Origin of the sequence: Kitasatospora sp. NPDC090091, from assembly GCF_044747365.1 — a bacterium.
Classification (GTDB): Bacteria; Actinomycetota; Actinomycetes; order Streptomycetales; family Streptomycetaceae; genus Kitasatospora.
The window spans coordinates 1-57,431 of the sequence record NZ_JBIVDY010000029.1 but is presented as its reverse complement, the minus strand read 5'-3'; the positions used below and the strand labels follow the sequence as shown (position 1 = coordinate 57,431).

The 57,431-nt window shown below is 72.4% G+C and carries 50 protein-coding genes and 1 pseudogene; 43 read left to right on the top strand and 8 right to left on the bottom strand.

Features of this window, described 5'->3' with window-relative positions; all coding sequences use genetic code 11:
- Positions 1-74 precede the first annotated feature (74 nt).
- The 6 genes from ACIPSC_RS34520 to ACIPSC_RS34495 all read left to right on the top strand — a co-directional run bounded on the left by ACIPSC_RS34520 (position 75) and on the right by ACIPSC_RS34495 (position 8,807).
- The gene (locus tag ACIPSC_RS34520) at positions 75-1,529 is read left to right on the top strand and encodes a hypothetical protein (protein WP_400832353.1); all 1,455 of its coding nucleotides are present in this window, start codon (positions 75-77) and stop codon (positions 1,527-1,529) included.
- 385 nt (positions 1,530-1,914) lie between these two features.
- Positions 1,915-3,342 (top strand): ammonium transporter, encoded by a 1,428-nt coding sequence (locus ACIPSC_RS34515; protein WP_400832350.1) that lies wholly within the window; start codon positions 1,915-1,917, stop codon positions 3,340-3,342.
- Entirely contained in the window at positions 3,342-3,680 is a 339-nt protein-coding gene (locus ACIPSC_RS34510) for a P-II family nitrogen regulator (RefSeq protein WP_360193156.1), read from the top strand. The genes ACIPSC_RS34515 and ACIPSC_RS34510 overlap by 1 nt, the downstream gene beginning before the upstream one ends.
- A 134-nt stretch (positions 3,681-3,814) precedes the next feature.
- Positions 3,815-6,373, top strand: coding sequence for a [protein-PII] uridylyltransferase (locus ACIPSC_RS34505; protein WP_400832343.1), 2,559 nt, complete (start codon positions 3,815-3,817; stop codon positions 6,371-6,373).
- Between the two features lie 223 nt (positions 6,374-6,596).
- Complete coding sequence (gene ffh, locus ACIPSC_RS34500; RefSeq protein WP_400832340.1) at positions 6,597-8,159, top strand: signal recognition particle protein; 1,563 nt, start codon at positions 6,597-6,599, stop codon at positions 8,157-8,159.
- A 105-nt stretch (positions 8,160-8,264) separates the two neighbouring features.
- Positions 8,265-8,807, top strand: a complete 543-nt coding sequence (locus ACIPSC_RS34495) for a GNAT family N-acetyltransferase (RefSeq protein ID WP_400832337.1) — start codon at positions 8,265-8,267, stop codon at positions 8,805-8,807.
- A 174-nt stretch (positions 8,808-8,981) separates the two neighbouring features.
- Here the strand turns inward: ACIPSC_RS34495 and ACIPSC_RS34490 are convergent, their stop codons facing one another.
- Positions 8,982-9,806, bottom strand: coding sequence for a class I SAM-dependent methyltransferase (locus ACIPSC_RS34490; RefSeq protein ID WP_400832332.1), 825 nt, complete (start codon positions 9,804-9,806; stop codon positions 8,982-8,984).
- Positions 9,807-10,018: 212 nt separating this feature from the next.
- Here ACIPSC_RS34490 and proS point away from each other — a divergent pair, with 212 nt between their 5' ends.
- The 18 genes from proS (at position 10,019) to ACIPSC_RS34400 (ending at position 27,289) form a co-directional block, all read left to right on the top strand.
- Entirely contained in the window at positions 10,019-11,431 is a 1,413-nt protein-coding gene (proS, locus tag ACIPSC_RS34485) for a proline--tRNA ligase (protein WP_400832329.1), read from the top strand.
- A gap of 807 nt (positions 11,432-12,238) precedes the next feature.
- Positions 12,239-12,817 carry a hypothetical protein gene (locus ACIPSC_RS34480; RefSeq protein ID WP_148642772.1) on the top strand — a complete coding sequence of 193 codons (579 nt, stop codon included), beginning with the start codon at positions 12,239-12,241 and terminating at the stop codon, positions 12,815-12,817.
- A gap of 401 nt (positions 12,818-13,218) precedes the next feature.
- On the top strand, positions 13,219-13,647 hold the full coding sequence (gene rpsP, locus ACIPSC_RS34475) for a 30S ribosomal protein S16 (protein WP_045700219.1): 429 nt from the start codon (positions 13,219-13,221) through the stop codon (positions 13,645-13,647).
- Between the two features lie 2 nt (positions 13,648-13,649).
- Complete coding sequence (locus ACIPSC_RS34470) at positions 13,650-13,889, top strand: RNA-binding protein (RefSeq protein ID WP_030306741.1); 240 nt, start codon at positions 13,650-13,652, stop codon at positions 13,887-13,889.
- A gap of 266 nt (positions 13,890-14,155) precedes the next feature.
- Positions 14,156-14,767, top strand: coding sequence for a ribosome maturation factor RimM (gene rimM / locus ACIPSC_RS34465; RefSeq protein ID WP_400832322.1), 612 nt, complete (start codon positions 14,156-14,158; stop codon positions 14,765-14,767).
- 80 nt (positions 14,768-14,847) lie between these two features.
- Positions 14,848-15,666: a tRNA (guanosine(37)-N1)-methyltransferase TrmD gene (trmD, locus tag ACIPSC_RS34460; RefSeq protein WP_400832488.1), complete on the top strand. Its 819-nt coding sequence runs from the start codon at positions 14,848-14,850 to the stop codon at positions 15,664-15,666.
- Between the two features lie 154 nt (positions 15,667-15,820).
- On the top strand, positions 15,821-16,171 hold the full coding sequence (rplS, locus tag ACIPSC_RS34455; protein WP_063347674.1) for a 50S ribosomal protein L19: 351 nt from the start codon (positions 15,821-15,823) through the stop codon (positions 16,169-16,171).
- A gap of 215 nt (positions 16,172-16,386) precedes the next feature.
- A complete protein-coding gene (lepB, locus tag ACIPSC_RS34450) occupies positions 16,387-17,247 on the top strand; it encodes a signal peptidase I (protein ID WP_400832319.1) in 861 nt (286 codons plus the stop codon).
- A complete protein-coding gene (gene lepB / locus ACIPSC_RS34445) occupies positions 17,231-18,226 on the top strand; it encodes a signal peptidase I (protein WP_400832486.1) in 996 nt (331 codons plus the stop codon). The genes lepB (ACIPSC_RS34450) and lepB (ACIPSC_RS34445) overlap by 17 nt, the downstream gene beginning before the upstream one ends.
- A 246-nt stretch (positions 18,227-18,472) precedes the next feature.
- Entirely contained in the window at positions 18,473-19,471 is a 999-nt protein-coding gene (gene lepB, locus ACIPSC_RS34440) for a signal peptidase I (RefSeq protein WP_400832316.1), read from the top strand.
- A 145-nt stretch (positions 19,472-19,616) separates the two neighbouring features.
- A complete protein-coding gene (lepB, locus tag ACIPSC_RS34435; RefSeq protein WP_400832314.1) occupies positions 19,617-20,372 on the top strand; it encodes a signal peptidase I in 756 nt (251 codons plus the stop codon).
- A gap of 166 nt (positions 20,373-20,538) precedes the next feature.
- Positions 20,539-21,012 carry an NUDIX hydrolase gene (locus ACIPSC_RS34430; RefSeq protein WP_400832312.1) on the top strand — a complete coding sequence of 158 codons (474 nt, stop codon included), beginning with the start codon at positions 20,539-20,541 and terminating at the stop codon, positions 21,010-21,012.
- Positions 21,013-21,067: 55 nt separating this feature from the next.
- Positions 21,068-21,394 carry a DUF2469 domain-containing protein gene (locus ACIPSC_RS34425; RefSeq protein ID WP_148642766.1) on the top strand — a complete coding sequence of 109 codons (327 nt, stop codon included), beginning with the start codon at positions 21,068-21,070 and terminating at the stop codon, positions 21,392-21,394.
- A 528-nt stretch (positions 21,395-21,922) separates the two neighbouring features.
- Entirely contained in the window at positions 21,923-22,294 is a 372-nt protein-coding gene (locus ACIPSC_RS34420) for a YraN family protein (protein ID WP_400832481.1), read from the top strand.
- Position 22,295: 1 nt separating this feature from the next.
- Entirely contained in the window at positions 22,296-24,080 is a 1,785-nt protein-coding gene (locus tag ACIPSC_RS34415) for a YifB family Mg chelatase-like AAA ATPase (protein WP_400832307.1), read from the top strand.
- Positions 24,077-25,288: a DNA-processing protein DprA gene (gene dprA / locus ACIPSC_RS34410; protein WP_400832302.1), complete on the top strand. Its 1,212-nt coding sequence runs from the start codon at positions 24,077-24,079 to the stop codon at positions 25,286-25,288. The genes ACIPSC_RS34415 and dprA overlap by 4 nt, the downstream gene beginning before the upstream one ends.
- Before the next feature lie 292 nt (positions 25,289-25,580).
- The gene (gene whiG / locus ACIPSC_RS34405) at positions 25,581-26,582 is read left to right on the top strand and encodes an RNA polymerase sigma factor WhiG (RefSeq protein ID WP_400832299.1); all 1,002 of its coding nucleotides are present in this window, start codon (positions 25,581-25,583) and stop codon (positions 26,580-26,582) included.
- A gap of 134 nt (positions 26,583-26,716) precedes the next feature.
- Positions 26,717-27,289 carry a TetR/AcrR family transcriptional regulator gene (locus tag ACIPSC_RS34400; protein ID WP_400832479.1) on the top strand — a complete coding sequence of 191 codons (573 nt, stop codon included), beginning with the start codon at positions 26,717-26,719 and terminating at the stop codon, positions 27,287-27,289.
- Between the two features lie 70 nt (positions 27,290-27,359).
- On the opposite strand, the gene ACIPSC_RS34395 is transcribed toward ACIPSC_RS34400, so the two are convergent.
- A complete protein-coding gene (locus ACIPSC_RS34395) occupies positions 27,360-27,779 on the bottom strand; it encodes a peptidoglycan DD-metalloendopeptidase family protein (protein WP_400832297.1) in 420 nt (139 codons plus the stop codon).
- A 958-nt stretch (positions 27,780-28,737) separates the two neighbouring features.
- On the opposite strand from ACIPSC_RS34395, the gene rpsB reads away from it, so the two are divergent.
- From rpsB to ACIPSC_RS34370, 5 genes are all read left to right on the top strand, one after another.
- Positions 28,738-29,595, top strand: coding sequence for a 30S ribosomal protein S2 (gene rpsB / locus ACIPSC_RS34390; protein WP_400832293.1), 858 nt, complete (start codon positions 28,738-28,740; stop codon positions 29,593-29,595).
- Between the two features lie 129 nt (positions 29,596-29,724).
- Positions 29,725-30,564 carry a translation elongation factor Ts gene (gene tsf, locus ACIPSC_RS34385; RefSeq protein ID WP_400832290.1) on the top strand — a complete coding sequence of 280 codons (840 nt, stop codon included), beginning with the start codon at positions 29,725-29,727 and terminating at the stop codon, positions 30,562-30,564.
- A gap of 261 nt (positions 30,565-30,825) precedes the next feature.
- On the top strand, positions 30,826-31,590 hold the full coding sequence (gene pyrH, locus ACIPSC_RS34380) for a UMP kinase (RefSeq protein WP_238864016.1): 765 nt from the start codon (positions 30,826-30,828) through the stop codon (positions 31,588-31,590).
- Between the two features lie 119 nt (positions 31,591-31,709).
- On the top strand, positions 31,710-32,267 hold the full coding sequence (frr, locus tag ACIPSC_RS34375) for a ribosome recycling factor (RefSeq protein WP_238864015.1): 558 nt from the start codon (positions 31,710-31,712) through the stop codon (positions 32,265-32,267).
- Positions 32,267-33,595: a phosphatidate cytidylyltransferase gene (locus ACIPSC_RS34370; protein ID WP_400832284.1), complete on the top strand. Its 1,329-nt coding sequence runs from the start codon at positions 32,267-32,269 to the stop codon at positions 33,593-33,595. Before frr ends, ACIPSC_RS34370 begins: the two co-directional genes overlap by 1 nt.
- A gap of 227 nt (positions 33,596-33,822) precedes the next feature.
- On the opposite strand, the pseudogene ACIPSC_RS34365 reads toward ACIPSC_RS34370, so the two are convergent.
- Positions 33,823-33,885, bottom strand: a pseudogene (locus tag ACIPSC_RS34365) (excalibur calcium-binding domain-containing protein); the annotation flags it as partial.
- Between the two features lie 46 nt (positions 33,886-33,931).
- On the opposite strand from ACIPSC_RS34365, the gene ACIPSC_RS34360 reads away from it, so the two are divergent.
- Both ACIPSC_RS34360 and rlmN read left to right on the top strand, forming a co-directional pair.
- Positions 33,932-34,459, top strand: coding sequence for a hypothetical protein (locus ACIPSC_RS34360; protein ID WP_400832497.1), 528 nt, complete (start codon positions 33,932-33,934; stop codon positions 34,457-34,459).
- Between the two features lie 259 nt (positions 34,460-34,718).
- Positions 34,719-35,819, top strand: a complete 1,101-nt coding sequence (gene rlmN / locus ACIPSC_RS34355; RefSeq protein ID WP_400832280.1) for a 23S rRNA (adenine(2503)-C(2))-methyltransferase RlmN — start codon at positions 34,719-34,721, stop codon at positions 35,817-35,819.
- Between the two features lie 75 nt (positions 35,820-35,894).
- Here the strand turns inward: rlmN and ACIPSC_RS34350 are convergent, their stop codons facing one another.
- The 4 genes from ACIPSC_RS34350 to ACIPSC_RS34335 form a co-directional block, all read right to left on the bottom strand.
- Positions 35,895-37,046: a hypothetical protein gene (locus tag ACIPSC_RS34350; RefSeq protein WP_400832277.1), complete on the bottom strand. Its 1,152-nt coding sequence runs from the start codon at positions 37,044-37,046 to the stop codon at positions 35,895-35,897.
- A gap of 27 nt (positions 37,047-37,073) precedes the next feature.
- Positions 37,074-37,931 carry an ABC transporter ATP-binding protein gene (locus ACIPSC_RS34345; protein ID WP_400832273.1) on the bottom strand — a complete coding sequence of 286 codons (858 nt, stop codon included), beginning with the start codon at positions 37,929-37,931 and terminating at the stop codon, positions 37,074-37,076.
- 212 nt (positions 37,932-38,143) lie between these two features.
- Entirely contained in the window at positions 38,144-39,538 is a 1,395-nt protein-coding gene (locus ACIPSC_RS34340; protein WP_313765699.1) for an aspartate aminotransferase family protein, read from the bottom strand.
- Positions 39,535-40,008 carry an Lrp/AsnC family transcriptional regulator gene (locus tag ACIPSC_RS34335; RefSeq protein WP_030243538.1) on the bottom strand — a complete coding sequence of 158 codons (474 nt, stop codon included), beginning with the start codon at positions 40,006-40,008 and terminating at the stop codon, positions 39,535-39,537. Before ACIPSC_RS34335 ends, ACIPSC_RS34340 begins: the two co-directional genes overlap by 4 nt.
- Positions 40,009-40,309: 301 nt before the next feature.
- On the opposite strand from ACIPSC_RS34335, the gene ACIPSC_RS34330 reads away from it, so the two are divergent.
- From ACIPSC_RS34330 to ACIPSC_RS34320, 3 genes are all read left to right on the top strand, one after another.
- Entirely contained in the window at positions 40,310-41,755 is a 1,446-nt protein-coding gene (locus ACIPSC_RS34330) for a gamma-aminobutyraldehyde dehydrogenase (RefSeq protein WP_400832269.1), read from the top strand.
- A 166-nt stretch (positions 41,756-41,921) separates the two neighbouring features.
- Entirely contained in the window at positions 41,922-43,280 is a 1,359-nt protein-coding gene (locus tag ACIPSC_RS34325) for an aspartate aminotransferase family protein (RefSeq protein ID WP_400832267.1), read from the top strand.
- A 67-nt stretch (positions 43,281-43,347) separates the two neighbouring features.
- Positions 43,348-44,550, top strand: coding sequence for a spermidine/putrescine ABC transporter substrate-binding protein (locus tag ACIPSC_RS34320; RefSeq protein WP_400832265.1), 1,203 nt, complete (start codon positions 43,348-43,350; stop codon positions 44,548-44,550).
- A gap of 86 nt (positions 44,551-44,636) precedes the next feature.
- Here ACIPSC_RS34320 and ACIPSC_RS34315 read toward each other — a convergent pair whose 3' ends face one another.
- Entirely contained in the window at positions 44,637-46,289 is a 1,653-nt protein-coding gene (locus ACIPSC_RS34315) for a PucR family transcriptional regulator (protein WP_400832262.1), read from the bottom strand.
- A gap of 424 nt (positions 46,290-46,713) precedes the next feature.
- Between ACIPSC_RS34315 and ACIPSC_RS34310 the strand changes: the two genes are divergently transcribed.
- The 9 genes from ACIPSC_RS34310 to ACIPSC_RS34270 all read left to right on the top strand — a co-directional run bounded on the left by ACIPSC_RS34310 (position 46,714) and on the right by ACIPSC_RS34270 (position 57,246).
- Positions 46,714-48,225, top strand: coding sequence for a gamma-aminobutyraldehyde dehydrogenase (locus ACIPSC_RS34310; RefSeq protein WP_400832260.1), 1,512 nt, complete (start codon positions 46,714-46,716; stop codon positions 48,223-48,225).
- A 53-nt stretch (positions 48,226-48,278) separates the two neighbouring features.
- Entirely contained in the window at positions 48,279-49,535 is a 1,257-nt protein-coding gene (locus ACIPSC_RS34305) for a PotD/PotF family extracellular solute-binding protein (protein ID WP_400832258.1), read from the top strand.
- 38 nt (positions 49,536-49,573) lie between these two features.
- Positions 49,574-50,716 carry an ABC transporter ATP-binding protein gene (locus tag ACIPSC_RS34300; RefSeq protein WP_400832256.1) on the top strand — a complete coding sequence of 381 codons (1,143 nt, stop codon included), beginning with the start codon at positions 49,574-49,576 and terminating at the stop codon, positions 50,714-50,716.
- Entirely contained in the window at positions 50,713-51,657 is a 945-nt protein-coding gene (locus ACIPSC_RS34295; RefSeq protein ID WP_400832252.1) for an ABC transporter permease, read from the top strand. Before ACIPSC_RS34300 ends, ACIPSC_RS34295 begins: the two co-directional genes overlap by 4 nt.
- Positions 51,657-52,460, top strand: a complete 804-nt coding sequence (locus ACIPSC_RS34290) for an ABC transporter permease (RefSeq protein WP_400832248.1) — start codon at positions 51,657-51,659, stop codon at positions 52,458-52,460. Before ACIPSC_RS34295 ends, ACIPSC_RS34290 begins: the two co-directional genes overlap by 1 nt.
- Positions 52,461-52,541: 81 nt before the next feature.
- Positions 52,542-53,936: an NAD(P)/FAD-dependent oxidoreductase gene (locus tag ACIPSC_RS34285; protein ID WP_400832244.1), complete on the top strand. Its 1,395-nt coding sequence runs from the start codon at positions 52,542-52,544 to the stop codon at positions 53,934-53,936.
- Positions 53,937-54,152: 216 nt separating this feature from the next.
- The gene (locus ACIPSC_RS34280; protein ID WP_400832241.1) at positions 54,153-54,608 is read left to right on the top strand and encodes a bifunctional DNA primase/polymerase; all 456 of its coding nucleotides are present in this window, start codon (positions 54,153-54,155) and stop codon (positions 54,606-54,608) included.
- Positions 54,609-54,687: 79 nt separating this feature from the next.
- The gene (locus ACIPSC_RS34275) at positions 54,688-55,491 is read left to right on the top strand and encodes a nucleotidyl transferase AbiEii/AbiGii toxin family protein (protein WP_400832238.1); all 804 of its coding nucleotides are present in this window, start codon (positions 54,688-54,690) and stop codon (positions 55,489-55,491) included.
- Positions 55,492-55,722: 231 nt separating this feature from the next.
- The gene (locus ACIPSC_RS34270) at positions 55,723-57,246 is read left to right on the top strand and encodes a CoA-acylating methylmalonate-semialdehyde dehydrogenase (RefSeq protein WP_400832235.1); all 1,524 of its coding nucleotides are present in this window, start codon (positions 55,723-55,725) and stop codon (positions 57,244-57,246) included.
- Positions 57,247-57,431 lie beyond the last annotated feature (185 nt).

The window sequence follows — 57,431 nt, the reverse complement described above, 5'->3', positions numbered from 1 at the left end:
CAAGAGCCCGCAACCGTCGGGCGGTCACGATCGGGGCCCCGGAGCAGGGGCCGGGCGGGATGGGGACGTTACCCATGGCAGAGAAGCAACCCAATGAGAAGCTGACCACGTGGTTCACCCGCAGCGGCTGGTCCAAGGGGGAGTTGGCCCGCCAGGTCAACCGCCGGGCCCGTCAGATCGGCGCCCATCACGTCTCGACCGACACTTCGCGGGTGCGCCGCTGGCTGGACGGCGAGCAGCCCCGCGAGCCGATCCCGAAGATCATGTCGGAGCTGTTCTCGGAGCGCTTCGGTTCGGTGGTCTCCATCGAGGACCTCGGGTTGCGGGCCGCCGTCCCGGTCTCCACCGTCGGCGGCGGCGTCGACCTGCCGTGGAGCGCGCCGCAGACCGTCCAGTTGATCAGCGACTACTCACGCAGCGACCTGATGCTCAACCGGCGCGGCTTCCTGGGCACCTCGCTCGCCCTGACGGCCGGCGCCGCGCTGATCGAGCCGATGCAGCGCTGGCTCGCCCCCGGCCCGACCGGCGCGCCCACCCCGATCCTGGCCGCGGCCAACGGCGGCGAGGCGTTCACCGGCCGGCTCTCCGAGCCCGAGCTGGAACTGCTGGAGCAGACCACGGTCATGTTCCGGCAGTGGGACGCCCAGAACGGCGGCGGCCTGCGCCGCAAGGCCGTCGTCGGCCAGCTCCACGAGGTCACCGACCTGCTCCAGGAGACCTACCCCGAGGCGACCACCAAGCGGCTGTTCCGGCTCACCGCCGAGCTCGCCCACCTGGCCGGCTGGATGTCCTACGACGTGGGCATGCACCCGAGCGCGCAGAAGTACTACGTGCTGGCGCTGCACGCGGCCAAGGAGGCCGGCGACCGCCCGTTCGGCGCACTGATCCTCACCGACATGAGCCGCCAGATGATCCACCTGAACCGGGGCGAGGACGCCCTGGAGCTGATCCACCTGGCCCAGTACGGCAGCCGCGACACCGCCACCCCGCGCCAGCAGTCGCTGCTCTACGCGATGGAGGCGCGCGCCTACGCCACCATCGGCGAGGTCAACCGCTGCGCCCGGGCGGTCCGGCTGGCCGAGGACACCTTCACCGACATCCGCGAGGGCGACGGCGACCCGGACTGGCTGAAGTTCTTCTCGCCGGCCGAGCTGAACGCCGAGAACGCGCACTCCTTCCGCGACCTCGCCTACCACTCCGACAACGCCGCGCTGTACGCCTCGATGTCGGCCCCGGTGATGGAGCGCGCGGTCGACCTCTTCCGCCAGGACGGCGACCACGTCCGCTCCTACGCCTTCAACCTGATCGGCATGGCCAGCGTCCACCTGCTGCAGAACGAGGCGGAGCAGGCCGCGGTGATGGCCGAGCAGGCGGTGGACATCGCCGGCAAGGTCCGTTCGGAGCGGCTGAACTCCCGGGTGCGCAAGACCACCGAGGCCGCCGCGGCCCGGTTCAAGGGCGTGGACGCGGTGAACCGGCTCCAGGAGCGGGTGGTCCAGGACATCCCGGAGTACGTCTCGGTGGTCTGATCCCGGCGTTCCCGGCGTTTCCCTTCGGCCCGGCCCGGCCCGGCCCGGCCCTTCCTCTCCGACCCCGCCGACCGTGCCGGCCGCCGCCGCCACGGTCGGCGGCCGTTCCCGGCGGGCTCCCCGTGATGGCCCGCGGCCGCCACGTTCGGTGGCCGGCGCTGCACTCCGCGTGCCGGGCGGCGGAACGGTAACCCATCCGGCGCCCCGGCGTGGCCGTGGTTCACGCAGGTGTAACCCTGCCGTCGCCGCCGTCACGGCCGTGAAACAACGGGCCGCATCGGCGGAAACCAGCCTTCGGCACTCTCCTTCTCATCGCCGACACCCCGGGGTGGCACGGGACAGGTAACCCGGGTGTGGAGCGGCTTCCATTCATGAGGAGACGCCGATGCCGGACGGCTTCAGCGCGGGCGATACCGCCTTCGTGCTCATTTGTGCGGCCCTGGTCATGGTGATGACCCCGGGCCTGGCCTTCTTCTACGGAGGCATGGTCAGGGCGAAGAGCACGCTCAACATGCTGGCGATGAGCTTCCTCTCGCTGGGCATCGTCAGCGTGCTCTGGGTCCTCTACGGGTACTCGCTCAGCTTCGGGCCCGACTCGGGCGCCGGCCTGATCGGCAACCTGGACTACCTGGGGATGCGCGGCATCGGCCTGAACGACCTCTCCGGGACGATCCCGGTGACCGCGTTCTCCGCCTTCCAGCTGATGTTCGCGATCATCACCCCGGCGCTGATCAGCGGCGCCGTCGCGGACCGGGCCAAGTTCACCGCCTGGGGCCTGTTCATCGCCCTCTGGGTGACCGTCGTGTACTTCCCGGTGGCGCACTGGGTCTTCTTCTTCGACGGCGGGAACGGCGGCTGGCTCGGCGACCGCAACGGCGTGATCGACTTCGCCGGCGGCACCGCCGTGCACATCAACGCGGGTGTGGCCGGCCTGGCGCTCTGCCTGGTCCTCGGCAAGCGGGTCGGCTTCAAGAAGGACCCGATGCGCCCGCACAGCCTGCCGCTGGTGATGCTCGGCTCCGGGCTGCTCTGGTTCGGCTGGTTCGGCTTCAACGCCGGCTCGGCGCTGGCCGCCAACGGCGTCGCCGCGATGGCACTGATCAACACCCAGGTCGCCACGGGGGCCGCGCTGGTCGGCTGGCTGATCTACGAGAAGCTCCGGCACGGCGCGTTCACGACGCTGGGCGCCGCCTCCGGCGCGGTGGCCGGCCTGGTCGCGATCACCCCGGCCTGCGGCTCGGTCAGCCCGCTCGGCGCGGTGGCGATCGGCCTGATCGCGGGCGCCGTCTGCGCCGCGGCGATCAGCCTCAAGTACCGCTTCGGCTTCGACGACTCGCTCGACGTGGTCGGCGTGCACGCGGTCGGCGGCGCGATCGGCTCGCTGCTGGTCGGCCTCTTCGCCACCGGCACCGTCGGCCAGACCGCCAAGGGCCTGTTCTACGGCGGCGGCCTGGAGCAGCTCGGCAAGCAGGCGATGGGCGTGGCCGTGGTCGCCGCCTACTCCTTCGTGCTCTCCTGGCTGCTCGCCAAGGCGATCGACAAGACGGTCGGCTTCCGGGTCGCCGAGGAGGTCGAGGTGGCCGGTATCGACCAGGCCGAGCACGCCGAGTCCGCGTACGACTTCAGCGCCGTGGGTGCCGGTCTGGCCCGCGCCGTCGTGGCCCCGGCCGCGGCCGTGGTCGCCGCCCCGACCGCGTCCGTGACCGCCGCCGCCGAGCCCGCCGCCGCTGCCGCCGGCACGGCGAAGGCCGCCGCGAAGAGCACCGCGACCAGCACCGCGAAGAACACCGAGAAGACCGAGGTCGACGCCTGATGAAGCTCATCACCGCAGTCATCAAGCCGCACCGCCTGGACGACGTGAAGGCCGCCCTGCAGGCCTTCGGAGTGCACGGCCTGACCGTCACCGAGGCCAGCGGCTACGGCCGCCAGCGCGGCCACACGGAGGTCTACCGGGGCGCGGAGTACACCGTGGACCTGGTACCCAAGGTCAGAATCGAGGTCCTGGTCGAGGACGACGACGCCGATCAGCTGATCGACGTACTGGTGAAGGCGGCCAGGACCGGCAAGATCGGCGACGGCAAGGTCTGGAGCATCCCGGTCGACACGGCCGTCCGGGTGCGGACCGGTGAGCGCGGCCCCGACGCCCTCTAGCAGCCCCGGGCGCTCCCTCTAGCATCAGCTCGATCGACCCGCAGGCGGGCCTGCGACCACCCCGTGGTCGCAGGTCCGCTGACGGCGTATCAGCGCCGCTCGCTCAACCGTACGACGACGGACGGGGACTCCGCATGGCCACCGAAACCGACCCGCCCCTCCCGCCCGCCGACGGACCGGGTGCGCCGCCCGGTCGCCGGCCGGAGCGCGAGGAGCTCCCCGACTACGGCGCTGCCCGGGCCCGGCTGCTGGAGCGGTCCGACCTCACCGGGAGCGCCCGCCGCACCGCCCTGGCCGCGCTCACCGACGACTGGCTGGCCGGCCTGCTCGCCGCGGCCGGAGCCCCGGCCGGCGTGGCCCTGGTCGCCGTCGGCGGCTACGGGCGCGGCGAGCTCTCCCCGCGCAGCGACCTCGACGTCCTGCTGCTGCACGACGGCCCGCTCGACCCGGAGCTGCCGGAGCGGATCTGGTACCCGGTCTGGGACTCCGGCGCCGCCCTCGACCACGCGGTGCGCACTCCAGCCGAGGCCCGCGCGGTCGCCGCCGCCGACCTCAAGGCACAGCTGGGCCTGCTGGATGCCCGGCACGTCGCCGGCGACCCGGCGCTCACCGCCGGGCTGCGCTCCGCCGTCCTGGCCGACTGGCGGGCCGGGGCCGCCGACCGCCTGCCCGGGCTGCGCGAGCTGGGCCGGGAGCGGGCCGAGCGCCACGGCGAGCTGTCCTTCCTGCTGGAGCCGGACCTCAAGGAGGCCCGCGGCGGCCTGCGGGACGTCGTCGCGCTCAACGCGATCGCCGCCACCTGGCTGGCCGACGCCCCGCGTGACGGCCTGGACACCGCCGCGCTGCGGCTCGCCGACGTCCGGGACGCGCTGCACCTGGCCACCGGCCGGGCCACCGAGCGGCTCAGCCTCCAGGACCAGGACCAGGTCGCCGAGCGGCTCGGCGTGCTCGACGCCGACACCCTGCTGCGCCAGGTCTACGAGGCCGCCCGCACCATCGCCTACGCGAGCGACGTCACCTGGCGGGCGGTGGACCGGGTGCTGGCGGCCCGCGCCGGCCGGGGCCGCCGGATGTCCCGGCTCGCCTTCCCGTTCACCGGCGCCGGCCGCGGCGCGGGGGCGGTCGCCCGGGGAGCGGTCGAGCGCCGCCCGCTCGCCGAGGGCGTCGTCGAGCAGGACGGCGAGGCGGTGCTGGCCCAGGGCGCCCGGCCGGCCGCCGACCCGGTGCTGCCGCTGCGCGCCGCGGCCGCCGCGGCCCAGAACGGGCTGACCATCTCCTATGCGACCGTGCGCCGGCTGGCCGCCGAGTGCCGCCCGCTGCCGGTGCCCTGGCCGGACGAGGCACGCGAGCAGCTGGTCACCCTGCTCGGCGCGGGCGAGGCCTGCCTGCCGGTCTGGGAGGCGCTGGAGGCGGAGGGGCTGATCACCCGGCTGCTGCCGGACTGGGAGCGGGTCCGCTGCCGGCCGCAGCGCAACGCGGTGCACCGCTGGACGGTGGACCGGCACCTGGTGGAGACGGCGGTGCGGGCCGCCGCGATGACCCGCCGGGTGGCCCGGCCGGACCTGCTGCTGGTCGCCGCGCTTCTGCACGACATCGGCAAGGGCTGGCCCGGCGACCACAGCGAGGCCGGCGAGGTGATCGTCCGCGACGTGGCGGCCCGGATGGGCTTCGACCGGGAGTCGGTGGAGACGCTGGCGATGCTGGTCCGCCACCACCTCACCCTGGTGGACACCGCGACCCGGCGGGACCCGGACGACCCGGCCACCGTGGAGGCGATCACCAAGGTGGTGGCCACCCTGCCGCAGCTGGAGCTGCTGCACGCGCTGACCGAGGCCGACGCCACCGCCACCGGTCCGGCCGCGTGGAGCCGCTGGCGGGCCTCGCTGGTGGACGGGCTGACCGCCCGCGCCGCCGCCCAGCTGGCCGGCGGCCACCCCTCGCCGGCCTCCGGCACCGGCCATCAGGAGGAGCCCACCGCCGAGCAGGAGCGGTTGGCGGTGGAGGCCGCCCGGACCGGCGCGCCGGCGCTCGCGCTGCTGGCCCAGGCCGAGGTGTCGGCCCGGGCGGAGGCTCCGGGCTGGGCCGGGAAGGGCGCGGCGGCGCCGGGCGCGGGGGAGGAGGGGCCGGAGCCGATGGGCGTCCGGCTGACCCTCGCCGTCCCCGACCGGCCGGGTCTGCTCGGGACCGTCGCCGGGGTGCTGGCACTGCACCGGCTGACCGTCCGCTCGGCCGGCCTGCGCGAGCTGGACCCGATCGGCGCCGGTCCGGTCCTGCTGCTGTCCTGGACGGTGGCCGCCGAGTTCGGCGAGCTGCCGGAGGCGGCCCGGCTCCGGGCCGACCTGCGGCGGGCGCTGGAGGGCTCGCTGGACGTGGCGCGCCGGCTCGCCGAGCGCGACGCGGCCGCCCCGCGCCGCCGTGGCATCCCCACCCCGCCGCCGCTGGTCGCGGTGGCCCCGGCGGTGGCCTCGGCCACGGCGACCGTGCTGGAGGTGCGCGCCCACGACGCGCCGGGGCTGCTGCACCGGATCGGACGGGCGCTGGACGGGGCCGGCGTCCGGGTCCGGACCGCGCACGTCAGCACCCTCGGGGCGGACGCCGTCGACTCCTTCTACCTGACCGACGACGCGGGCCGCCCGCTCAGCCCGCAGCGGGCCGGGGAGGTGGCGGCCGCGGTGCGGGCGGCGCTGGGCTGAGCCCGGGGCCCGGAGGTTCCGGGCGTTCCCGGGCGGTCCCGGGTCTTCCCGGGCGCTCCCGGGTGTTCCCGGCCGTTGCCGGGCCCTGCCGGGGGTCGGGCAGGGGTCGGGCAGGGCCGTCAGGGGGCGTCCGCCCAGGGGTGGAGACCGTTCCCGGGGCGGCCGGATACCCTTGGGGGCGACGACCGTACCGATACCGATGCCGCAGAGGACCCGCGACGACGTGTTCGACACCCTTTCCGATCGCCTCGCAGCGACGTTCAAGAACCTCCGGGGCAAGGGCCGCCTCAGCGAGGCGGACATCGACGCCACCACCCGCGAGATCCGCATCGCGCTGCTGGAGGCGGACGTCGCGCTGCCGGTCGTGCGGGCCTTCATCAAGCAGGTCAAGGAGCGCGCCCTCGGTTCCGAGGTCTCCGGCGCGCTGAACCCGGCCCAGCAGATCGTCAAGATCGTCAACGAGGAGCTCATCGCCATCCTCGGTGGCGAGACCCGCCGGGTGAAGTTCGCCAAGAACGGCCCGACGGTGATCATGCTCGCCGGTCTCCAGGGTGCCGGTAAGACCACCCTCGCGGGCAAGCTCGGCCACTGGCTGAAGCAGCAGAAGCACACCCCGCTGCTGGTCGCCTGCGACCTCCAGCGCCCCAACGCCGTCAACCAGCTGCAGGTCGTCGCCGAGCGCGCCGGCGTGGCCTTCTACGGCCCGCAGCCGGGCAACGGCGTCGGCGACCCGGTGCAGGTCGCCCGCGACTCGATCGAGTACGCGAAGCAGAAGCAGTACGACGTCGTCGTCGTCGACACCGCCGGCCGCCTCGGCATCGACGCCGAGCTGATGCAGCAGGCCGCCGACATCCGGGCCGCGGTCAACCCGGACGAGGTGCTGTTCGTCGTCGACGCGATGATCGGCCAGGACGCGGTCACCACCGCGCAGGCCTTCCTCGACGGCGTCGACTTCACCGGTGTGGTGCTCTCCAAGCTCGACGGCGACGCCCGCGGTGGTGCCGCGCTGTCGGTCGCGCACGTCACCGGCCGGCAGATCATGTTCGCCTCCAACGGCGAGAAGGTCGACGACTTCGACGCCTTCCACCCGGACCGGATGGCCTCGCGCATCCTCGGCATGGGCGACGTGCTCTCGCTGATCGAGAAGGCCGAGCAGACCTTCTCGCAGGCCGAGGCCGAGAAGATCGCCTCCAAGCTGCAGGGCGGCGGCAAGGACTTCACGCTCGACGACTTCCTGGCCCAGCTGGAGCAGGTCCGGAAGATGGGCTCGATCTCCAAGCTGCTGGGCATGCTGCCCGGCATGGGCCAGATCCGCGAGCAGATCAACAACATCGACGACAAGGACGTCGACCGGGTCGGCGCCATCATCAAGTCGATGACCCCGGCCGAGCGGACCGACCCGAAGATCATCAACGGCTCGCGCCGGCTGCGCATCGCCAAGGGTTCCGGCGTCCAGGTCGGCGAGGTCAACAACCTGGTCGAGCGGTTCTTCGAGGCCCGCAAGATGATGTCCGCGATGGCCTCCGGCAAGGGCATCCCCGGCATGCCGGGGATCCCGGGCATGGGCGGCGGCTCGAAGAAGTCCGCCAAGAAGGCCCCCGCGGCCAAGGGCAAGCGCAAGAGCGGCAACCCGCTGAAGCGGGCGCAGGAGGAGGCCGCGGCCGCCGAGCGCCGCGCCCTCGGCGCCGGCCAGGGCCCGGCCCAGGACGGCGGCGCCTTCGGCCTCGGCGCGGGCAAGGGCCCGGCCGACTTCGAGCTCCCCAAGGAGTTCAAGGACCTGCTGTAGGTCCGAGGCCCGTGGGTCCCGGGGCCTGTGGGCCCGGCCCTGCTGCGGGCCCCTGCTCCACACGCGCGGCCCGCCGCCCGGTCCCCCGGGCGGCGGGCCGTTCGCATGTCCGATGATGGTGGGGTGAGAGTGACGATCAGGGCCCCGCGGGCCGGGGACGAGGCGGCGTACTCCGAGGCGGTCAGGCGGTCCGCCGAACACATCGGACAGTGGAACCCGGTCGAGCCGGACGGACTCCCGGACCTCCTGGAACGGCAAGGGGCGGGCCTGCGAACCTTCCTGATCATCGATCAGGAGACCGACGGGATCGTCGGCAAGGTGAACGTCGCCAACATCGTGATGGGCCGGTTCTGCAACGCGTCGCTCGGTTACGACTCCTACCTGCCGTTCGCCGGCACCGGTCGGATGACCGAGGGCGTCCGCCTGGTGGTCGACCGCTGCTTCGCCCCGCAGACCGCCGGGGGTCTGGGGCTGCACCGACTGGAGATCAACGTGCAGCCGGAGAACCAGCGTTCGATCGGGCTGGTGAAGCGGCTGGGCTTCCGGCACGAGGGGTTCACGCCCCGCATGCTGTTCCTGGGAGGCGCCTGGCGGGACCACGAGCGGTTCGCGCTGACCGCGGAGGAGTGGCCGGGCGCCGGGGCGTAGGGCCTGTCGGGTGGATCAGGTCGGACCGGGTCCGATCCACCCGACAGGCCCGGGCCGGGCGCGGCGTGGCCGGGCCGGCGCGGGCGTCGGCGCGAGCTTGGCCGCCGGGCCTGCCGGGGTGTGGTCGCCGGGCCGGGTGCGGGCGTCGCCCCGGGGCGGGCCACTCCGCCACGGTCAGCGCGGCTGCTCGGCGACCAGGTACCGGAAGACGTTCTCCATCCGCACCGAGCCGTCCGGGCGCAGGTACGGGTGGAGTGCCTCCTCCAGCTCCTTCGCCACCAGCGGCAGTCCGGAGAACTCCGCGGCGGCGTCGTACAGGCCGGTGGAGAGCAGCCCGCGCACCGCGCTGTCGAGGTCCGGGTAGGCGAACGGGCAGCCCACCCGGCCGCTGCCGGCCGGGCGCAGGCCCGCCGGGGCGAGCAGGTCCTCCAGGGCACCGGGCGTGCTCAGCCCGAACGGGTCGCGCGCGGTGGTGCGCCCGGCCATCCGGCGCGCCACGTCCAGCACGGCCGCGCTCTCGCACCGCTCCGGCGGCCCCCAGGCGGCCAGCACCACGTGCCCGCCGCGGAGCGTCAGCCGGGCCGCCTCGGCGACCACCCGCCCCGGTTCGGCGGCCCCCGGCAGCTGCTCGAAAACGGTGACCAGCGAATGGGCCGAGCGGGGGACGTCCGGCGCCGGCCGGACGCCCGCGCCGACCTTCAGCCGCCGGCCCCGGGCCAGCTCGCGCAGCTCGTCCTGCGGCTCCAGGCCGGCGACCTGGGCACCCCGCTCGGCGGCCAGCAGCAGGGCGAGGCCCGACCGGCAGCCCAGGCCCAGGACGCTGGTCGCCGGGCCGACCTCCAGCCGGTCGTAGACCGCCTCGTAGAGCGGTACCAGCATGCGTTCCTGGATCTCCGCCCAGTCGCGCGCCCGCTCGGGCCACGCGGTCGCGGGCAGCGGGTCGTGCGGTCGTGCGCCCACGGGTCGTACGGTCGTGCCGGTCGTCCGAGCTGAAGCCATCGCGGCCTCCCATCCGGTCCTTCGGTGTGCTGCTACGGCTCCCCCAAAGTCCCGCCCCACTCCAGCGAACAGCGGCTCGGGCGCGGCGTCCAGAGGGGTGCAGGGTGGTGCGCGCGTGTCGCGGTCGTGCGCCCCCTGGCGGAAGGCCGGCCGGCGCCCCCCGCGGGGATCCGATTCGAAGTCAGGGCCCCGCTCCCCGTACCATTCGCCCCATGGCAAAGGCACCCGTTCTCACCCCCCAGGCGGACGACTTCCCGCGCTGGTACCAGGACCTCATCAACAAGGCCGAGCTGGCCGACAACGGTCCGGTGCGCGGCACCATGGTCATCCGACCGTACGGCTACGGCCTGTGGGAGCGGATGCAGCAGGAGATGGACGCGCGGATCAAGAAGGCCGGCGCGCAGAACGCCTACTTCCCGATGTTCATCCCGCAGTCCTACCTGACCAAGGAGGCCGAGCACGTCGAGGGCTTCGCCCCCGAGCTCGCGGTGGTCACCCACGGCGGCGGCAAGCAGCTGGAGGAGCCGGTCGTCGTCCGGCCCACCTCCGAGACGATCATCAACGAGTACTTCTCCAAGTGGGTGCAGAGCCACCGCGACCTGCCCCTGCTGATCAACCAGTGGGCCAACGTGGTCCGCTGGGAGCTGCGCCCGCGCGTCTTCCTGCGCACCACCGAGTTCCTCTGGCAGGAGGGCCACACCGCCCACGCCACCTACGAGGACGCCCGTGACTACGCGTCGATGATCCACACCCAGGTCTACGGCGACTTCATGACCAACGTGCTCGGCATCGACGTCGTGCTCGGCCGCAAGACCGCCAAGGAGCGCTTCGCCGGCGCCATCAACACCCTCACCCTCGAAGGCATGATGGGCGACGGCAAGGCGCTGCAGATGGGCACCAGCCACGAGCTGGGCCAGAACTTCGCCAAGGCGTTCAACACCACCTACCAGCTCCAGGGCGCCGAGCGCGAGTACGTCTGGCAGACCTCCTGGGGCGTCTCGACCCGCATGGTCGGCGGCCTGATCATGTCCCACGGCGACGACAACGGCCTGCGCGTCCCGCCGCGCCTGGCCGCCGTCCAGGCCGTCGTCCTCGCCATCAAGGGCGACGACGCGGTGATCGCCAAGGTCCGCGAGATCGGCGCCCAGCTGGAGGCCGCCGGCATCCGCGTGGTCGTCGACGACCGCACCGACACCCCGTTCGGCCGCCGCGCGGTCGACTGGGAGCTCAAGGGTGTGCCGCTGCGCATCGAGGTCGGCCCGCGCGACCTGGAGAACGGCACCGCGATGCTCGCCCGCCGGATCCCCGGCGGCAAGGAGCCGGTCTCGATCGACTCCCTGGCCGCGCTGCTCCCGGGCGTCCTGGAGGAGGACCAGGCGCTGCTGCTGCGCCAGTCCCGCGAGCGCCGCGAGGCCCGCACCGTCGACGTGAAGACCATCGACGAGGCCATCGAGGCCGCGGCCACCGGCTGGGGCCGGATCTCCTGGGCCGAGCTGGGCCCGGAGGGTGAGGCCAAGCTGGCCGAGCAGGGCGTCTCGGTGCGGTGCATCGTGGCCGCCGACGGCTCGGTGCCGCAGACGGACGACCAGGAGGGCAACATCGCCATCGTGGCGCGCGCGTACTGACGCGCGGGAGCTCCACCGTCCCGGACGCCCCTGCTGCCGCCCTGTGCGGCCGGGGGCGTCCGGTCTCGTTTGCGGGCCCTTGCGCGCGGCGTGGGGCCTTGCCGCGCGGCGTGGGGCCGCCCGGGCGGCTTCCGGGGTCGTCGGGGGCCGTCGGGGGCGCTCCTGGGCGGTCCCGGCCGCTCTCCGGCGCGCCGGCGTCGCCGGAGGCCGTTTCGGGGCGCGCCGGGGCCGTCCGGGGGCGGTTCCGGGTCCCGAGTCCGGGGCCGCGCCGGGGGTTGTTCCGCGGCTTCCGCGGGCGCTCGGCAGGGGGCCTTCGGGCGCGTTCGGGGGGCTTCCGGGGCGCTTTTGAGCGCTTTCGGCCGTGTCACAGTGCTGTCCCGGCAACGTCTCCGAGGTGTCGTAGCGGTGTCGCAAACGGACCGGTACTGGTGAGTATGGACAAGGCAACGACATCGGCCGTCCGGAATTCGGCTCGTAACCGTCCAGGCGTCGTCTCGCATGGCGGCATACCTACTGGCCGGTCAACTGCCGGTATTAACGGAATAGCGGTACGGTGTACGGCCCGTGGCCCTGTCAACTCGACAGGATCATGGGTCGTACGTACGTCCTGGGGGCGACAGCCCGTTCCCGGACGGAAATGGCGAGGCTCGCCGAGTTGCGACGGGCCCAAACCGGCAGGGGGTTGGTCTTGCGTCAGATCCGGAACGCGCGAATTGCGCGCGCTCGTACATTCCTGAGAGTTTCCTGGGAATTCCCGGAGATCGGGAACACGCGGAACATCGGCTCTCACTCCATCGTTGGTCTAGCGTGAGCACGACACAGCCCCTCGTCCTCGCGGCCGAACTGGCCGCCGCCTGGAGCGACATCCAGGCCTTCCACCAGGACCTTCCCGACCTCGCCTCGCCCGAGGCGCTGATCGGTGAGTCCTCCTCGGCCTGTGGCACGCGGCTCGGTTTCGAGCGGCTCCTCCACGAGGCTGCCCATGGTCTGGCCGCGGCCCGGGACATCCGGGACACCTCGCGGGCCGGCCGCTACCACAACCGGCGCTTCCTGCTCCTCGCCTCCGAGCTGGGCCTGGCCCACCCGGTCGAACCGCACGCCAGCAGCGGCTTCTCCCAGGTGACCATGCTCAAGGAGACGCGGGAGCGGTACGCGGAGACCATCGAACGCCTGGACCGGGCCCTCGGTGCCCACCAGGAGGCGGTGGCCGGTGACGGTGCCACCCGGGCCTTCCGTGGCCCGGCAGCCCGGCACGGCTCCTCCGGGGGCGGCGTCCGGGTCAAGGCGGTGTGCGGCTGCGGGCGCAACGTCCGCGTCGTTCCGTCGGTGCTCGCGCAGGCGTCCATCGTCTGCGGTGCGTGCCAGCAGCCCTTCAAGATCGCCTGACGGCGGAAGCAGCAGTACCGGCCGACGGCTGTGCGGGCAGCGGTCCGGTCGGAACGGCCGCCGGTGGTGACCGGCGGCGTCGACCGCCGGCTCCGGCCGGCGCGGATCGACTTCGGATGGTGTGGACGGACGGCGCGGGCGGCGGTTCCGTCGCGCGTGCCGGTACGCGGAGGACACGCCGGGCGTGTTCGGGCTGACCGGGAGCGGGGGCTCCCGGTCGGACCTGCGAAGGCCCGGTGAAGGCTGTCGCCGCCGATATGGCAGAATGGACAGCTGAGTACTCGGCAGCCGAGCAGGACCCCTCTCTCCTACGGCTGGCGTGTCCCTTGAACGGCCCGCCCCGCAACCCCACGCGACGGCGAGGCTGCTCACCCACGTCAACACCAGGAGATTCCACTCCCGTGGCAGTCAAGATCAAGCTCAAGCGTCTCGGCAAGATTCGCTCCCCGCACTACCGCATCGTCGTCGCCGACGCCCGCACCAAGCGTGACGGTCGTGCGATCGAGGAGATCGGCATCTACCAGCCGACCTACAACCCCTCGAAGATCGAGGTCGACAGCGACCGCGCCCAGTACTGGCTGTCCGTCGGCGCCCAGCCGACCGAGCCGGTGCTCGCCATCCTCAAGCTGACCGGCGACTGGCAGAAGTTCAAGGGCCTGCCGGCTCCGGCGCCGCTGAAGGTCGCCGAGCCGAAGGTCGAGGACTTCTCGCACCTGTTCGCGAAGGCCGTCGCCGGCTTCGAGGACGCCACCACCGGTGTCGCCATCACCCCGAAGGCCAAGAAGTCGGACAAGGCCGAGGCTGAGGCCGACGCCGCCGCCGAGGCCTGATCGTGATCGAGGACGCCCTCGACCACCTGGTGAAGGGCATCGTCGAGCACCCCGACGAGGTGCAGGTGCGTTCGCGCAACCTGCGCCGGGGTAACACCATCGAGGTGCGGGTGCACCCCGATGATCTCGGCAAGGTGATCGGCCGGGGCGGCCGCACGGCGCGCGCACTGCGCACCGTGGTCGGCGCCCTCGGCGGTCGCAACGTCCGGGTCGACCTGGTCGACGTGGACAGCATTCGCTGACGCCGCTGCTCGTTCAGCCGTCAGGGCTTGAGGCCGACCGGGACGCATGCGTCCCGGTCGGCCTTCTCTGTTTTGCACCGTTCTTTGCACCGTTCCGAAGAGCACCGCAGGCGCCGCCTGGCGCCAGGCGCCACAGGCGCCATGCACCGCAGGCGCTGCAGCACCGGAGCAACACCGCAGCACCGCATTACCGCAACACTGCATTTCCGCACCACCGCAGCCACGCACCACCGCACCCACAGCACCGATCCAGGAGAACGATCACCGTGCAGCTCGTCGTCGGCAAGATCGGCCGCGCCCACGGCATCAGGGGGGACGTCAGCGTCGAGGTCCGCACCGACGAGCCGGAGCTCCGGCTCGGCCCGGGCGCCGTCCTGCTCACCGACCCCGCGTCGGCCGGGCCGTTGACCGTCGAGTCCGGAAAGGTGCACAGCGGTCGGCTGCTGCTGCGTTTCGCCGGCGTCAAGGACCGCAACGCCGCCGAGGCGCTGCGCGGCACCATTCTGATCGCCGAGGTCGATCCGGAGGAGCGCCCGGAGGACCCGGAGGAGTACTACGACCACCAGCTGATCGGCCTGGACGTGGTGCTGCTCGACGGCACCCCGGTCGGTGAGCTGACCGAGGTCGTCCACCTGCCCTACCAGGACCTCCTCACGGTGAAGAAGCCGGACGGGACGGAGGTGCTGGTGCCGTTCGTCAGCCGCATCGTGCCGACCATCGACCTGGAGAACCAGCGCGCGGTGCTCGACCCGCCGCCCGGTCTGATCGACCTGGAGCAGGCCGAGGTCGCGCGCGGCACGTCCGAGGACTCCGAGGGCTCGGAGGACTCTGAGGGCGCCGAGGGCTCGGCGGAGTCCGCGGCGGAGGAGTCGGAGTGAGCGCCACCGAAGCCTCGCCGGGCGCCGAGGGTATGCCGAGTGCGCCGGGCACGTCCGGCACGTCGGCTGTCCAGGACGGTATGCGGATAGACGTCGTCACGATCTTCCCCGAATACCTGGAGCCGCTGAACATCTCGCTGGTCGGCAAGGCCCGCGCCCGCGGCCAGCTCGACGTGCACGTCCACGACCTGCGCGACTGGACGTACGACGTCCACCGGACCGTGGACGACAGCCCGTACGGCGGTGGCCCCGGCATGGTGATGAAGCCCGAGCCGTGGGGCGAGGCCCTGGACGCGGTGATCGGCAAGGGGCCGGAGGGTGAGGTGCCCACGCTGGTGGTGCCCACCCCCAGCGGCCGTCCGTTCACCCAGGAGTTGGCGCAGGAGCTCGCCGGCCGCCCGTGGCTGACCTTCACCCCCGCCCGTTACGAGGGCATCGACCGCCGGGTGATCGAGGAGGCCGCCACCCGGATGCCGGTGGTCGAGGTGTCGATCGGCGACTACGTGCTGGCCGGTGGCGAGGTCGCCGTCCTGGTGATGGTCGAGGCGATCGCCCGGCTGCTGCCCGGGGTGCTCGGCAACGCCGAGTCGCACCGCGACGACTCCTTCGCGCCGGGTGCGATGGCCGACCTGCTGGAGGGCCCGGTCTACACGAAGCCCGCCGAGTGGCGCGGCCGGACGGTGCCGGACGTCCTGCTCAGCGGCAACCACGGCCGGATCGCCCGCTGGCGGCGGGAGCAGGCGTTCGCCCGCACCCTGGCGAACCGCCCCGACCTGGTCGCACGATGGCAGTACGGCGCCTTCGACAAGAAGGAGCGCGAGGCGCTCAGCATCCTCGGGCTCGCCTGGGACGAGGGCCTCGGCCGATTTCGGTCCGTGGCCGATGATGTGGAAGAATAGGCCGCTGTTGTCTGTCGCTGGGCCCCTCCCGTAGGGGTCACGTGGACCGGTGCCCCCGCCACGGGGGGATCACCGCCATCCGATGCGGCCCGCAGCAGACCCCATTGTGACGAACTTCCGTGGGCGGCCCGTGGCGCCTGCGATGGAGAGCAACATGAGCAACAAGCTCGCTGCTGTCGACGCGGCCTCGCTGCGTAGCGACATCCCGGCCTTCCGCGCCGGTGACACCCTGAAGGTCCACGTCCGGGTCATCGAGGGCAACCGCTCCCGTGTCCAGGTCTTCCAGGGCGTCGTCATCCGCCGCCACGGCGCCGGTGTCGGCGAGACCTTCACCGTTCGCAAGGTCAGCTTCAACGTCGGCGTGGAGCGCACCTTCCCGGTGCACACCCCGGTCGTCGAGAAGATCGAGGTCGTGACCCGCGGTGCGGTTCGCCGCGCCAAGCTGTACTACCTGCGTGACCTCCGCGGCAAGGCCGCGAAGATCAAGGAGAAGCGCGACCGCTGATCCACCGTCTCCCGGCCTTGTCGGGGGATCGGATCGCTCTGGGGAGCGGGGCTGCCGCAAGGTAAGCTCAGCCTCCGATGAGCACGCACGAACCATCCGCGGACCGCGACGGCCGTCCCGCACCCACCGGTGCGGACTTGCCGCCGCGGTCCGCGGCCGTTTCCGCGGAGCTCGATGAGCCCGGAACGGCCCGGCGGCCGGGTGCTGTCGGGGAGATGGAGGCGGCCGGTCAGGCGGAGGGCGCCGGCGAGGCGGAAGAGGCCGGCGAGTCCGGGCGGACCGGGGCCTCGGAACCGGCCGGGGTGCCGGAGGCGGCCGGTGACTTCGGGGAGCCCGAAGAGCCGGAGGATCCGGAGGAGCCCGAAGAGCCGGAGGCAGCCGAGGAGGAGCTCCGGTCGCGGTCGCGCTTGCGTGACCTGCTGCTGCTCGTGGGCATCTGCCTGCTCACCCTGCTGCTGGTGAACGCCTTTGTGGCGAGGCCGTTCTCGGTGCCGTCCGCCTCGATGGAGAACAACCTGCGCTCGGGCGACCGCCTGGTCGCCAACAAGCTCGCCTACGCCTTCGGGGGTCACCCCGAGCGCGGCGATGTCGTGGTCTTCGACGGGACGGGCTCCTTCCGGCGCGGACCGGCCAAGCCGACCGGCTTCGGGGACGGGCTGCGTGCGTTCGCCCAGGACCTGGGCCTGGCCCCGGCCGGTGACTCCGTGTACGTCAAGCGGGTGATCGGCGTCGGCGGCGACCGGGTGACCAGCACCGGCCCGGGCGGGCGGATCACCGTGAACGGCGTGCCGATCGACGAGTCCTCCTACCTGGCGCCGGGGGACGAGCCGTCGAACGTGGCCTTCGACGTGGTCGTCCCGGCCGGAAAGCTCTTCGTGATGGGGGACCACCGAAGCGCCTCCCGTGACTCGCGTGACCACCTGGGCGAGCCCGGCGGCGGCTTCGTCCCGGAAGGCAGGGTGATCGGCCGGGCGGACTGGGTGGTCTACCCGATCGGCCACTGGGCCGGCGGCCTGGACCGGTCGTCGGCGTTCGCAGCGGCAGGGGGGACCGGTGGCCATGGGGACCAGAGGTAGAGGACGCGTTGCCGACCGCCCCGCCGATCGCTCCGCGGCCGGGGTCACCGCCGGCCCGGCCGCCGGCCCGGCCGCCCGCCCGGCCGGGCGACCGGATGCCGGGGGACCGGCCGATGCGGAGGTGGCGATACCCGTCCGCGGCAGGGCCGATCGGCGCCGCACCGCGCGCCGGGCGGCGCGTCGCCGCAGACGCTCGCTGCTGCGCGAGCTGCCGCTGATCGTCCTCGTCGCGCTGTTGGTGGCGCTGGTGATGAAGACGTTCCTGGTACAGGTCTTCGTGATCCCCTCCGGGTCGATGGAGCAGACCATCCAGATCGGGGACCGGGTGCTGGTGGACAAGTTCACCCCCTGGTTCGGTGCCGAGCCGGAGCGCGGCGACGTCGTGGTGTTCAAGGACCCGGGCGGCTGGCTGGAGTCCGATCACCAGCCGTCCACGGACGGGCCGGTGCTGCGCGGGGCCAAACAGGTCCTCACCTTCGTCGGGCTGCTGCCGTCCGACAGCGAGCAGGATCTGATCAAGCGTGTGATCGGTGTGGGTGGGGACACCGTCGAGTGCTGCGACGACCAGGGCCGCGTCAGCGTGAACGGCACCCCGATCGACGAGTCGTACCTTGCGGTCGGCAACCCGCCCTCCCGGCAGCCCTTCAAGGTGAAGGTCCCGCAGGGGCGGCTCTGGGTCATGGGCGACCACCGGGACGTGTCCGCCGACTCCCGCTTCCACATGGGGAATCCGGGACAGGGCACGATCCCGCTGAGCGGCGTGGTCGGCCGCGCGTTCACGATCGTCTGGCCGGTGAGCCGGATCAATCAACTTGATGTGCCGAGTTCACTCTCCAAGCTGGGCAAGGCCCCGCAGGCCCGCGGCCCTGCTGCGGATTCGCCGGGCGCGGGGCCGGTTCCGATGGAACCTCCGCTCGTTATGGGTGTGTTGGGCATCCTTCCGCTCGTCGGCCGCCGGCCGGGGCGGCGTCCGGCCTAGCCCGGCCCGGCCCGGCGACCCGGCGGGCCGCGCGTGTGGGAGCGCGAGCCGGATGCCTGGGAGTGATAGAGAAGTCCTGATGCGGCCGGTACCCGACAACGGCCGCGTCCGACGGCTGTGCTGGTGTCAGGTGTTGCCCGGAAGGCGGCCCTGGGGCGTTCACGGTCGGTGGTGGAAGTGTGGTGCCCGCTGTGCGGCACTGTGAGCGCGGGCGCGCGGGCGTCCGCACAGCAGGGAGGAGACGTTGTGGGGGATTTGGTGATCGGCGCCCGCTCAGGCGCCGGAGAGCCCGAGGGCTCCGGCGGCCGGGCGACCCGGTCGACGGGGTCCGCGGTGCCCTCGTCCGCCGAGGACGCGGCGGCCCAGTCCGCCGACGAACAGGGCAACGGCACGGGTGACGCCCCCGACGGTCTCCGCGACGAGAGCTCCCTGGAGGAGAGTCCGGAGAAGCCGGCGGACAAGGAGCGCAAGCCGCGCTCCTTCTGGAAGGAGCTGCCGATCCTGATCGGCATCGCCCTCGTCCTGGCGCTCGTGATCAAGACCTTCTTCGTCCAGGCGTTCTCCATTCCGTCGGAGTCGATGCAGAACACGCTTCAGGTCGGCGACCGCGTGCTGGTGGACAAGCTGACACCGTGGTTCGGTGCCGAGCCGGAGCGCGGCGAGGTCGTGGTCTTCAAGGACCCGGGCGGCTGGCTGGCCGACGAGCCCACCAAGCAGAGTGGCAACTCCTTCGTCCGCGGCATCCAGGACGTGCTCAGCTTCGTCGGCCTGATGCCCTCCGACAACGAGAAGGACCTGATCAAGCGGGTCATCGCGGTCGGCGGGGACACCGTCGAGTGCGAGGGCGACGGTCCGGTCAAGGTCAACGGGATCGCGCTCAACGAGCCGTACGTCTACCCCGGCAACACGCCCTGTCAGATGAAGGACTTCGGCCCGGTGAAGGTGCCGGAGGGCCGGATCTGGGTGATGGGCGACCACCGCGGCGACTCGCTGGACTCCCGCTTCCACATGGACCAGCCGGGCGGCGGCACCGTCTCGGTGGACGACGTGATCGGCCGCGCGTTCGTGGTGGCCTGGCCGCTGAACCGCTGGGCGACGCTCCCGGTGCCGGAGACCTTCGACCAGAAGGGTCTGGCGGCGGCCGTGCCGCTGGTGCCGCCCACGGCCGGTGCGGTCGGCGCCGTCGCCCTGCTGCCGGTGGCGCGCCGGCTGCGGGACCGCGCGGAGCGCCGGAAGCAGTCCTGACCTCAGCCGGGGCGCCCCGAGGTCTTGCGCGGGCCGTGGTACCGACGAGTAATCTGCTCGGACGTGCCACGGCCCGCCGGGTTCTCCACCTGTGGCCCGGGCACGCCGTGAGCGTTTCCGGTTCGGTCGGGGTTGGACGGTGTCGATGAGCAGTGTCGTGGAAGAGACGGCGGAGCGCCCGGCCGCCGTCACGCGGCCCCGGCGCAGACCGGCAGCGGTCCTCCAGGGCGTACTGATCGGGCTCGGCCTCCTGCTCCTGGTCGGCGGCTTCGCCGTCATGGCCGTGGACTACCGGCCGTACGGCATTCCGACCGGCTCGATGTCCCCCACGCTGAAGTCCGGGGACACCGTGCTGGCACGGGAGGTCGAGGGCTCGGCCGTCGGCCGCGGGGACGTCGTCGTCTTCCGCGACCAGGCCTGGGGCGGCCAGCTCATGGTGAAGCGGGTCGTCGCCGTCGGCGGCGACACGGTGGCCACCACGGGCGACGGCGGGCGGCTGACCGTCAACGGCAAGCCGGTGGAGGAGCCGTACCTGGCGTCGCAGGGCCCGCAGGGCAGCACCTTCAGCGTGGACGTGCCGGCCGGGCGGCTCTTCCTGCTCGGCGACAACCGGCAGGGCTCGCTGGACTCCCGCGTCCACCTGGAGATCGACGGCGGAACCATCGCCGCGAGCGAGGTCGAGGCCCGGGTGGAGGCCACCATCCTGCCGTTCGGGCGGACCGGCCTGTTCGCCCGCACCTCCGCCTTCGACGCGATCGGCGGGGCTAAGGCCGGGGAGCCGGGACCGCTGGAGCCGGCCTTCTACGCCTGCGTCGCGGGTGGAGCGCTGATCGTGCTGATCTCCGCGGCGGGCGGCGTGGCCGGCCTGACCCGCCGGATCCGGCGCCGCCGGGCGGCCTGACCACCTGCGCCACCACGGCGTGCGCGGTCCGCTCGTCCACGTACGAGGCCAGCGGCGCCGCCGCGCCCGCCCGCGCGGCTCTGGCGAACATCGCCCGCGACGGTCGTGGCGGGTGGCAGGATCGGGGGAGCCGTCGCGAGGACCGAGGGGAGGGGGAAGTGCCGCCATGGAGCCGAAACGACGCAGGGCCGCACGGATCCTGCTGCTGGACGCGCAGGACCGCATCCTGCTCTTCCGGGCCTCGGACCCGGCGGTGCCGGAGGTGACCTGGTGGTTCACCCCCGGCGGCGGCCTGGAACCCGGCGAGAGCGTCCGCGATGCGGCGGTGCGCGAGCTCGCGGAGGAGACAGGACTGAGGGGCGTGGAGCTGGGGCCGGTGGTGGCGCACGGCACGGCTTCGTTCTCCTTTCGGGGACAGCGCTACGACCAGGAGCAGTGGTTCCACCTGGCGCGGACCGCGGAGACGGCGCTCGACCACTCCGGCATGGGGACGGACGAGCACGCGGAGCTGCTCGCGGCGCGTTGGTGGACGATCGAGGAGCTCAGGACCACTGCCGAGACGGTCTACCCGGTCGGATTGGCGGACTTCCTGGAGCTCCTGGTGACCGAGGGGCCGCCGGTCACTCCGGTAAGGCTCTGAGGGCAGGTGCGGTGGTCCACAATGGGTGGACGTGACAAGTTGAGGGGACGCCTGGATGAGTGCCGAAGATCTCGAGAAGTACGAGACCGAGATGGAGCTCAAGCTCTACCGGGAGTACCGGGACGTCGTCGGCCTGTTCAAGTACGTGATCGAGACCGAGCGACGTTTCTACCTCACCAACGACTACGAGCTGCAGGTGCACTCGGTCCAGGGCGAGGTCTTCTTCGAGGTGTCGATGGCGGATGCGTGGGTCTGGGACATGTACCGGCCGGCCCGGTTCGTCCGCAAGGTCCGGGTGCTGACCTTCAAGGACGTGAACATCGAGGAGCTCGCGAAGAGCGATCTTGAGCTGCCCTCGGACGACTCCGGGTTCGGGAACTGACGTTGGACCGTCCGGCGCCGGGATGTCCAGGGGAATTTCGGGTATTCCGGGATTCTCACCCCTGCGGGTGACAGAAGTTATCCACAGGCCCGAGTTGTCCACAGGAAAGAACAACCCCCTGGCCCGGCCCCGGGCCGCACGGCAACCTCCCCGGCGGAGGTGGTCACCGTGCAGGACACCAAGCGCAGCACCACACGCACCGCACGCAGCACGCGCACCGCGCGAAAGAAGGCCGAGTCGCCGAAGGCCCGGGCGGACGGGCTCAAGAGCCCGGTCGCACCGGACCCTGACCTGCCCGACCTCGTCCTGCCGGGCCTGGTCGTGCCGGACCCGGGCGGGGCCGGTCCGGACCTGCCGGCCCCGGACCTGCCCGGTGCCCACGAGCACACCGGCGCCCGGGAGCGGCCGGGTGCCCGGGCCCGGCCCGGCGTCCAAGCCCGACCTGGCGCCCAGGCACGGCCGGGCTCCGCAGGGCGCAGCTCGAACAACGGCCTCGGCCGCTACGGGGAGCGTGTCGCCGCCCGCCGGCTGGCCGAGAGCGGGCTCCGGATCCTGGACCGGAACTGGCGCTGCGTCGAGGGCGAGCTCGACATCGTGGCCCTCGACGGGGACACCCTCGCCGTCTGTGAGATGAAGACCCGCTCCGAGCGGGGCTTCCAGCAGCCCAGCGAGGCGATCGACCATGCCAAGGCCGCCCGGCTGCAGCGGCTGGCGGAGCGCTGGATGGCCGAGCGCTGGCCCGGCCACTTCGCCGAGCTCGTCGGGACCGGCCACCGCCCGCCGCCCGCCGATCCACAGTGGCCGCCCGTTCCGCCCGGCGGCGTCCGGATCGACCTCGTGGCCGTCGTCAACCGGACGCGGGGCGCCGCCTCGGTCGACCACCTGCGGGGGGTGGTCTGAGATGGCCTTCGCCCGTACCTGCTCGGTCGCGCTGGTCGGTGTCGACGGCGTGATCGTCGAGGTCCAGGCCGACCTCGAACCGGGAGTCGCCGCATTCGCCCTGGTCGGCCTGCCCGACAAGGCGCTGTCCGAGGCCCGCGACCGGGTGCGCGCGGCCGTCGTCAACAGCGGCGAGGCGTGGCCGCAGCGGAAGCTGACGGTCGGGCTCAGCCCGGCCTCGGTGCCCAAGAGCGGCAGCGGCTTCGACCTCGCCGTCGCCTGTGCGGTGCTCGCGGCCGCCGAACGGCTGGACCCGTCGTCCATCGCCGACCTGCTGATCATCGGTGAACTGGGGCTGGACGGACGGGTGCGTCCGGTGCGCGGGGTGCTCCCCTCGGTGCTGGCCGCGGCGGACGCCGGCTACCAGCGGGTCGTGGTGGCCGAGCAGACCGCAGCCGAGGCGTCCCTCGTCCCCGGGGTCACCGTGATCGGCGTGCGCAGCCTGCGCCAGCTGGTCGCCGTCCTCACCGGAATGCCGGAGCCGGAGGAGCCCCCGGACCCGATCGGCGGCCGCCCCGATCCGTTGATGGCCGGCCTGATGCTGCCCACCGCCGGGGTGCGCGGCCTGCCCGACGACAAGGCGGCCCGACTCGACATGGCCGACGTGGCCGGCCAGTACGAGGCCCGCCAGGCACTGGAGATCGCCGCCGCCGGCGGCCACCACCTCTATCTCAAGGGCCCACCGGGAGCCGGGAAGACCATGCTGGCCGAGCGGCTCCCGGCCCTGCTGCCGCCGCTCACCCAGAAGGAGGCGCTGGAGGTGACCGCCGTGCACTCCGTGGCGGGGCTGCTCCCGGCCGGGCGACCGCTGATCGGCATCCCGCCCTACTGCGCCCCGCACCACTCCACCACCATGCCGGCGATCGTCGGCGGCGGCAGCGGCCTGCCCAGGCCGGGCGCGGTCTCGTTGGCGCACCGCGGGGTGCTCTTCCTCGACGAAGCACCCGAGTTTCCCGTCCGGGTGCTCGACGCGCTGCGCCAGCCGCTGGAGTCGGGCGAGGTGGTGATCGCCCGATCGGCCGGATCGCTCCGGCTCCCGGCCAGGTTCCTGCTCTGCCTGGCGGCCAACCCGTGCCCGTGCGGGCGCCACTCGCGGCGGGGCGAGGGCTGCGAGTGCACCCCGGCGATGGTCAGCCGGTACCAGGGGAGGCTGTCCGGACCGCTGCTCGACCGGGTCGACCTCCAGGTCCAGGTGGCCCCGGTCACCCGGGTCGAACTGATGGAGCGGGACAGCGCGGCGGAGAGCACCGAGACCGTCGCGGCGCGGGTGCTGGCCGCACGGGAGCGCGCGGCGGCCCGGCTGGCGAGCACACCGTGGCGGACCAATGCGGAGGTGCCCGGCCATGAGCTGCGCACCCGCTGGCAGCTCACGCCCGGGGCGCTCAACGACGCCGCACGCCAACTGGAGCGCGGCCTGCTGACCGCCCGCGGCCTGGACCGGGTGCTCCGGGTCGCGTGGACGGTCGCCGACCTCGCCGGACACGACCGGCCGGACCAGTGGGACGTCCGGACGGCCCTGGTGCTGCGCACCGGCGTGGAGCAGGGGATGCCGCTGTCTGAGGGCTCCTTCTCCAGGCTCGGCAAGCTCGGCCGACTGGGCGGAGGTGCACCGCGGGCGGACCAGCCCAGGGCCGAGAAGCGGACGCGGTCCCGTACCCAGCGTTCCGCGTCCGCGTCCGCGGTTTCCGCAGTGGCGTCCGCGGCGATGGCTGACCAGCCGTCCGAAGGCGAAGGGATCGAGGCATGAGCCGGACGTTGAACCTCCCTCAGCACCCCGCCGAGGGCGCGGCGGGTGGCGGGAACGGGGCCGGGGCCGCTGCCGGCCGGGAGACCGAGCGGCGGGCCAGGGCGGTGCTGACCAGGCTCACCGAACCGGGCGACGCCGTGGTGGGCCGCTGGCTCTCCGAGCTGCCCGCCGCGGACGTGGTCCGGACGATCCGGGACGGCACCGTGCCCGACCACCCGGGCCTCGACGCGAGCCGGCTGGCCGCCTACCGGGCCAGACTGGTCGACGTCGATCCGGCCGCCGATCTGGAGCGGGTGCGAACTGCCGGCGGGCGGTTCATCATTCCGGGCGACACCGAGTGGCCGAGTCAGCTGGACGATCTGGGGGACGGGCGTCCCATCGGGCTCTGGGTGGTCGGAACGGGCTCGCTGCGGCTGCTCGCCCTTCGCTCGGTGGCGGTCGTCGGGGCGCGGGCCTGCACCGCGTACGGCGCGCACGTCGCGGGCGAGCTCTCCGCGCAGCTCGCCGAACGCGGGTGGGTGGTGGCGTCCGGCGCGGCGTACGGGATCGACGCCTGCGCGCACCGGGGTGCGTTGGCCGTGGGCGGTATGACCATCGGCGTCCTGGCCTGCGGGGTGGACGTGGCCTACCCCCGCGGCAACACCGAGCTGATCCGGCGGATCGCCGGCCAGGGCCTGCTGGTGAGCGAACTCCCGCCGGGCGAGCACCCGACCAGGTTCCGGTTCGTGCTCCGCAACCGGGTCATCGCCGCCCTCACCCGGGGCACCGTGGTGGTGGAGGCGGCGCTGCGCAGCGGCGCGCTCAGTACGGCCCGACGCGCCCGCGACCTCAACCGGCACACCATGGGCGTCGCGGGCCCGGTGACCTCGGACCTCTCCGCCGGCGTGCACGCCCTGATCCGCAGTGGCGGCGCCGGCCTGGTCACCGACGCGGCCGAGGTGGTCGAGCTGATCGGCGCGATCGGCGACGACCTGGCGCCGCAGCGGAGCGGGCCGGTGTTGCCCAGGGACCTGCTGGAGCCGGCGGTCGCCCGGGTGCTGGAGGCGGTGCCGGCCACGGCGGAGGGCGCACCGGTGGAGCGGTTGGCCCGTCAGTCCGGCCTGCCGCCGGACGAAGTGCTCCACCGGCTCTACGAGTTGGCATCGCTCGGCTTCGTCGAACGGTACGGCGCGCACTGGCGGCTGGTGCGGCGGAGAGGGGGCGGCTGAGCTGCGACGGAAGGCGGCGGGCGGCCCGGCCCGTGCCCCCGTGCCCGGATCCGGTGACACGAACGCCACCGGATCGGGGGACGACCGAGTGGCGGTAGCACAATGCAGTGACTCGGTCACGCTACGCTCGCCATGCCTTCCCTATCAGCACATGACTCGGCAGAACGGCGCAGACCAACGTATGCCCACACACATTCCCGGACACAGAGTGACCGGTGGCGCCCGGTCCTCGGGAGGGCCGCGGACCGAGCGGCGCCCCGTGACCGAGTTCCCGCCCAAGGCGACGGGTGCGATGGGGGCCCTGACGCGGCAGGGCGGTGGCCGGCCGGCCCCGGACGGGGAGCGCGCCGAGCGGCCGGAGGAGCAGGGTGCGCGGGAGGCCACCGGCCAGTCGGCGGCTCCGGGTCAGCCGGTCGCCGCCACCGGGTCACCCGCCGTCCCGGGCCCGGCGGTGGCGACCGGCCCGGTGGCGACCGGCCCGGCGGCGGCGACCGCCGAGACGCCCGCTCCCCGGCGGGGACCGGCCGGTCACGAACGCACGGCGCTGGAAGCGCTCTGGCGCTCCTACAAGGAGACGGGTGATCAGCGGCTGCGGGAGCAGCTGATCCTGCACTACTCCCCGCTCGTCAAGTACGTGGCGGGCCGCGTCGGGGTCGGCCTGCCCTCCAACGTCGAGCAGGCCGACTTCGTCTCCTCCGGCGTCTTCGGGCTGATCGACGCGATCGAGAAGTTCGACATCGACCGGGCCATCAAGTTCGAGACGTACGCCATCAGCCGGATCCGCGGCGCGATCATCGACGAGCTGCGGGCGCTGGACTGGATCCCGCGCTCGGTGCGGCAGAAGGCCAAGGCGGTCGAGCGCACCTACGCGACGCTGGAGGCCCGGCTGCGCCGGACGCCGCACGAGCCCGAGGTCGCGGCGGAGATGGGCATCGCGATCGAGGACCTGCACGCCATCTTCAGCCAGCTCTCGCTCGCCAATGTGGTGGCACTGGACGAACTGCTCCATCCGGTCGGCGGCGACGGGGACCGGCTGAGCCTGATGGACACCCTGGAGGACCACGGCGCGGACAACCCCGTCGAGGTGGCCGAGGACCGGGAGCTGCGCCGGCTGCTCGCCCAGGCCGTCAACACGCTCCCGGAGCGGGAGAAGACGGTGGTGACGCTCTACTACTACGAGGGGCTGACCCTCGCCGAGATCGGCCAGGTCCTCGGGGTGACGGAGAGCCGGGTCAGCCAGATCCACACCAAGTCGGTCCTCCAGCTGCGCGCCAAGCTGTCGGAGGTCCGATAGGCCGGGCGGCGGCACCGGCAACGGCACCGGCACCGCAGGCGGGCCGACGAGTGGTGCGCGTTTCGTGCGGTGCCGTGTCGAGCGGGTGTAGGGCTCCGTAGAGTGGGAGGGTGCCGAAGATCCGTGCGGCCACCTTGGCCGAGCACCGCCAGCTGCAGCGGGCTGCCCTACTCGATGCTGCCCGCAGCCTCCTCGCCGAGGGAGGCATGGAGGCTCTGACCTTTCCCGCGCTCGCGGCGCGCACCGGGCTGGCGCGCTCCTCGGTCTACGAGTACTTCCGCTCCCGTGCCGCCGTGGTCGAGGCGCTGTGCGAGGTCGACTTCCCGCTCTGGGCGGCCGAGATCGAGGCCGGGATGGAGAGCTGCGACTCCGCAGCGGGCCGGATCGAGGCGTACGTCCGGGGTCAGCTCGCACTGGCCGGGGATCCGCGGCACCGGGCGGTGGTGGCGATCTCGGCGCTGGAGCTGGACGAGGCGGCGCGCGAACGCATCCGGGCTGCGCACGGCAAGCTGGTCGGGCTCGTCGTCCAGGCCCTGGAAGACCTCGGGCACGAGGGGCCGCGGCTGGCGGCGGCCCTGCTCCAGGGGATCGTGGAGGCCGCGGTGCGACAGGCCGAGCAGAGCGCCGCGGGCGGCTGCGCCGAGAGCCCCGACGCCATTGCGGACGCGGCCGTCGCCCTCGCCCTGCGCGGTCTCGACCGGCGCTGAGGCGTCGGCGCATCGACGCGGTCGGCGTGCCTCCGGGCCTGCCCGACCGGCCCGCTCCGGGGGGGCCGGTTCAACCGGCGTGGCCGAGCGGGAGCAGCCGCGAGGCGCCGGCGCCGAGCAGGGCCGGCGGGTCGAGGTAGCGGTCGCCGCGCAGCAGGCCCCAATGCAGGCAGTCGTTGCCGCCGCAGTGGCCGGCGCCGGTACCGCCCGCGAGTTGTCCGATCACCTGACCGGCCGCGACCGTCGTGCCCACCGGAAGGGTGCCGGTGACCGGCAGGTAGGTGGTCCGCAGGGGTGGAGTGCCGGAGGCCGGGTGGATGACGGTGACCACTGGTCGACCGGCCACCGGACCGGAGTAGGAGACCACGCCGGGAGCCGCAGCGCGGACGTCCGAGCCGGGTGCGGCGGCCAGGTCGACGCCCCGGTGGCCGGCCGCCCACGGTTTCGGCGGGGCCTTGAACCGGGTGAGCAGGCCCTCCGGCCCGCCCACCGGCCAGGCCCGCCCGGAACCGGCTCCGGCCGTGGACCCGGCAGCGCCGCCGGGCCCCAGCCCCACCGCGCCCGCGCCACCCGCCGAGCTGTCCGGTGCGCCCGAGCCACCCCCGCAGCCCGCCGCGTGACTCGCCGGCCCCGGCGCACCGGCCGGCAGCAACGTCAGAAGCAGTGCCGCGAGCACCACCAGAACCGGCCTTCGAAGCCGACGACGAACCCCAACCCCAACCCCAACCCGGAGCCGGAGCCGAAGCCGGAGCCGGAGCCGGAGCCCAACCCCACCCCCAACCCGACGTCGGAACGGAAGCCGCAGCACAGGAGGCGAACCGGCGCCCCCGACCGCGGCAGTCATGTGGACAGCACTCATACGGTCGAGGCTCCTGCGTGGCCGGCCGCCCCCACCACCCCACCCCCGGTTCCTGTGGACAAACCGGGCCCTGTGGACAAAGGGAATCCCCCGCAGGGCGTCGCCGCCGCCCCCAAAGACGGCCGCCGTCACCCCTGAGGGTGCACAGCGCCCGCGCCGCCCCACCCGCACGCTCACACTGGCCCCCGACCCCCCGCACCGACCCCGCCCCACCTCCGCCCCGCCCCCGCCCCGCCCCCGCCCGACCCCGTTGGAGTCGCCCGGCGCTCGGCGCTTCCCGTACACTTCACACGCGACCCGGTCCGCCGGGTCGACTTCGCACGCCCCGCCACCGGTGGACGGATGCGGCTCGGCCGCCGCCCCCGCCAGGTGCGAGTGCCGCTCGGTCCGCCGAGCCCGACCGGTCCCCGGACCGCCCGGGTGGAAGCGGCTCGGCACGTTCGGGGCGTCAGGCGTGGCTGTCACCTGGCTGCCACGGACAAAACCGAGCCTGACCCGGCCGTTCGCAGACGCCCGAGCGGGAGCGCCACCGTGCGCACCGTGACGACGACTGCGCGAGATCCGGGCGCAACACCTGAGGAGCACGGCTATGGCCGTCGTCACGATGCGGGAGCTGCTGGAGAGCGGCGTCCACTTCGGTCACCAGACCCGCCGCTGGAACCCGAAGATGAAGCGCTTCATCATCACCGAGCGCAACGGCATCTACATCATCGACCTCCTGCAGTCGCTGAACTACATCGACCGCGCCTTCGAGTTCATCAAGGAGACCGTTGCCCACGGCGGCAGCGTCCTCTTCGTCGGCACGAAGAAGCAGGCCCAGGAGGCCATCGCCGAGCAGGCCACCCGCGTGGGCATGCCCTACGTGAACCAGCGCTGGCTCGGCGGCATGCTGACCAACTTCTCGACCGTCTACAAGCGCCTGCAGCGCCTCAAGGAGCTCGGCGAGCTGGACTTCTCGGACGTGGCCGGTTCCGGCCTCACCAAGAAGGAGCTCCTGGTCCTGCAGCGCGAGCACGACAAGCTGGAGAAGACCCTCGGCGGTATCCGCGACATGCAGCGCGTTCCCAGCGCTGTCTGGATCGTGGACACCAAGAAGGAGCACATCGCGGTCGGCGAGGCCCGGAAGCTCAACATCCCGGTCGTCGCCATCCTCGACACCAACTGTGACCCCGACGAGGTCGACTACAAGATCCCGGGCAACGACGACGCGATCCGCTCCGTCACCCTGCTGACCCGTGTGATCGCCGACGCCGTCGCCGAGGGCCTCAAGGCCCGTGCGGGTGTCGCCAAGGGCGACGCGAAGGCCGAGCCGGGCGCCGACCAGCCGCTGGCCGACTGGGAGAAGGACCTCCTGGAGGGCGAGAAGAAGGCTGAGGAGGCTCCCGCCGCCGAGGCCCCCGCCGCCGACGAGGCCCCCGCTGCCGAGGCTCCGGCCGAGCAGGCCTGACGTACCAAGGGTGAGGGGCGCCCGCCGGTGCGACACCGGTAGGTGCCCCTCTCTCCCGCGCCGGGACCGAACCAGCGGTCCCGGCGCAACCCCACGCAGACACGCGAGACGCGAGAAGAGATTCACACCATGGCGAACTTCACCGCCGCGGACGTCAAGAAGCTCCGTGAGCTCACCGGCGCCGGCATGATGGACTGCAAGAAGGCCCTGGACGAGGCCGAGGGCGACGTCCAGAAGGCCGTCGAGCTCCTGCGCATCAAGGGCCAGAAGGGCGTTGCCAAGCGCGAGGGCCGCGACGCCTCCAACGGCGCCGTTGCCGCCCTGATCGCCGAGGACAAGAAGTCCGGCGTTCTGGTCGAGCTGAACTGCGAGACCGACTTCGTCGCCAAGGGTGACAACTTCGTCAAGGTCGCCGACGCGATCGCCGCGCACGTCGCGAAGACCGCCCCGGCCGACCTGGACGCCGCCCTGGCTTCCGAGATCGAGGCCGGCAAGACCGTCCAGCAGTTCGTGGACGAGGCCAACGCGACCCTGGGCGAGAAGATCGTCTTCCGTCGCTTCGCCCAGTTCGACGGTGACGGCTTCGTCGCGGTCTACCTGCACAAGACCAGCCCCGACCTGCCGCCGGCCGTCGGCGTCCTGGTCGAGCTGGACAAGGAGAACGCCGAGGTCGCCAAGGACGTCGCGCAGCACATCGCCGCCTTCGCCCCGAAGTACCTGTCCCGCGAGGACATCCCGGCCGAGGACATCGAGAACGAGCGCCGCGTCGCCGAGGCCACCGCTCGCGAGGAGGGCAAGCCCGAGGCCGCCCTGCCGAAGATCGTCGAGGGTCGCGTCACCGGCTTCGTGAAGGAGAACTCCGTCCTGGAGCAGGCCTTCGCCAAGGACAACAAGAAGTCCGTCGCCAAGGTCCTCGAGGAGAACGGCGTCGCCCTCAAGCGCTTCGCCCGCTTCCGCGTCGGCGCCTGAGCCACGTTCCACCGGACTCCCGGCGCGCTTAGGCTGGGAACCGCCCCCGCCCGCTGACCAGGGCGGGAGGGACGCCGAACGGGCTCGCCCAGCGTCATCCGTCTGAGGGCGGGCCGCGTCGGCACCATGAACGACGAGGAGGCCATTGCCGTGCAGGACACCGTACCGGTTCCCGCGGCAGTGGCCTCCTCGCGTGTACGCGCAGGCCGGGGGACCCACACACCCGCGCCTGTGAACCAGTAGGTGTAGAAGGAGAAGTCCATGCAGGAGACGCAGGAGACCGCGCTGGACCCGCAGGCCGGCTCGCGCCGCCGGGTGCTGCTGAAGCTGTCCGGTGAGGCCTTCGCCGGTGGCGGCGGACTCGGCGTCGACCCGGACGTCGTGCACGCGATCGCTCGCGAGATCGCCACGGTCGTCCGCGCCGGTACCGAGGTAGCCGTGGTCATCGGCGGCGGCAACTTCTTCCGCGGCGCGGAACTGCAGGTCCGCGGCATGGACCGGGCCCGCTCCGACTACATGGGCATGCTCGGCACCGTGATGAACTGCCTCGCCCTCCAGGACTTCCTGGTCAAGGAAGGCATCGAGACCCGCGTCCAGACCGCCATCACCATGGGCCAGGTCGCCGAGCCCTACCTGCCCCTGCGCGCCGTCCGGCACCTGGAGAAGGGCCGCGTGGTGATCTTCGGCGCCGGTATGGGCATGCCGTACTTCTCCACCGACACCACGGCGGTCCAGCGTGCGCTGGAGATCCACGCCGACGTCCTGCTGATGGGCAAGAACGGCGTGGACGGCGTCTACGACTCCGACCCCCGGACCAACCCGGACGCGGTCAAGTTCGACGCGCTGGAGTACTCCGAGGTCATCGCGCGCGACCTCAAGGTCGCCGACCTCACCGCGATCACGCTCTGCAAGGACAACAACCTCCCGATGCTGGTCTTCGAGCTGCTGGCCGAGGGCAATATCGCGCGGGCGGTGAAGAGTGAGAAGATCGGCACACTCATCAGCCAGGATTCTGTCCGGGCCTGAGCAGCACACAGCCGTACGGGGCGGCGTCGGCACCGCGGTCGCCGGTCTCCACACCGCGACCGGCGTCGACGCCGCCACCGGTCGGGACAACAGCAGATGAACCGGACAGGGAGTACACAGTGATCGAAGAGACCCTCCTCGAGGCCGAGGAGAAGATGGAGAAGGCCGTCAACGTCGCCAAGGACGACCTGGCCGCCATCCGCACCGGCCGCGCCCACCCGGCGATGTTCGCCAAGATCGTGGCCGAGTACTACGGCGCCGTGACGCCGATCAACCAGCTGGCCTCCTTCTCCGTGCCGGAGCCGCGGATGGCGGTCGTCTCGCCGTTCGACAAGACCGCGCTGAAGGCCATCGAGCAGGCGATCCGCGACTCCGACCTGGGCGTCAACCCGTCCAACGACGGTTCCATCATCCGGGTGGTGCTCCCCGAGCTCACCGAGGAGCGCCGCCGCGAGTACATCAAGCTCGCCCGCAGCAAGGGTGAGGACGCCAAGGTCTCGATCCGCGCCGTGCGCCGCAAGGCCAAGGACGCCATCGACAAGCTGGTCAAGGACGGCGAGGTCGGCGAGGACGACGGCCGCCGCGCGGAGAAGGAGCTCGACGACACCACGGCCAAGTACGTGGCGACCGTCGACGAGCTGCTGAAGCACAAGGAAGCCGAGCTGCTCGAAGTCTGATGAACGATGCCCCTGACGCCCCTGGCTACTGGGGCCCATCCGACCAGCAGTACCAGCCGTACCGCCCGTACCAGCCCGCAGCGGAGCCGGGTGTTCCCGGCGCCGCTGCGGGTGACCCCGGCCACCGAACGGGTCACTCGCAGCAGCCTCCGGTGTACTGGGGCGGTGACGCGGAGCAGACTCAGGTCATGCCTCCGGTACCGGCCGATCCCGGGCCCGACCCCGCCGAGGGGCCGGCCCGGGAGGCCGGGCGGCTGAGCGGCCCGCTGTTCCGGGACGAGCAGCCCGCGGCGGCGGTGCCGGGTGCGGCGGAGACGGTCGTGCTGCGCGCAATCGCCGACGACGCCGCGCCCACCCCCGGTCCCGGTGGTCAGCCGTACCCGGGGGCGTCGGCGTATCCCGCGCCGCCGCAGAACCACCCGGCGGCGGGGCAGCCCCACCCCGTGCCGTCGTTCCACCCAGGGCAGGAGACACCCGTGGCCCAGCCCGACCCGCAGCCGCAGCAGCAGCGCAAGCAGCGCGGCGGTCGCAACCTCCAGGCCGCGATAGGCGTCGGGGTCGGCCTCGGCGCGGTGATCATCGCCGCGCTGTTCGTCGTCAAGGCGCTGTTCCTGGTCGTGGTGATGGCGGCGGTCTCGGTCGGCATCTGGGAGCTGACCAGCCGGCTGTCCGAGCGCAAGGAGATCAAGGCACCGCTGGTCCCGCTGGTCGCGGGCGGCATCGCCATGATCGCCACCGGCTACTGGTCCGGGGTGCAGTGGGCGGCGGCCTCACTGGCGCTGACCGGGCTGGCGGTGATGGTCTGGCGGATGGCCGAGCCGCCGGAGAACTACCTGCGGGACATAACGGCGGGCGTGTTCACCGCCTTCTACGTGCCGTTCCTGGCCACCTTCGTCGCGATGATGCTGGCGGCGGACGACGGCGCGCAGCGCATCGTGCTCTTCCTGATCGTCACGATCTGCAGCGACACCGGCGCCTACGCCGTCGGCTACAAGTTCGGCAAGACCAAGCTGGCGCCCACGATCAGCCCGGGCAAGACCCGCGAGGGCCTGGCCGGCGGCATCGCGCTGTCGATGCTGGCGGGCGCGCTGCTGATGCAGCTGATCATCGACGACGGCAGCTGGTGGCAGGGTCTGATCCTGGGCGGCTGCGCGGCGGTCACCGCGACCCTGGGCGACCTGGGCGAGTCGATGATCAAGCGCGACCTCGGCATCAAGGACATGGGCACGCTGCTGCCCGGCCACGGCGGGATCATGGACCGGCTGGACTCGCTCCTGCCGACCGCCCCGGTGGTCTGGCTGCTGCTGGCGGCCTTCGTCGGCAGCTAGGCCTTGTCCGGCCGAGTCCGGACAGCACCCACGGCCTGCCCGGCCGCACACCCGGCCGTCAGGGCCCCGGACGCTCAGGCGCCCGGGGCCCTCACGCTTGTCCGGCGAGTCGATCACCTGGAAGGTGTCCTCCACACAGCCCGGATGCGGCCGGGAGTAGGGCCAATTCCGGTCTCGGAGTATCGAGGTACTGGCCACAGCTGGACATACCGCTCCTGAGTCGCTCGTTATCGCTCGCAAGCAACCCCATCGCCGTCGCGGTCGAGCGCAGAACTGTAGCCAGGATCTCCGCGATGGAGTGGTGCAGCGCCTGCGGCCTTTGCCGCATCGCAGTTCTTGAAGTGGACGGACGCAGGGGCGCTGGTGGTCTTGGGCTCCGGGGCGGCCGTTTTGGCGGTCGGCGCTGCGACGGGCGGTGTGGTCGGCGCTGCGACGGGCGGTTGGGTCTCGACGACGGGAGGCGTCGTCGGCGTCGGCGTCGGGATCGAGGACTCCGGCGTGGAAGTCGGTGAGGGAGTTGCTGTGGGCGTAGGGCTGGGTGCCGAGCTACTGCTGAGGGTCGGTGTCGGGCTGCTGGATGACGTGACCGTGGTGGCCGCCGGTGCCGGAGTTGCCTTCTTCTCATTCGGACCGACGATCACCCCAAGCCAGAAGAGCGACATGAACAGACACCACACCGTCAGCAGTACCTTCGCGGCCATGCGCAAGCGGCGCGAGCGCCACGCCATGACGGCGGCGGCCGGGGGCAGGAAGACCAGCAGGAGAATTCGCAGCAGCCGGTTCTTCCCGCTTCGCGGGGCCGGGTGGGCTGGCGGGGCGTTGTACGGATTCACGGGGCCGATCCTTGATCTACTACGGACGTGACGGCCGAATCATGGCGCATCGACAGTGCATGATCGCCAAGTGTGTTGAATTCGTAACCAAACAGGGATGATGGGTGTGTGACTGGTGACGTCGTACGGCGTGCGGATGACGCCCGTCCGTGATGCTGGGGTGGCGACTACCGGGGCCGTCTGTGGGCCGTGGAAGGCTGGCCAACGATGACAAGCGACGGCCAACCGGGACCGCTTCGACCCAAGTAGGAGGCGGGTCCGCTTCGCCGGTCTGCGACACTGGAACAACCATGCCTAAGCCCGGAGAACTCACGTTTGTCGCGCCGCGCGGCGCCAAGCCCCCGCGACACCTCGCCGACCTCAGCCCCGCCGAGCGCAAGGAGGCCGTCGCCGAGCTGGGCGAGCAGCCGTTCCGCGCGAAGCAGCTCTCCAACCACTACTTCGGCCGGATGTCGAACGACCCGGCGAGCTGGACGGACATCCCCGCCGCCAGCCGGGAGAAGCTCACCGGGAGCCTGCTGCCCGAGCTGATGTCGGTGGTCCGGCACGTCTCGTGCGACGACGACACCACCCGCAAGACGCTCTGGAAGCTGTTCGACGGCACGCTCGTCGAGTCGGTGCTGATGCGTTACCCGGACCGGGTCACCATGTGCATCAGCTCGCAGGCCGGCTGCGGGATGAACTGCCCGTTCTGTGCGACCGGCCAGGCCGGTCTGACCCGCAACCTCTCCACCGCCGAGATCGTCGAGCAGATCGCCGCCGGCATGCGGGCGCTCAAGGGCGGTGAGATCCCGGGCGGCGAGGCCCGGCTCTCCAACGTGGTCTTCATGGGCATGGGCGAGCCGCTGGCCAACTACAACCGGGTGCTGGCCGCGATCCGCCGGCTGACCGACCCGGCGCCGGACGGCTTCGGCCTCTCCCAGCGCGGCATCACCGTCTCGACGGTCGGCCTCGTTCCCGCGATGAACCGGCTGGCGGACGAGGGGCTCTCCTGCCGCCTCGCGCTCTCGCTGCACGCGCCGGACGACGAGCTGCGCGACGAGCTGGTGCCGGTGAACACCCGGTGGAAGGTCGCCGAGGTGCTCGACGCGGCGTGGAACTACGCGGAGAAGTCCGGCCGCCGGATCTCCATCGAGTACGCGCTGATCAAGGACATCAACGACCAGGCGTGGCGGGCGGACCTGCTCGGCCGGCTGATCAAGAACCACCGGGTGCACGTCAACCTGATCCCGCTGAACCCGACCCCGGGTTCGAAGTGGACGGCCTCCCGGCCCGAGGACGAGCGCGAGTTCGTCCGCCGGCTGCAGGCGCACGGCGTGCCGACCACCGTCCGGGACACCCGGGGCCAGGAGATCGACGGGGCCTGCGGTCAGCTCGCCGCGGCCGGCTGAGCCGATCGCGCTGCACCAGGGAGTGTGCCCTGCTGGACCAGGGCTACGAGGCCGCCACGCCCCGGCGTGGCGGCCTCAGTGCAGCCCGGCGGCCGCCAGGCCTGCGGTCAGCCCGCCGGTGACCAGCAGCACGGTCCCGACGGCCAGCACCCGCAGCGCGACCGCCCCGACCAGCAGCCTGGGCGCGGCGCCGAGCCGCAGCAGCGCCTCGGCGACGTCCTGGCGGTCGGTGCGCAGCTCGGCGAGCCGGGAGACCACCGCGGCCGCCGTGCATCCGAGCACCAGCCCGGCCTCGACGGCGGGCAGGGCGTCGGCGCTGCCGGGCTCGCCGATCCAGTAGCGGATGGTGGTGAGCACCAGTGCGAGGGCCAGGGCGAGGACGGCCAGCGGCGGGCCGAGCCGGCGGGCCTGGGCGGTCAGGGCCCGCCCGGCGAGCAGCCGCAGCGGGGTCGGCCGGCCGAGCGCGAGCAGCCGCCCGGCCCAGGAGAGCAGCGGGCCGGTCAGCATCGCGAGGCCGAGGGCGCACGCCGTCCAGCCGCCGAGGGCGGCCACGCTGGTCGTGCCGAGTCCGGCCGGCAGGCGGATCGGGCGGCCGTCGACGGCGGCGCCGGTGCGCAGGGAGATCAGTTCCAGGGCGAGGCCGCTCACGGCCAGGCCGACCGGCAGGGCGATCCGCAGCACACCGAAGCCGGTCCGGGTGGGCCGGCGGCGGCCGGGCAGGGTCTCGGCGAGCGGGACGGCCGCGGCGGCGGCGATGCCGGCGGTGAACGGCACCAGGGCGAGCAGCGTGACGGGCGCGGCGGCCGGCAGCGCGACGCCCATGCCGAGCTCGGGGGCGAGCGAGGGGCCGGCGATGTCGTTGCGCAGGACCAGGAAGAGCAGCAGGGTGAGCGCCGAGCCGAGGGTGCAGGCGAGCGCGACCTCGCCGGCGATCAGGGCGCGGATCCGGGCCGCGCCGGCCCCGGCGGCGGTGAGGCCGGTGATCCGCTCGGGCCGCCGGGCGGGCACCGCGCGGGCGGCGACGGCGGCGAACCAGGCGACCGCGGCCAGTGGCGGCAGGCACCAGAGCAGGCGCGCCAGGGCGGCGGTGCCGCCGGCCGGGTCGCTCATCGCCCGGCCGAGGGCGCGCAGCAGGAAGGCGGCGACCACCGCGCCGGCCAGCGCGGTCAGCAGCCAGCGGCCGAGGTCGAGCACCCGGTAGCCCCGGGCCAGGCGGAGATAGAACACGTCGACTCTTTCAGCGGCGGGGCGGCGTCAGCGGCGCGTCGCCGACACGGCGGACGCTCCGGCGGCACCCGGCGAAGCGGCATCCGGCGAGGCGGCATCCGAAGAAGCGCTCCCCGACGGGGCAGCACCCGGCGAGGCGGTCCCCGGCGCGGCGGCCGTGGAAGCCCCCGGCGCCCCGGCGGTGTGGCGCCGGACGGGCGCGGCGGGCGCGGCGAGCCGCCCGTCGACGAGGGCGACGGAGCGGTCCGCGTACCGGACGAGCTCGGGGTCGTGGGTCGCCAGGACGAGGGTGAGCTGGTGCGAGCGTGCCGCGCTGGTGAGTATCCGCAGCACCTGGTCGGCGGCCTCGCGGTGCAGCGGGGCGGTGGGGTCGTCGGCGAAGACGACCGGCGGCAGCGGGGCGAGCGCGCGGGCGACGGCGATCCGCTGGCGCTGGCTCTGGACCAGCCGGTCGGGCCGGATCCGGCCGATCTCGCCGACGTCGAGGCGCTCCAGCCAATCGTCGGCCGCGGTGTAGGCGGCCTTGTTGCCGGCGCCGGCGAGCAGCAGCGGCAGGGCGACGTTCTCGCGGGCCGTCAGCTCGGGCACCAGCTGCGGCTCGGAGCCGACGAAGCCGAAGCGGTCGCGGCGCAGCCGCTCGCGCCCGGCCCGGCCGAGGGTGTGCACCGGGGCGCTGTTGAACCAGACCTCGCCGTCGTCGACCGGGAGGAGGGCGGAGAGGCAGCCGAGCAGTGTGCTCTTGCCGGAGCCGCGCGGTCCGGTGACGGCCAGGACCTCGCCCTCCCGGATGCCGAGCGAGATTCCGCGCAGGGCGGGGGTGCCGTGATGGGACTTGACGATCCCCCGGGCCCACAGCACGTCGTTGTCAGGCGGGGCCGCTGACATGAGGTTCCATCCTGGGTGGCCGCAGGGATATGACAGTCGTCAGATTAGAACGATCGGACCCTGGCGCGGTTGCGGCGCACTGGTCCATCAAGGGCAAATCACCCGCAATCAGGCGTGTTTGGTGCGGGCGATCGGCCGAAAACACCGAAGGACGGCCCCGCGGGAGGCGGGACCGCCCTTCGGCGGAGGGTGGGGAAGAAGGATCTAGGGGATCAGAGCTTCGCCCACGCGTCGGTGAGGCTGGTCCGCAGGATCTGCTCGATCTCGTCGAAGGTCGACTGGTCGGAGATCAGCGGCGGGGCCAGCTGGACGACCGGGTCGCCACGGTCGTCGGCGCGGCAGTACAGGCCGTTGTCGAAGAGTGCCTTCGACAGGAAGCCGTAGAGCACGCGCTCGGTCTCGTCGTCGTTGAAGGTCTCCTTGGTGACCTTGTCCTTGACGAGCTCGATGCCGTAGAAGTACCCGTTGCCGCGGACGTCGCCGACGATCGGCAGGTCGCGCAGCTTGCTCAGGGTGCCCAGGAAGCGCGACTCGTTGTCGAGCACGTGCTGGTTCAGGCCCTCGCGCTCGAAGATGTCGAGGTTGGCGAGCGCCACGGCGGAGGAGACCGGGTGGCCGGCGAACGTGTAGCCGTGCAGGAAGGTGTTGTCACCCTTGTAGAACGGCTCGGCGATGCGGTCCGAGATGATCGTGGCGCCGATCGGGGAGTAGCCCGAGGTCATGCCCTTGGCGCAGGTGATCATGTCCGGCACGTAGCCGAACTTGTCGGCGCCGAACATGGTGCCGAGGCGGCCGAAGGCGCAGATGACCTCGTCCGAGACCATCAGCACGTCGTGGCGGTCGCAGATCTCGCGCAGGCGCTGGAAGTAGCCGGGCGGCGGCGGGAAGCAGCCACCGGCGTTCTGCACCGGCTCGACGAAGACGGCGGCGACGGTCTCGGGGCCCTCGAAGAGGATCGCCTCCTCGACCTGGTCGGCGCACCAGCGGCCGTACGCCTCGGGGTCGACGGTGCCGTCGGGGCCCTCAAGGTAGTGCGGGGCGCGGTAGATGTTGGTGTTCGGGGCCTTGTGGGTGCCCGGCACCAGCGGCTCGAACGGGGCCTTCAGGCCCGGCAGGCCGGTGATCGACAGGGCGCCCTGCGGGGTGCCGTGGTAGGCGATGGCGCGCGAGATGACCTTGTACTTGGTCGGCTTGCCGATGAGCTTGAAGTACTGCTTGGCAAGCTTCCAGGCGGTCTCGACGGCCTCGCCGCCACCGGTGGAGAAGAAGACCTTGTTCAGGTCGCCCGGGGCGTAGTTGGCCAGGCGCTCGGCCAGCTCGACGGCCTTGGGGTGCGCGTAGCTCCAGATCGGGAAGAACGCGAGTTCCTTGGCCTGCTTGGCGGCCACCTCGGCGAGCTCGGTGCGGCCGTGACCGGCCTGCACGACGAACAGGCCGGCCAGCCCGTCGATGTACTTCCGGCCCTTGTCGTCCCAGATGTAGGTGCCTTCGCCCTTGACGATCGTCGGCACGGGGGAGTTCTCGTACGACGACATGCGGGTGAAGTGCATCCACAGGTGGTCGTAGGCGGTCTTGGAAAGGTCCTTCTGCGCCGGGTCGGCTGTCATCGGGTGCCCCAGGTGTAGGTCTGTTTCCGGAGCTTCAGGTAAACGAAGCTCTCGGTGCTCCGCACGCCGGGAAGCGCGCGGATGCGCTTGTTGATCAGTTCGAGCAGGTGCTCGTCGTCCTCGCAGACCAGTTCGGCCAGGAGATCGAACGAGCCTGCGGTGCAGACGACGTAGTCGACCTCGTCGAGGGCGGCCAACGCGTCGGCGACGGGCTCGATGTCGCCCTCAACCCGGATCCCGACCATCGCCTGGCGGGTGAAGCCGACGGTGAGCGGGTCGGTGACGGCGACGATCTGCATCACGCCCTGGTCGAGCAGCTTCTGGACGCGCTGCCGCACGGCCGCCTCGGACAGGCCGACGGCCTTGCCGATGGCGGCGTACGGGCGGCGCCCGTCCTCCTGGAGCTGCTCGATGATCGCCTTGGAGGCGGCGTCGAGGGGAACGCTGGCGTTCCGGTCGCGGTTGGCCACGCCGCCACTGTGCCCGATCGTTCCCCTGTTCGCAAGCGCGGAAACTGCTGATTTCGTCGCGATCTTGGAAATCGCGTACGGATTTCATCGCGTGAACGGACTTGGCCTGTCGAATCCGGCAGTGGTCCGGCTACCCTGGCCACGGTACGCGCGCAGCCCCGCAGCGCCGCGCGCGTTCCGCCAAATCAGTGGACCGCGCCGCAGGGGGCCCGGCCACTCGGCGCCTTCGTCCGGCGGGCCCGTCGACGTACCATGGCGCCGGAATCTGCAACGCCGCAGGCCCAGACCGAGGAGAGATCCAGTGAGCGACCTTCGTACGCTGCGCAACTACATCAACGGTGAGTTCGTCGATGCGGCGGACGGCCGCACGCTCGACATCGTCGACCCCACCACCGGTGAGGTGTACGCGACCTCTCCGCTGTCCGGCGCTGCCGACGTGGACGCCGCCATGGCCTCGGCCGACGCCGCCTTCCCGGCCTGGCGCGACGCCACCCCGAGCACCCGGCAGAAGCTGCTCCTCAAGATCGCGGACGCGGTCGAGGCCCGTGCCGACGAGATCGTCGACGCCGAGGTGCGCAACACCGGCAAGCCCCGTGGGCTGACCCTCTCCGAGGAGATCGGTCCGATGGTGGACCAGATCCGCTTCTTCGCCGGTGCCGCCCGCCTGCTGGAGGGCAAGGCCGCGGGCGAGTACATGGACGGGATGACCTCGATCGTCCGCCGCGAGCCGGTCGGCGTCTGCGCCCAGGTTGCGCCGTGGAACTACCCGATGATGATGGCGGTCTGGAAGTTCGCCCCGGCCATCGCCGCGGGCAACACCGTCGTGCTCAAGCCGTCCGACACCACCCCGGCCTCCACCGTGCTGCTGGCCGAGATCATCGGCGGCATCCTCAAGGACATGGAGCTGCCGGCCGGCGTCTTCAACGTCATCTGCGGTGACCGCGAGACCGGCAAGCTGATGGTCGAGCACAAGACCCCGGCGATGGCCTCCATCACCGGCTCGGTGCGCGCCGGCATCTCGGTCGCCGAGTCCGCCTCCAAGGACGTCAAGCGCGTCCACCTGGAGCTGGGCGGCAAGGCGCCGGTCGTGGTCTTCGAGGACGCCGACATCGCCGAGGCCGTCGAGGGCATCTCGGTCGCGGGCTTCTTCAACGCCGGCCAGGACTGCACCGCCGCCACCCGCGTGCTGGTGCACGAGTCGATCCACGACGCCTTCGTCGAGGCGCTGGCCAAGGCCGCGGCCGAGACCAAGACCGGTGGCGTGGACGACGAGGACGTGCTCTACGGCCCGCTGAACAACGCCAACCAGCTGAAGCAGGTCTCCGGCTTCATCGAGCGCCTGCCCTCCCACGCCAAGGTCGAGGCCGGTGGCCACCAGGTCGGCGACAAGGGCTACTTCTACGCCCCGACCGTCGTCTCCGGCCTGAACCAGGACGACGAGATCATCCAGAACGAGGTCTTCGGCCCGGTCATCACCGTGCAGAAGTTCTCCGACGAGGACCAGGCCGTCGGCTACGCCAACGGGGTGGAGTACGCCCTGGCCTCCTCGGTGTGGACCAAGGACCACGCCCGCGCCATGCGGATGTCGCGCCGCCTGGACTTCGGCTGCGTCTGGATCAACACCCACATCCCGCTGGTCGCCGAGATGCCGCATGGTGGCTTCAAGAAGTCCGGCTACGGCAAGGACCTCTCCTCCTACGGCTTCGAGGACTACACCCGCGTCAAGCACGTGATGACGGCCATCTGAGTGCGGCTGCCGACCGTGTGATCGCCGATCCCTGATCGGGTGATCCGACAATGGGCCCGGGTCGTTTCGGCCCGGGCCCTGTGTCTTGTCACCCTGTCGGCTGTTCGCGTGACCGCCTGACAAGATGAACCTGCACCTCGGCGGCCGGACTCCCTAGCCTTGCCGCATGAGCATCCCCACCGCTGACTCAGCCGCCGGCCAGGCCGTCAAGGCCGCCGACCGCGCGCACGTCTTCCACTCGTGGTCCGCCCAGGCGCTGATCGACCCCCTCGCGGTGGCCGGCGCCGAGGGCTCGTACTTCTGGGACTACGAGGGCAACCGCTACCTCGACTTCTCCTCCCAGCTGGTGAACACCAACATCGGGCACCAGCACCCGAAGGTCGTCGCCGCGATCCAGGAGCAGGCCGCGAAGCTCTGCACCATCGCGCCCGGCTTCGCCGTCGAGTCCCGCAGCGAGGCGGCCCGGCTGATCGCCGAGCGCACGCCCGGCGACCTCGACAAGATCTTCTTCACCAACGGCGGCGCCGAGGCGAACGAGAACGCCATCCGGCTGGCGCGGCTGCACACGGGTCGGCAGAAGGTCATGTCGACCTACCGCTCGTACCACGGCGCCACCGCCAACGCGATCGCCCTCACCGGCGACCCGCGCCGCTGGGCCAACGAGACCGGCGTCTCCGGCGTGGTCCACTTCTGGGGCCCCTACGCCTACCGCTCCAACTTCCACGCCGAGAACGAGGCGCAGGAGTGCGAGCGCGCGCTGGAGCACCTGGAGCAGGTGATCGCGTTCGAGGGCCCGGGGACGATCGCGGCGATCATCCTGGAGACGGTGGTCGGCACCGCCGGCATCCTGATCCCGCCGGCCGGCTACCTGGCCGGGGTCCGGGAGATCTGCGACCGGTACGGGATCGTCTTCATCCTGGACGAGGTGATGGCCGGCTTCGGCCGCACCGGCGCCTGGTTCGCCGCCGACCACTGGGGCGTCACCCCGGACCTGCTGACCTTCGCCAAGGGCGTCAACTCGGGCTACGTCCCGCTCGGCGGCGTGGCGATCAGCGCCGAGATCGCCGCGACCTTCGCCGAGCGGCCGTTCCCCGGCGGGCTCACCTACTCCGGCCACCCGCTGGCCTGCGCCTCCGCCGTCGCCACGATCAACACCATGGCGGAGGAGGGCATCGTCGAGAACGCCCGGAACATCGGCGAGAACGTCCTCGGCCCCGGCCTGCGCGAGCTGGCCGAGCGCCACCCCTCGATCGGCGAGGTCCGCGGCCTCGGCGTTTTCTGGGCGCTGGACCTGGTGAAGGACCGCGGGACCCGTGAGCCGCTGGTGCCGTACAACGCGGCCGGCGCGGCCAACGCTCCGATGGCCGAGCTGGCCGCCGCCTGCAAGCAGCGCGGGCTCTGGCCGTTCGTCAACATGAACCGCTTCCACGTCGTCCCGCCGTGCACCGTCACCGAGGAGGAGGCGAAGGCCGGCCTCGCGGTCCTCGACGAGGTGCTGTCGCTCACCGACGCGCACACTGTCTGACACACCGACAAGGACGGCCCCGGGTGCCCGTGCGCCCGGGGCCGTCCCACGCTCCGGAGGCCCCACCATGCCCAGCACCACCCTGCCCCGCCGCCCGAGCGGTGTCCGCCGTCCGAGCCGCCGCGGCGTCCTCGGCGCCGCCGCCGGACTGTTCGGGGCCGGCACCCTGACCGGCTGCGGCATCCCGTCCGCCTACGTGGCCGAGGACCGCCGCTCGGCCCCCGACCGCTCGGAGAGCGACCAGCGGCTGGGCTTCTCCAACTGGACGCAGTACATCGACACCGAAGACGACGGCCGGCGCCCGACCCTGGACGCCTTCACCGAGCGGACCGGGATCGAGGTCACCTACACCGAGGACATCAACGACAACGACGAGTTCTTCGGCAAGATGGGCCCGGTGCTCACCCAGGGCACCGACCCCGGCCGCGACCTGATGGTGGTCAGCGACTGGATGGCCGGCCGGTACGTCTCGCTCGGCTGGGTGCAGACCCTGGACCGGGCCAACCTGCCCAACGTCACGGCCCGGTTGGACCCGCAGCTGGCCGATCCGGCGTTCGACCCCGGCCGCCGGCGCAGCGTGCCCTGGCAGTCCGGGATCACCGGCATCGCCTACAACCGCAAGGAGCTCGGCCGGGAGCTGAAGTCCGTCACCGACCTCTGGGCGCCGGACCTGAAGGGCCGGGTCACCCTCTTCGCCGGGCTGGACGAGGCGCTGGGCCTGCTGATGCTCTCCCTCGGCGCCGACATCTCGGCCTTCACCGGGGACGACGCCCACCGGGCGATGGACCAGGTGCAGCGGATGGTCGACAGCCGGCACATCCGGCGCTTCACCGGCAACGACTACACCAGCGACCTCGCCTCCGGCGCCGCGCTGGCCTGCCAGGCCTACTCCGGCGACGCCGTCCAGCTCACCGCCGAGAACCCGGACATCGCCTTCGTGGTGCCCGAGGAGGGCGGCGAGCTCTGGGCCGAGAGCCTTCTGATCCCCAACCGGGCCGGGCACAAGCGCAACGCCGAGCTGCTGATCGACCACTACTACCAGCCGGAGGTGGCGGCCGAGCTGGCCGCCGCCGTGCAGTACATCTGCCCGGTGCCGGCCGCCCGCGAGGTGCTGGCCGACAGCGGGGACCGGGAGAAGGCCGAGCTGGCGGAGCACCCGCTCGTCTTCCCGACCGAGGAGATGCGGGCCCGGCTGCACACCATGCGCGACGTCTCCGCCGCCGAGCGGCCGGACCTGCACAAGGTCTGGACCCGCATCACCGGGGTGTAGCCGCCCCGCCGCGCCCTGCCGGCTCCTTCCCCGACCTGCCCCGGTCCTGCCCCGCCCCAGTCCTGACGGCACCGCTCCGGACCGGGCTACCGGCGCACGGCGTCCAGCGCCAGCAGGGCCACGTGCAGGGAGAGGCAGGACTCGACCTGGTCGAGGTCGACGCCGAGGATCCGCTCGACCTTGTGCAGCCGGTCGTAGAAGGACGGCCGGGACAGGTGCGCGGCGTCCGCGGCCGCGGACTTGTTCCGGCCCTGCTCCAGGTAGATCCGCAGCATCTGGACCAGCTGCCCGTTGTGCTCCGCGTCGTACGCGAGCAGCGGGCCCAGTTCGCGCTCCACGTAGGTCTGCAGCCGGGCGTCGTCGCGCAGCAGGTGGAGCAGGCCGCGCAGGCGGACGTCGGGCAGCCGGTAGTACGCGGCCGCCCGGCCGCCGGGCGCGTCGTGCAGGGCGGCGTCGGCGACCTGGGTGGCCTCCAGCAGGGTGCGCCGGGCGTCGCGGACCGAGCCGACCGAGGAGCCGACCGCGATGACCGGGGCCGGTACGGGCGCGGCGTCCCGGGAGGACTCCGCGGTCAGCCGGCGCAGTGCGGCGGCGAAGGCGTCCAGCGCGGTGTGCTCGTCCTGCTGGGCGCCGAGCGCGATCAGCACGCCCACGCCCTCGTCGTCCAGCGCTCCGACCAGGGCGGACAGCCGGCAGCCGCGGACGGCGCCGGCGGCCAGCTCGGTGAAGTCGCGCAGCCGGGCCTGGGCCTCCAGCGCCGCCGGGATCGGCCCGCGCCGCTGCCGCAGCACCACCCCGACCAGGCGCCGGCCCTCCAGCGGCACACCCAGCGCCTGGGCGCGCAGGGCCACCTCGGAGACGGTCAGCGCGTGGGTGAGGATGCCGGAGAGCAGGGTGCGGTGGGTCTGCCGCTCCAGGCTCTCCCGGTCCCGGACCACCAGCCGGTTCAGCGCCAGGGCGGAGGCCCCGCGCTCCAGCAGCATGGTGTGCGGGTGCGGGGCGCCGTCCGGCAGCGCCCCCGGGTCCTGCACCAGGACCAGCCGCCCCCAGTCCTGCCCGCGGGCGCCGACCGTGGTGACCAGCCAGCCGCTGCGCGGGTCGTGGCCGGTGCGCCCGGCCGGGCGGACGCCGCGCGAGCGGCGCTCCCAGTCCTCCAGCAGCTCGGTCTCCGGCCGGCCCGCGGTGTCGTGCGCCAGCACCTGGTGGGCGAGGTTCTCCAGGACGACCGGCGCGCCGGCCATCCGGGCCACCTGCCGGACCACCTCGGCCGGCTCGGCGCCTTCCACCACCAGCTCGTTGAAGACCTGGTGGACCGCCTCCGAGGTGCGCAGCTGTTCCAGCTGGGCATTGACCACCAGCGCGTGCACGGCCTCGGTGACGGCGACGAAGCGCAGCTCGCGGCGGAGGGCGATCAGCGGCAGGCCGCGCTGCTCGGCGGCGTGCACCAGGGCGCGCGGCAACGAGTCGAAGTAGCGCCGGCCGAACTCGATGACCAGCCCGGCCACGCCGACCTCGTCCAGCTCGTGCACGTACCGGGCCAGGCCCTCGCGGTCCCCGGGCAGGGCGATCCCGGTGGTCAGGACCAGCTCGCCGCCCTGGAGCACGCCGGCGACGTCGGGCAGCTCGCTGACGTGGACCCAGCGGACGGGACGCTCCAGCCGGTCGGCGCCGGCCACCACCTGCGGGAGGCCGCGGCGCATCACCTCCAGGTCGAGCACACGGGCGACGGTGGGGAGCATCGCGGGGCCTCCAGGGTTCAGAGTGTCAGGTAAATCATCCATCGCGACGACGACCTGTTGCCCTGCCCGAAGCCTTGCACCTTGTAAGGCGCTTCGCCCCGAGGTTGTCGGAGTGACCCTTGTCACGCGCCGGCGGCAGCGGGCATGGTCAGCGGGTCGGCTGTGGCGAGACCCGGACATCACCGTCGGAATCCGTCGCGTGACCAGAAAGCAACGGCGGAATCCCTTGTCGGGGTCCGGCGGGCCTGCCAGGATCGCGCTCCCCGGTGATCGACCGGACGGATTCCCCCGCAACCCGAGCGCGGCGGCTCGACCAGCCGCACGACGCCGGTGCGGGCCCTCGGCCCGTCGGCGCGTGCAGCACGACGGGGGCCGACGCGGCCGTCCGTGCGGCACTCGAACCACCGGGACTTGGAGGAACCAGATGGACCTGACCGACTTCGGCGCGGGCGCGCAGTACATCGCGGGCCGGCAGAGCCGGGGGAGCGGTGATCCCTTCCAGGTCGTCAACCCCGCCGACGGCAGCGTCGTCGAGGAGATCTCGCTGGCCTCCGCCGGCCAGGTCGACGAGGCCGTCGCCGCCGCCCGGGCCGCCCTGCCCGGATGGGCCGGCGCCACCCCCGGCGCGCGCTCCGAGGTGCTGACCCGGCTGGCCGCCGTCCTCACCGACGCGGCCGCCGACCTCGCCCGGGTGGAGACCGCGCAGACCGGCAAGCCGATCAAGCTCTCCACCGAGTTCGACGTCCCCGGCACCATCGACAACACCGCCTTCTTCGCCGGGGCCGCCCGCAACCTGGAGGGCAAGGCGGCCGGCGAGTACTCCGGCGACCACACCTCGTACGTGCGGCGCGAGGCGATCGGCGTGGTCGGCTCGATCTCGCCGTGGAACTACCCGCTGCAGATGGCCGCCTGGAAGATCCTCCCGGCGATCGCCGCCGGCAACACGATCGTGCTCAAGCCGGCCGAACTGACCCCGCTCACCTCGCTGATGTTCGCCCGCGCCTGCACCCTGGCCGGCGTCCCGGACGGCGTGGTCAACGTGGTCACCGGCGCCGGCAGGGTCGCCGGGGAGCACCTGGTCGCGCACCCGGACGTCGCGATGGTCTCCTTCACCGGCTCCACCCAGGTCGGCAAGCGGGTCGCCGAACTCGCCACCGCGACCGTCAAGCGCACCCACCTGGAGCTCGGCGGCAAGGCCCCGTTCGTGGTCTTCGACGACGCCGACCTGGACGCCGCCGTGCACGGCGCGGTCGCCGCCTCGCTGATCAACAGCGGCCAGGACTGCACCGCGGCCACCCGCGCCTACGTCCAGCGGCCGCTCTACGACGCCTTCGTGGCCGGCGTGGCCGAGCTGTACGGCGCGATCCGGCTGGGCGACCCGCTCGACCCGCAGACTGACCTCGGCCCGCTGGTCTCCTTCACCCACCGCGACCGGGTGGCCGGCTTCGTCGAGCGCGCCCGCGGGTACGCGACCGTGGTCACCGGCGGCGCCGCCCCCGACAAGGGCCACGACGGCACCGACCTCACCCGCGGCGCCTACTACCGCCCCACCCTGATCACCGGCGCCGCGCAGGACAGCGAGGTCGTCCAGGGCGAGATCTTCGGCCCGGTCCTGGTCGTGCTGCCCTTCGACAGCGACGACGAGGGCCTGCGGCTGGCCAACGACACCCCCTACGGCCTGGCCGCCTCGGCCTGGACCGGCAACGTCCACCGGTCGCTGCGGGCCACCCGCGAGCTCGCGGCCGGCTGCGTCTGGGTCAACGACCACATCCCGATCATCAGCGAGATGCCCCACGGCGGCTACAAGTCCTCCGGCTACGGCAAGGACATGTCGCAGTACTCGCTGGACGAGTACACCCAGGTCAAGCACGTCATGTTCGACACCACCGCGGTCGCCCGCAAGGACTGGCACCGCACCGTCTTCGGAGACAGATAACCGGACCCGGGTGGTCCCCCACACCCCCCTTCGCCCCCCAGGAGGCCCGTCCCATGGCGTTCAACGAGCTCACCGACGGACTGTCGGAACCGGTCCGCAAGGCCTGGGAACGCAGTCTGACCAGCGGCCGGGCCGCCCTCAGCCGGCGCACCGTGCTACGCGCCGCCGCCCTCACCGCCGGCGCGGGTTCGCTGGCCGCCTGCGGCATCCCGCCGGCCAGGAGCACCGACGGGACCGGCGAGTCCACCGCGAACGCCGCCAAGGACCTCTCGGACAGCGAGAAGGAGGTGAACTTCTCCAACTGGCCGCTCTACGTCGACACCGACGAGAACGACAAGGAGAAGCACGGCACCCTGGAGGCCTTCACCGCCGCCACCGGGATCAAGGTCAGGTACACCGAGGACGTCAACGACAACGTCGAGTTCTTCGGCAAGGTCAAGCCGCAGCTCGCGGCCGGCCAGGACACCGGCCGCGACCTGATGGTGCTCACCGACTGGATGGCCGCCCGGCTGATCCGCCTCGGCTGGGCGCAGAAGCTCAACCCGGCCAACGTCACCACCGCCATCACCAACGTCGAGTCCCGCTTCCGCGCCCCGGACTGGGACCCGGGCCGGCTCTACAGCTACCCCTGGGCCGGCATCCAGGTGGTCATCGCCTACAACAAGAAGGCCACCAAGGGGAAGGAGGTCACCAGCGTCTCCCAGCTGCTGGAGGACCCCGACCTCAAGGGCCGGGTGACCTTCCTCTCCGAGATGCGCGACAGCATCGGCATCACCCTGCTGGACATGGGCAAGGACCCGGCGAAGTTCACCGCCGACGACTACGGCGCCGCGATCGCCCGGCTGCAGAAGGCCGTCGACAGCAAGCAGATCCGCCGCTTCACCGGCAACGACTACGGCCAGGAGCTCTCCTCCGGCGACATCGCCGCCTGCGTCGCCTGGGGCGGCGACCTGATCCAACTGCGCGCCGACAACCCGGACATCGAGTTCGTCATCCCCGAGAAGGGCTTCGTGACCAGCACCGACAACCTGCTGGTCCCGGCCAGGGCCCAGCACAAGGCGAACGCCGAGAAGCTGATCGACTTCTACTATCAGCCGAAGATCGCGGCGCAGCTGACCGCGGGCATCGGCTTCGTCTCCGCCGTCACCGGCGTGCAGGAGGAACTGGCCGCCATCGCCCCGGACAGCGCGGCCAACCCGCTGGTCGTCCCCACCCCCGAGATGGCGGCCAAGGCGCACGTCTTCCGGACCCTCACCGAGACCGAGGAGAGCGACTTCGAGGAGAAGTTCTCCAAGCTCATCGGCGCCTGACCCCCACTGACGGCAGAGAAACCAGAGAGACACCACCCATGACAGAGCAGCAGAGCTCCGCGGCCGCCGGCGGCGACGTCCGGCTCACCGGCATCGGCAAGACCTACGGCTCCTTCACCGCCGTCCACCCGCTGGACCTGACCGTCCCGCAGGGCTCCTTCTTCGCCCTGCTCGGCGCCTCCGGCTGCGGCAAGACCACCACCCTGCGGATGATCGCCGGCCTGGAGGAGCCCACCACCGGCACCGTCCTGATCGGCGGCCAGGACGTCACCGCCCTGCCTCCGTACAAGCGGCCGGTGAACACCGTCTTCCAGAGCTACGCGCTCTTCCCGCACCTCGACATCTTCGAGAACGTCGCCTTCGGCCTGCGCCGGCGCGGCAAGAAGGACGTCAAGAAGCAGGTCGACGAGATGCTCGAACTCGTCGAACTCGGCCAGTACGCCCGGCGCAAGCCGCACCAGCTCTCCGGCGGTCAGCAGCAGCGCGTCGCCGTCGCCCGCGCGCTGATCAACCACCCGCAGGTGCTGCTCCTCGACGAGCCGCTGGGCGCCCTCGACCTCAAGCTCCGCCGCCAGATGCAGCTGGAGCTCAAGCGGATCCAGACCGAGGTCGGCATCACCTTCGTCCACGTCACCCACGACCAGGAGGAGGCCATGACCATGGCCGACACCATCGCGGTGATGAACGGCGGCCGGGTCGAGCAGCTCGGCGCCCCCGCCGACCTCTACGAGAACCCCGCCACCACCTTCGTGGCCAACTTCCTCGGCCAGTCCAACCTGCTGCCCGCCGACGTCAGCGGCAGCGAGGGCGGCGACCTGCTGCTCACCGCCGCCGGTGCCCGGCTCGCCGTCCCGAAGGCCCGCTGCGCCACCGACGCCACCAAGGTCCACCTCGGCGTCCGGCCGGAGAAGATCACCATCGAGCACGCCTCCGCCGAGGTCGCCGACGGCCGCAACCGGCTGGCCGGCACCGTGCTCGACTCCAGCTTCATCGGCGTCTCCACCCAGTACGTGGTGCGCACCGACGGCGGCCAGGAGGTGACGGTCTTCGAGCAGAACATGGAGCGCGACGCCCGGATCGTCCCCGGCGCGCCCGTCGTCCTGCACTGGAACCCCGCGCACTCCTTCGCCCTGGACGCCTCGCAGGCGATCGACGCGGGCACCGGGGAGGCCGCGGCATGACCACCACCACCGCGGCCGCGCCGCCCCAGGCCATACCCCCCGACGACGGCACGCTCCCGGCGCCCGCCCCGCGGACGCGGCGCAAGCTCACCCCGTACTGGCTGCTGCTGCCCGGCATCGCCTGGCTGGTCGTCTTCTTCGCGGTGCCGATGGTCTACCAGGCCTCCACCTCGCTGCAGACCGGCTCGCTGGAGGACGGCTTCCGCGTCACCTGGCACGTCGCCACCTACTGGGACGCCCTGGTCGAGTACCGCTGGCACTTCGTCCGCTCGTTCGGCTACGCCGCCACCGCCACCCTGCTCTGCCTGGCCGTCGGCTACCCGCTCGCGTACACGATCGCCTTCAAGGCCGGGAAGCGCTGGCGCAACGTCATCCTGATCCTGGTGATCGCGCCGTTCTTCACCAGCTTCCTGATCCGCACGCTGGCCTGGAAGACCATCCTCTCGGACGGCGGCCCGGTGGTCGGCGCCCTCAACGCGCTGCACGTCCTGGACGTCACCAGCGCGCTCGGCCTCACCTCCGGCGACCGCGTGCTGGCCACGCCGCTCGCCGTGGTCTGCGGCCTCACCTACAACTTCCTGCCGTTCATGATCCTGCCGCTGTACACCTCGCTGGAGCGGATCGACCCGCGCCTGCACGAGGCGGCCGGCGACCTCTACGCCCGCCCGTTCACCACCTTCCGCAAGGTGACCTTCCCGATCTCGCTCCCCGGCGTGGTCGCGGGCACGCTGCTCACCTTCATCCCGGCCTCCGGCGACTACATCAACGCCCAGCTGCTGGGCTCGCCGAGCGAGCAGATGGTCGGCAACGGCATCCAGAAGCAGTTCCTGAACGTGCTCGACTACCCCACGGCCGCCGCGCTCAGCTTCATCCTGATGGCCCTGATCCTGGGCATGGTGACGGTCTACATGCGCAAGGCCGGGACGGAGGAACTGGTCTGATGTCCCGAGTGTTCACGTGGATCCGCGCCCACCTGGTGGTGCTGGCCGGCCTGCTGGCCCTGGCCTACCTGGTGCTGCCCAACCTGGTCGTCCTCGCCTTCTCGTTCAACAAGCCGGTCGGCAAGTTCAACTACGAGTGGAACGAGTTCTCCACCGACGCCTGGACCGACCCCTGCGGCGTCGCCGACATGTGCCAGTCGCTCTCGCTGAGCCTCCAGGTCGCTGTGCTCGCCACCATCGGCGCCACCGTGCTCGGCACCATGGTCGCCTTCGCGCTGGCCCGCTACCGCTTCCGCGGCCGCTCCGCCACCACCGCGATGATCTTCCTGCCGATGGCCATGCCCGAGGTGGTCATGGCCGCCTCGCTCGGCACGCTCTTCCTCAACATGCGCATCCCGTTCGGCTTCACCACCATCCTCATCGCGCACATCATGTTCTGCCTGAGCTTCGTGGTGACGGCGGTCAAGGCCCGCGTGATGAGCATGGACCCGAGGCTCGAACAGGCCGCCCAGGACCTCTACGCCACCCCGACCCAGACCTTCCTGCGGGTCACCCTGCCCCTCGCCGCCCCCGGCATCGCGGCCGGCGCGCTGCTCAGCTTCGCGCTCTCCTTCGACGACTTCATCATCACCCAGTTCAACTCGGGCCCGACCACGGTCACCTTCCCGATGTTCGTCTGGGGCGCCTCGCAGCGCGGCATCCCGGTGCAGGTGAACGTCATCGGCACCGCGATGTTCATCGCCGCCGTCGTGCTCACCGTCGCCGGCCAGTGGCTCGGGAACCGCCGGAAGGCCACCGCCTGACCACCGCGGCCGCCTCCCCGGCGTACCGTCGGGGGACGGCCGGACAACCACCACCAATGTGCAGAAAGTGGCTGATAATGCATGGACTCCGCCCGCGCACTCAGTGACGCCAGGCCCACCCCCTTCTGGCTGGAGGACCCGGGCCGGCCGGCGGCACTGCCCGCCCTGGTCGGCGACACCACCTGCGACCTGCTGGTCGTCGGCGGCGGCTACTCCGGCCTCTGGACCGCCCTCATCGCCAAGGAGCGCGACCCCTCGCTGGACGTCGTCCTGGTCGAGGGCAAGGAGGCGGGGTGGGCGGCGTCCGGGCGCAACGGCGGATTCTGCGCGGCCAGCCTGACCCACGGCTTCGGCAACGGCCTGCAGCGCTGGCCCGCCGAACTCGGCCACCTGGAGCGCCTCGGTGCCGCCAACCTGGACGGCATCGAGGCGACCCTCAAGCGCTACGGCATCGACGCGGAGTGGGAGCGCACCGGTGAGATCGACGTCGCCACCCAGCCGCACCAGCTCGACGAACTGCACGAGGTGGCCGAGGCCGTCGCCCAGCACGGCCTCGACGTCACCGTGCTCGACCGCGACGAACTGCGCGCCCAGGTCGACTCGCCGACCTTCCTCGGCGGGATCTGGGACCGGGACGGCGTGGCGATGGTCCACCCCGCCAAGCTGGCCTGGGGCCTCAAGGAGGCCTGCCTGGGCCAGGGCGTGCGGATCTTCGAGCACACCCCGGCCAACGCCCTGAGCGAGCACGGCAGCGGCATGGCCGTCCGCACCCCCTACGGGCGGGTCTTCGCCCGCCGGGTCGCCCTCGGCACCAACGCCTTCCCGTCCCTGGTCAAGCGCGTCCGCCCGTACATCGTCCCGGTGTACGACTACGCGCTGATGACCGAGCCGCTCAGCGACGAGCAGCTGGCCGCGATCGGCTGGAAGGGCCGGCAGGGCCTCAGCGACAGCGCCAACAAGTTCCACTACTTCCGGCTCTCCGCCGACAACCGGATCCTCTGGGGCGGCTACGACGCGGTCTACCACTACGGCGGGCACGTCCGGCACGAGTACGACCAGCGGCCGGAGACCTTCCGCACCCTGGCGCACAACTTCTTCCGCTGCTTCCCGCAGCTGGAGGGCCTGCGCTTCACGCACGCCTGGGGCGGCGCGATCGACACCTGCAGCCGGTTCTCGGCCTTCTTCGACACCGCCTACCGCGGCAAGGTCGCCTACGCGGCCGGTTACACCGGCCTCGGCGTCGGCGCCACCCGGTTCGGCGCCGAGGTGATGCTCGACCTGCTGGAGGGCGCCCGGACCGAGCGCACCTCGCTGGAGATGGTCCGCAGCAAGCCGATGCCGTTCCCGCCCGAGCCGGTGCGCTGGGCCGGCATCGAGATCACCACCCGCTCCCTGGAGCGGGCCGACCGCACCGGCGGCCACCGCAACCTCTGGCTGCGCACGCTCGACCGGCTGGGGCTCGGCTTCGACAGCTGATCCGTCCGGAGCCGTTCGCTCCGTCGAACCGCTCACCTGCGCGGGGGACGTCCACCGGCTCCCGCGCAGGTGAAGGCGGTTCCCGGGGCAACCGGTCGCGGTTCCCCGGGCAAGCCCGTGTAAGAGATGCCCGCCGTCCGCCTCTCGTCGGTGACGGCGGGTCTCTCGTTCCCGCCGCACGACGACCAGCGGCCACGCTGGGGGACGGGACAGGCCATGGAGCGCACGGGACACGGCACGGAGCACACCGCACTGCACTGGCTCGCCGAAGCGGCACCGGATCCGCAGGCGTGCCGCGAGCAGTGGGAGCGCACCGGGGCGGGACCGGTCCTGCTGCCGGCCGGCCGCCGCTGGGACGTCCTCTCGGTGCCCGGCCGGCTCGGCCGTCCGGCCCTCGACATCCTGGACACCGGCTTCTGCGGACCGGTCCTCACCGACCCCGCCGGCGAGCGCGTCGGCTTCCTGGTGCCCGTCGGCACCGCCGCCCGCTGGGTCGGCACCGGCGTGCGCACCGCGGGCAGGGGCACCTGGATCGTCGTCCCGCACCCCGAGCGGCGCAGCCGGGGCGTGCGCTGGCTCGTCCCGCCCGACGGCTCCGGCCGGCTCAACGACCCGGTGCTGCTGGAGCTCGCCCTGCACGAGGCCGCCGCCGGACTCAGCGACCGACCATAGGCCTGTTGCGGCGGCCCGGCCTCCGTCGCGGCGGTCGGCCGTGGGCGCGCGGGGCGGCCGGCCGCGTCAGACTGGAATCGTGACCACCGCCCCGGACGCCGTCGACGCCTCCCTCCACCCGGGCCCGCCCCAGCTGCGGCTCGCCGAGCTGGCTGCGCCCGTCTGCGACCGGCTCGGGCTCGCCCTCGCCGGTGGGCACGCGCTGCGCGCCCACGGCGTGCCGGCCTGCGCCCAGGACGGGCTCACCCTGGTGACGAGCGGCGAGACCGACCTCCCGGAGGCCGCCGCCGCCCTCGCCGCCGCCTACCGGGCGGCCGGCGGCGGAGTCGCCGAGCGCCCCGGCACCCCGCGCCTGGAACAGCTCTCGGTACGGCTGACCCTCGGCGGGCGCTCGCACACGGTGGAGCTGCGCAAGGAACCGCTGGGCCACCGGCCGGTCCGCCTGGACCTCGGCGCGCCCGCGCCGAGGGAGCCGGCCGTGGCCGTGCCGGTCGTCGCCCTGGAGGACGCGGCGGCGCTGACCACCGCGCTGCTCGTCGACCGCGGAATGCCGCGGGACCTGATCGACGTCCACGCACTGACCGCCTGGTACCGGGAGGGCGAGCTGCTGGCGCTGGCCACCGCGCTGGACGCGGACTTCCAGCCCACCGTGCTCGCCGACCGCCTGGAGACGCTGGCCGAGGCCGCGGACGGGCGGTTCCGCGCCCGGGGGCTCCCGGCCGGTGCGGTCGACGGCCTGAAGCGGTGGGCCCTGGCCTGGTCGCAGGACCTCCGGCTCGACCTCTTGGAGACCCAGGAGGCACCGGACGGGCTGCACGACCCCTACCTGGAGGCTGCGGAAGAGGACGCCGACGGGGACACCGGCGAGTCCGCGGACGCCTGACCGGTACCTTCGGCGACCTCGCGGTCGCCCGTTCGGCGGAGTGGGCCGACGACCTGTAAGGCTGAATCGCGGATCCCCGTCAGCCTGTTCGTTGAGGAGCGCCACGACGGGGACCAGACTGGGTGGTGAACGCGGTAGCCCCGTGATCCCGTCGCCCGGCCCACCCGCGGGCGGCGCCAGACAAGGGACCGGCGGCACGACGCCGCCCGGGACTTCGGAGGCAGACGGACCTTGAGCAAGCACATCACCCACTGGATCGGCGGCGAGCCGGTCGCCACCGCCGGCGCCACGCCCCGTCGCGGTGACATCTTCGACCCGGCCACCGGCCAGGTCGCGGGCCACGTCGACTTCGCGGAGATCGCCGAGGTCGACCAGGCGGTCGCCGCCGCGGCCTCGGCCTTCGCCGAGTGGCGCAACGCCTCGATCGCCAAGCGCACCACGGTGCTCTTCAACTTCCGTGAGCTGCTCAACGCCCGCCGGGACGAGCTGGCCTCGATCATCGTCTCCGAGCACGGCAAGGTGCACTCGGACGCGCTCGGCGAGATCGCCCGCGGCCTGGAGGTCGTCGAGTACGCCTGCGGCATCCCGCAGCTGGTCAAGGGCGGCTTCAGCGAGCAGGCCTCCACCGGCATCGACGTCTACTCGATCCGCCAGCCGCTCGGTCCGGTCGCGATCATCTCGCCGTTCAACTTCCCGGCCATGGTGCCGATGTGGTTCTTCCCGATCGCCATCGCGGCCGGCAACACCGTGGTCGTGAAGCCCTCGGAGAAGGACCCGTCCGCCGCCAACTTCCTGGCGGAGCTGTGGAAGGAGGCGGGCCTGCCGGCCGGCGTCTTCAACGTCGTCCACGGCGACAAGGTCGCCGTCGACCGCCTGCTGGAGCACCCCGACGTCAAGGCGGTCAGCTTCGTCGGCTCGACCCCGATCGCCCGCTACGTCTACGAGACCGGCACCCGCTACGGCAAGCGCGTCCAGGCGCTCGGCGGCGCCAAGAACCACATGCTGGTCCTGCCGGACGCCGACCTCGACCTCAGCGCGGACGCCGCCATCAACGCCGGCTTCGGCGCGGCGGGCGAGCGCTGCATGGCCGTCTCGGTCCTGGTCGCGGTGGACCCGATCGGCGACGAGCTGGTCGAGAAGATCAAGCAGCGGATGGCCACCCTGAAGGTCGGCCCCGGTTGCAACGGCGACTCGGAGATGGGCCCGCTGGTCACCGGGCAGCACCGGGACAAGGTCACCTCCTACGTGGAGTCCGGCGTCGCCGACGGTGCCGAGCTCGCCGTCGACGGCCGCAAGCACCCGGTCGCCGCCGAGGACAAGAACGGCGCCCCGACCGCGGACGGCTTCTGGCTCGGCCCGACGCTGTTCGACCACGTGAAGCCCGGCATGTCCGTGTACAACGACGAGATCTTCGGCCCCGTACTGTCCGTCGTGCGCGTCTCCTCGTACGAGGAGGGCGTCGCCCTCATCAACGCCAACCCGTACGGCAACGGCACCGCCATCTTCACCAACGACGGCGGCGCGGCCCGGCGCTTCCAGCACGAGGTGGAGGTCGGCATGGTCGGCATCAACGTGCCGATCCCGGTCCCGGTCGCCTACTACTCCTTCGGCGGCTGGAAGGCCTCGCTCTTCGGTGACTCCCACGCCTACGGCCCGGACGGCGTGCACTTCTTCACCCGCGGCAAGGCCGTGACCCAGCGCTGGCTCGACCCGTCGCACGGTGGCATCAACCTCGGCTTCCCGACCAACAGCTGAACCACCCCCCGAAGCCGTCGGCCGGACCTCTTCCCCTTGGAGGTCCGGCCGGCGGCGTCTTCGCGTGCCGTTTGCATCCACCCGGGGATCGGCGTAGTGTTTCCTAGTCGCTCGGCAGGGAGCACCGGACACGCATCGGCGCGGACGGTCCCGGGGCGGCCAATCCCTTGAAACACCACTCCTTC

Excerpts from the sequence above, each read along its gene's own strand:
- rpsB (WP_400832293.1), top strand. The coding sequence starts at position 28,738 with ATGGCCGTCGTCACGATGCGGGAGCTGCTGGAGAGCGGCGTCCACTTC.
- ACIPSC_RS34425 (WP_148642766.1), top strand. The coding sequence starts at position 21,068 with ATGAGTGCCGAAGATCTCGAGAAGTACGAGACCGAGATGGAGCTCAAG.
- ACIPSC_RS34280 (WP_400832241.1), top strand. The coding sequence starts at position 54,153 with ATGGAGCGCACGGGACACGGCACGGAGCACACCGCACTGCACTGGCTC.
- ACIPSC_RS34495 (WP_400832337.1), top strand. The coding sequence starts at position 8,265 with ATGTCCGATGATGGTGGGGTGAGAGTGACGATCAGGGCCCCGCGGGCC.
- ACIPSC_RS34345 (WP_400832273.1), bottom strand. The coding sequence starts at position 37,931 with ATGTCAGCGGCCCCGCCTGACAACGACGTGCTGTGGGCCCGGGGGATC.
- lepB (WP_400832486.1), top strand. The coding sequence starts at position 17,231 with ATGGGGACCAGAGGTAGAGGACGCGTTGCCGACCGCCCCGCCGATCGC.
- ACIPSC_RS34430 (WP_400832312.1), top strand. The coding sequence starts at position 20,539 with ATGGAGCCGAAACGACGCAGGGCCGCACGGATCCTGCTGCTGGACGCG.
- ACIPSC_RS34490 (WP_400832332.1), bottom strand. The coding sequence starts at position 9,806 with ATGGCTTCAGCTCGGACGACCGGCACGACCGTACGACCCGTGGGCGCA.
- ACIPSC_RS34290 (WP_400832248.1), top strand. The coding sequence starts at position 51,657 with ATGTCCCGAGTGTTCACGTGGATCCGCGCCCACCTGGTGGTGCTGGCC.
- dprA (WP_400832302.1), top strand. The coding sequence starts at position 24,077 with ATGAGCCGGACGTTGAACCTCCCTCAGCACCCCGCCGAGGGCGCGGCG.
- ACIPSC_RS34325 (WP_400832267.1), top strand. The coding sequence starts at position 41,922 with ATGAGCATCCCCACCGCTGACTCAGCCGCCGGCCAGGCCGTCAAGGCC.
- ACIPSC_RS34510 (WP_360193156.1), top strand. The coding sequence starts at position 3,342 with ATGAAGCTCATCACCGCAGTCATCAAGCCGCACCGCCTGGACGACGTG.
- rlmN (WP_400832280.1), top strand. The coding sequence starts at position 34,719 with ATGCCTAAGCCCGGAGAACTCACGTTTGTCGCGCCGCGCGGCGCCAAG.
- trmD (WP_400832488.1), top strand. The coding sequence starts at position 14,848 with ATGCGGATAGACGTCGTCACGATCTTCCCCGAATACCTGGAGCCGCTG.
- ACIPSC_RS34300 (WP_400832256.1), top strand. The coding sequence starts at position 49,574 with ATGACAGAGCAGCAGAGCTCCGCGGCCGCCGGCGGCGACGTCCGGCTC.
- ACIPSC_RS34310 (WP_400832260.1), top strand. The coding sequence starts at position 46,714 with ATGGACCTGACCGACTTCGGCGCGGGCGCGCAGTACATCGCGGGCCGG.
- ACIPSC_RS34320 (WP_400832265.1), top strand. The coding sequence starts at position 43,348 with ATGCCCAGCACCACCCTGCCCCGCCGCCCGAGCGGTGTCCGCCGTCCG.
- tsf (WP_400832290.1), top strand. The coding sequence starts at position 29,725 with ATGGCGAACTTCACCGCCGCGGACGTCAAGAAGCTCCGTGAGCTCACC.
- pyrH (WP_238864016.1), top strand. The coding sequence starts at position 30,826 with ATGCAGGAGACGCAGGAGACCGCGCTGGACCCGCAGGCCGGCTCGCGC.
- ACIPSC_RS34520 (WP_400832353.1), top strand. The coding sequence starts at position 75 with ATGGCAGAGAAGCAACCCAATGAGAAGCTGACCACGTGGTTCACCCGC.
- lepB (WP_400832314.1), top strand. The coding sequence starts at position 19,617 with ATGAGCAGTGTCGTGGAAGAGACGGCGGAGCGCCCGGCCGCCGTCACG.
- ACIPSC_RS34305 (WP_400832258.1), top strand. The coding sequence starts at position 48,279 with ATGGCGTTCAACGAGCTCACCGACGGACTGTCGGAACCGGTCCGCAAG.
- lepB (WP_400832319.1), top strand. The coding sequence starts at position 16,387 with ATGGAGGCGGCCGGTCAGGCGGAGGGCGCCGGCGAGGCGGAAGAGGCC.
- ACIPSC_RS34505 (WP_400832343.1), top strand. The coding sequence starts at position 3,815 with ATGGCCACCGAAACCGACCCGCCCCTCCCGCCCGCCGACGGACCGGGT.
- rplS (WP_063347674.1), top strand. The coding sequence starts at position 15,821 with ATGAGCAACAAGCTCGCTGCTGTCGACGCGGCCTCGCTGCGTAGCGAC.
- ACIPSC_RS34285 (WP_400832244.1), top strand. The coding sequence starts at position 52,542 with ATGGACTCCGCCCGCGCACTCAGTGACGCCAGGCCCACCCCCTTCTGG.
- ACIPSC_RS34340 (WP_313765699.1), bottom strand. The coding sequence starts at position 39,538 with ATGACAGCCGACCCGGCGCAGAAGGACCTTTCCAAGACCGCCTACGAC.
- ACIPSC_RS34370 (WP_400832284.1), top strand. The coding sequence starts at position 32,267 with ATGAACGATGCCCCTGACGCCCCTGGCTACTGGGGCCCATCCGACCAG.
- ACIPSC_RS34515 (WP_400832350.1), top strand. The coding sequence starts at position 1,915 with ATGCCGGACGGCTTCAGCGCGGGCGATACCGCCTTCGTGCTCATTTGT.
- whiG (WP_400832299.1), top strand. The coding sequence starts at position 25,581 with ATGGGGGCCCTGACGCGGCAGGGCGGTGGCCGGCCGGCCCCGGACGGG.
- ACIPSC_RS34295 (WP_400832252.1), top strand. The coding sequence starts at position 50,713 with ATGACCACCACCACCGCGGCCGCGCCGCCCCAGGCCATACCCCCCGAC.
- ACIPSC_RS34315 (WP_400832262.1), bottom strand. The coding sequence starts at position 46,289 with ATGCTCCCCACCGTCGCCCGTGTGCTCGACCTGGAGGTGATGCGCCGC.
- ACIPSC_RS34415 (WP_400832307.1), top strand. The coding sequence starts at position 22,296 with ATGGCCTTCGCCCGTACCTGCTCGGTCGCGCTGGTCGGTGTCGACGGC.
- proS (WP_400832329.1), top strand. The coding sequence starts at position 10,019 with ATGGCAAAGGCACCCGTTCTCACCCCCCAGGCGGACGACTTCCCGCGC.